Annotated in this window: 52 protein-coding genes, 1 tRNA gene and 2 pseudogenes (1 of these 55 only partly in view); 28 read left to right on the top strand and 27 right to left on the bottom strand. The window is 67.6% G+C overall.

The genetic code is table 11. The features are described 5' to 3' along the window. The 3 genes in view from lpdA to aceE are tightly spaced (at most 27 nt apart) and all read right to left on the bottom strand, a layout consistent with a single transcriptional unit that may run on beyond the window. On the bottom strand, positions 1–1,686 hold the 5' portion of the coding sequence (lpdA, locus tag B1A74_RS06650; protein WP_077244150.1) for a dihydrolipoyl dehydrogenase. It extends 96 nt beyond the left edge of the window; only the first 1,686 of its 1,782 coding nucleotides appear in the window; it begins with the start codon at positions 1,684–1,686; its stop codon lies off the left edge, out of view. A gap of 16 nt (positions 1,687–1,702) precedes the next feature. Next, positions 1,703–3,067, bottom strand: a complete 1,365-nt coding sequence (aceF, locus tag B1A74_RS06645; protein ID WP_077244149.1) for a dihydrolipoyllysine-residue acetyltransferase — start codon at positions 3,065–3,067, stop codon at positions 1,703–1,705. A 27-nt stretch (positions 3,068–3,094) separates the two neighbouring features. Next, complete coding sequence (gene aceE, locus B1A74_RS06640; protein ID WP_077244148.1) at positions 3,095–5,758, bottom strand: pyruvate dehydrogenase (acetyl-transferring), homodimeric type; 2,664 nt, start codon at positions 5,756–5,758, stop codon at positions 3,095–3,097. A 229-nt stretch (positions 5,759–5,987) separates the two neighbouring features. Here aceE and B1A74_RS06635 point away from each other — a divergent pair. After that, positions 5,988–6,613: pseudogene (locus B1A74_RS06635) on the top strand (exonuclease domain-containing protein). Positions 6,614–6,676: 63 nt separating this feature from the next. Here the strand turns inward: B1A74_RS06635 and grxD are convergent. From grxD to B1A74_RS06590, 9 genes are all read right to left on the bottom strand, one after another. Further along, positions 6,677–7,015, bottom strand: a complete 339-nt coding sequence (grxD, locus tag B1A74_RS06630; RefSeq protein ID WP_018935295.1) for a Grx4 family monothiol glutaredoxin — start codon at positions 7,013–7,015, stop codon at positions 6,677–6,679. Between the two features lie 96 nt (positions 7,016–7,111). Beyond that, positions 7,112–8,206 (bottom strand): redox-regulated ATPase YchF, encoded by a 1,095-nt coding sequence (gene ychF, locus B1A74_RS06625; protein ID WP_024328216.1) that lies wholly within the window; start codon positions 8,204–8,206, stop codon positions 7,112–7,114. 43 nt (positions 8,207–8,249) lie between these two features. Next, positions 8,250–8,846 carry an aminoacyl-tRNA hydrolase gene (gene pth, locus B1A74_RS06620; protein ID WP_077244147.1) on the bottom strand — a complete coding sequence of 199 codons (597 nt, stop codon included), beginning with the start codon at positions 8,844–8,846 and terminating at the stop codon, positions 8,250–8,252. 23 nt (positions 8,847–8,869) lie between these two features. After that, the gene (locus tag B1A74_RS06615; protein WP_077244146.1) at positions 8,870–9,568 is read right to left on the bottom strand and encodes a 50S ribosomal protein L25/general stress protein Ctc; all 699 of its coding nucleotides are present in this window, start codon (positions 9,566–9,568) and stop codon (positions 8,870–8,872) included. A gap of 129 nt (positions 9,569–9,697) precedes the next feature. Then, positions 9,698–10,654, bottom strand: a complete 957-nt coding sequence (locus B1A74_RS06610) for a ribose-phosphate diphosphokinase (RefSeq protein ID WP_018947433.1) — start codon at positions 10,652–10,654, stop codon at positions 9,698–9,700. Positions 10,655–10,774: 120 nt separating this feature from the next. Beyond that, positions 10,775–10,849, bottom strand: a tRNA-Gln gene (locus B1A74_RS06605). Beyond that, entirely contained in the window at positions 10,840–11,715 is an 876-nt protein-coding gene (ispE, locus tag B1A74_RS06600; protein WP_077244145.1) for a 4-(cytidine 5'-diphospho)-2-C-methyl-D-erythritol kinase, read from the bottom strand. The genes B1A74_RS06605 and ispE overlap by 10 nt, the downstream gene beginning before the upstream one ends. Further along, positions 11,715–12,338, bottom strand: coding sequence for a lipoprotein insertase outer membrane protein LolB (gene lolB, locus B1A74_RS06595; RefSeq protein WP_208855984.1), 624 nt, complete (start codon positions 12,336–12,338; stop codon positions 11,715–11,717). The genes ispE and lolB overlap by 1 nt, the downstream gene beginning before the upstream one ends. Before the next feature lie 5 nt (positions 12,339–12,343). Beyond that, entirely contained in the window at positions 12,344–14,065 is a 1,722-nt protein-coding gene (locus B1A74_RS06590) for a tetratricopeptide repeat protein (protein WP_077244143.1), read from the bottom strand. Positions 14,066–14,222: 157 nt separating this feature from the next. Between B1A74_RS06590 and hemA the strand changes: the two genes are divergently transcribed. From hemA to prmC, 3 genes are read left to right on the top strand one after another with little or no spacing between them, the layout of a single operon-like run. Continuing rightward, complete coding sequence (hemA, locus tag B1A74_RS06585) at positions 14,223–15,584, top strand: glutamyl-tRNA reductase (protein ID WP_024328222.1); 1,362 nt, start codon at positions 14,223–14,225, stop codon at positions 15,582–15,584. Further along, the gene (gene prfA, locus B1A74_RS06580; RefSeq protein WP_077244142.1) at positions 15,581–16,666 is read left to right on the top strand and encodes a peptide chain release factor 1; all 1,086 of its coding nucleotides are present in this window, start codon (positions 15,581–15,583) and stop codon (positions 16,664–16,666) included. Before hemA ends, prfA begins: the two co-directional genes overlap by 4 nt. Next, a complete protein-coding gene (gene prmC / locus B1A74_RS06575; protein WP_077244141.1) occupies positions 16,666–17,532 on the top strand; it encodes a peptide chain release factor N(5)-glutamine methyltransferase in 867 nt (288 codons plus the stop codon). Before prfA ends, prmC begins: the two co-directional genes overlap by 1 nt. Before the next feature lie 84 nt (positions 17,533–17,616). Here prmC and B1A74_RS06570 read toward each other — a convergent pair whose 3' ends face one another. Continuing rightward, the gene (locus B1A74_RS06570) at positions 17,617–18,066 is read right to left on the bottom strand and encodes a hypothetical protein (protein WP_018947439.1); all 450 of its coding nucleotides are present in this window, start codon (positions 18,064–18,066) and stop codon (positions 17,617–17,619) included. Positions 18,067–18,223: 157 nt separating this feature from the next. Between B1A74_RS06570 and B1A74_RS06565 the strand changes: the two are divergent. Continuing rightward, positions 18,224–18,970: pseudogene (locus B1A74_RS06565) on the top strand (HesA/MoeB/ThiF family protein); the annotation flags it as partial. Between the two features lie 41 nt (positions 18,971–19,011). Here B1A74_RS06565 and hslO read toward each other — a convergent pair. From hslO to gatC, 4 genes are all read right to left on the bottom strand, one after another. Next, positions 19,012–19,938, bottom strand: a complete 927-nt coding sequence (hslO, locus tag B1A74_RS06560; RefSeq protein WP_077244140.1) for an Hsp33 family molecular chaperone HslO — start codon at positions 19,936–19,938, stop codon at positions 19,012–19,014. Next, complete coding sequence (gene gatB, locus B1A74_RS06555; protein WP_077244139.1) at positions 19,935–21,371, bottom strand: Asp-tRNA(Asn)/Glu-tRNA(Gln) amidotransferase subunit GatB; 1,437 nt, start codon at positions 21,369–21,371, stop codon at positions 19,935–19,937. Before gatB ends, hslO begins: the two co-directional genes overlap by 4 nt. An 11-nt stretch (positions 21,372–21,382) precedes the next feature. Continuing rightward, positions 21,383–22,837, bottom strand: a complete 1,455-nt coding sequence (gene gatA / locus B1A74_RS06550; protein ID WP_077244138.1) for an Asp-tRNA(Asn)/Glu-tRNA(Gln) amidotransferase subunit GatA — start codon at positions 22,835–22,837, stop codon at positions 21,383–21,385. 78 nt (positions 22,838–22,915) lie between these two features. Beyond that, positions 22,916–23,203, bottom strand: a complete 288-nt coding sequence (gene gatC / locus B1A74_RS06545) for an Asp-tRNA(Asn)/Glu-tRNA(Gln) amidotransferase subunit GatC (protein ID WP_077244137.1) — start codon at positions 23,201–23,203, stop codon at positions 22,916–22,918. 153 nt (positions 23,204–23,356) lie between these two features. Between gatC and B1A74_RS06540 the strand changes: the two genes are divergently transcribed. The 5 genes from B1A74_RS06540 to rnd all read left to right on the top strand — a co-directional run bounded on the left by B1A74_RS06540 (position 23,357) and on the right by rnd (position 27,378). Further along, complete coding sequence (locus B1A74_RS06540; protein ID WP_018869798.1) at positions 23,357–24,403, top strand: rod shape-determining protein; 1,047 nt, start codon at positions 23,357–23,359, stop codon at positions 24,401–24,403. Between the two features lie 81 nt (positions 24,404–24,484). Beyond that, positions 24,485–25,348: a rod shape-determining protein MreC gene (mreC, locus tag B1A74_RS06535; RefSeq protein WP_256377179.1), complete on the top strand. Its 864-nt coding sequence runs from the start codon at positions 24,485–24,487 to the stop codon at positions 25,346–25,348. After that, on the top strand, positions 25,345–25,836 hold the full coding sequence (mreD, locus tag B1A74_RS06530) for a rod shape-determining protein MreD (protein ID WP_018947445.1): 492 nt from the start codon (positions 25,345–25,347) through the stop codon (positions 25,834–25,836). The genes mreC and mreD overlap by 4 nt, the downstream gene beginning before the upstream one ends. An 83-nt stretch (positions 25,837–25,919) precedes the next feature. Then, positions 25,920–26,225, top strand: coding sequence for a DUF1244 domain-containing protein (locus B1A74_RS06525; RefSeq protein ID WP_018947446.1), 306 nt, complete (start codon positions 25,920–25,922; stop codon positions 26,223–26,225). Then, positions 26,218–27,378, top strand: a complete 1,161-nt coding sequence (gene rnd / locus B1A74_RS06520; protein ID WP_077244135.1) for a ribonuclease D — start codon at positions 26,218–26,220, stop codon at positions 27,376–27,378. Before B1A74_RS06525 ends, rnd begins: the two co-directional genes overlap by 8 nt. Before the next feature lie 67 nt (positions 27,379–27,445). Here rnd and B1A74_RS06515 read toward each other — a convergent pair whose 3' ends face one another. Then, positions 27,446–27,892, bottom strand: coding sequence for a hypothetical protein (locus tag B1A74_RS06515; RefSeq protein WP_018947448.1), 447 nt, complete (start codon positions 27,890–27,892; stop codon positions 27,446–27,448). Positions 27,893–28,035: 143 nt separating this feature from the next. Between B1A74_RS06515 and B1A74_RS06510 the strand changes: the two genes are divergently transcribed. Beyond that, positions 28,036–28,533, top strand: coding sequence for a SprT family zinc-dependent metalloprotease (locus B1A74_RS06510; RefSeq protein ID WP_077244134.1), 498 nt, complete (start codon positions 28,036–28,038; stop codon positions 28,531–28,533). Between the two features lie 104 nt (positions 28,534–28,637). Next, the gene (msbA, locus tag B1A74_RS06505; protein ID WP_077244133.1) at positions 28,638–30,431 is read left to right on the top strand and encodes a lipid A export permease/ATP-binding protein MsbA; all 1,794 of its coding nucleotides are present in this window, start codon (positions 28,638–28,640) and stop codon (positions 30,429–30,431) included. Positions 30,432–30,677: 246 nt separating this feature from the next. Here msbA and B1A74_RS06500 read toward each other — a convergent pair whose 3' ends face one another. From B1A74_RS06500 to B1A74_RS06490, 3 genes are read right to left on the bottom strand one after another with little or no spacing between them, the layout of a single operon-like run. Further along, complete coding sequence (locus tag B1A74_RS06500; protein WP_077244132.1) at positions 30,678–31,958, bottom strand: 3-deoxy-D-manno-octulosonic acid transferase; 1,281 nt, start codon at positions 31,956–31,958, stop codon at positions 30,678–30,680. Next, positions 31,958–32,530 carry a D-glycero-beta-D-manno-heptose 1,7-bisphosphate 7-phosphatase gene (gmhB, locus tag B1A74_RS06495; RefSeq protein ID WP_018947452.1) on the bottom strand — a complete coding sequence of 191 codons (573 nt, stop codon included), beginning with the start codon at positions 32,528–32,530 and terminating at the stop codon, positions 31,958–31,960. Before gmhB ends, B1A74_RS06500 begins: the two co-directional genes overlap by 1 nt. Next, the gene (locus B1A74_RS06490) at positions 32,527–33,102 is read right to left on the bottom strand and encodes an SIS domain-containing protein (RefSeq protein WP_018947453.1); all 576 of its coding nucleotides are present in this window, start codon (positions 33,100–33,102) and stop codon (positions 32,527–32,529) included. Before B1A74_RS06490 ends, gmhB begins: the two co-directional genes overlap by 4 nt. Before the next feature lie 140 nt (positions 33,103–33,242). On the opposite strand from B1A74_RS06490, the gene B1A74_RS06485 reads away from it, so the two are divergent. The 6 genes from B1A74_RS06485 (at position 33,243) to B1A74_RS06460 (ending at position 39,039) form a co-directional block, all read left to right on the top strand. Continuing rightward, a complete protein-coding gene (locus B1A74_RS06485) occupies positions 33,243–34,274 on the top strand; it encodes a lysophospholipid acyltransferase family protein (protein WP_077244131.1) in 1,032 nt (343 codons plus the stop codon). Beyond that, positions 34,264–35,358: a glycosyltransferase family 9 protein gene (locus tag B1A74_RS06480; RefSeq protein WP_077244130.1), complete on the top strand. Its 1,095-nt coding sequence runs from the start codon at positions 34,264–34,266 to the stop codon at positions 35,356–35,358. The genes B1A74_RS06485 and B1A74_RS06480 overlap by 11 nt, the downstream gene beginning before the upstream one ends. Next, positions 35,351–36,496, top strand: coding sequence for a glycosyltransferase (locus tag B1A74_RS06475; RefSeq protein WP_077244129.1), 1,146 nt, complete (start codon positions 35,351–35,353; stop codon positions 36,494–36,496). Before B1A74_RS06480 ends, B1A74_RS06475 begins: the two co-directional genes overlap by 8 nt. A 64-nt stretch (positions 36,497–36,560) precedes the next feature. After that, entirely contained in the window at positions 36,561–37,295 is a 735-nt protein-coding gene (locus B1A74_RS06470) for a sulfotransferase family 2 domain-containing protein (protein ID WP_077244128.1), read from the top strand. Between the two features lie 2 nt (positions 37,296–37,297). Continuing rightward, a complete protein-coding gene (locus B1A74_RS06465) occupies positions 37,298–38,137 on the top strand; it encodes a sulfotransferase domain-containing protein (protein WP_024328242.1) in 840 nt (279 codons plus the stop codon). Beyond that, positions 38,134–39,039, top strand: a complete 906-nt coding sequence (locus tag B1A74_RS06460) for a sulfotransferase family protein (RefSeq protein WP_077244127.1) — start codon at positions 38,134–38,136, stop codon at positions 39,037–39,039. The genes B1A74_RS06465 and B1A74_RS06460 overlap by 4 nt, the downstream gene beginning before the upstream one ends. 17 nt (positions 39,040–39,056) lie before the next feature. Here the strand turns inward: B1A74_RS06460 and B1A74_RS06455 are convergent, their stop codons facing one another. Next, positions 39,057–40,157, bottom strand: coding sequence for a glycosyltransferase (locus B1A74_RS06455; protein ID WP_077244126.1), 1,101 nt, complete (start codon positions 40,155–40,157; stop codon positions 39,057–39,059). Between the two features lie 213 nt (positions 40,158–40,370). Here B1A74_RS06455 and B1A74_RS06450 point away from each other — a divergent pair, with 213 nt between their 5' ends. The 10 genes from B1A74_RS06450 to B1A74_RS06405 all read left to right on the top strand — a co-directional run bounded on the left by B1A74_RS06450 (position 40,371) and on the right by B1A74_RS06405 (position 49,957). Further along, positions 40,371–41,099 carry a sulfotransferase family 2 domain-containing protein gene (locus B1A74_RS06450; RefSeq protein ID WP_077244125.1) on the top strand — a complete coding sequence of 243 codons (729 nt, stop codon included), beginning with the start codon at positions 40,371–40,373 and terminating at the stop codon, positions 41,097–41,099. A 14-nt stretch (positions 41,100–41,113) separates the two neighbouring features. Beyond that, on the top strand, positions 41,114–42,517 hold the full coding sequence (locus B1A74_RS06445; RefSeq protein ID WP_244269184.1) for an O-antigen ligase family protein: 1,404 nt from the start codon (positions 41,114–41,116) through the stop codon (positions 42,515–42,517). A 2-nt stretch (positions 42,518–42,519) separates the two neighbouring features. Further along, the gene (locus B1A74_RS06440; protein WP_077244123.1) at positions 42,520–43,452 is read left to right on the top strand and encodes a glycosyltransferase family A protein; all 933 of its coding nucleotides are present in this window, start codon (positions 42,520–42,522) and stop codon (positions 43,450–43,452) included. Between the two features lie 221 nt (positions 43,453–43,673). Continuing rightward, positions 43,674–44,429, top strand: a complete 756-nt coding sequence (locus tag B1A74_RS14475) for a sulfotransferase family 2 domain-containing protein (RefSeq protein ID WP_244269183.1) — start codon at positions 43,674–43,676, stop codon at positions 44,427–44,429. Then, positions 44,426–45,382 (top strand): sulfotransferase, encoded by a 957-nt coding sequence (locus B1A74_RS14145; RefSeq protein WP_143592236.1) that lies wholly within the window; start codon positions 44,426–44,428, stop codon positions 45,380–45,382. Before B1A74_RS14475 ends, B1A74_RS14145 begins: the two co-directional genes overlap by 4 nt. An 87-nt stretch (positions 45,383–45,469) precedes the next feature. After that, positions 45,470–46,231 (top strand): 3-deoxy-D-manno-octulosonic acid kinase, encoded by a 762-nt coding sequence (locus B1A74_RS06425; protein WP_279625490.1) that lies wholly within the window; start codon positions 45,470–45,472, stop codon positions 46,229–46,231. Continuing rightward, positions 46,228–47,370 (top strand): glycosyltransferase, encoded by a 1,143-nt coding sequence (locus B1A74_RS06420; RefSeq protein WP_077244120.1) that lies wholly within the window; start codon positions 46,228–46,230, stop codon positions 47,368–47,370. Before B1A74_RS06425 ends, B1A74_RS06420 begins: the two co-directional genes overlap by 4 nt. After that, complete coding sequence (locus B1A74_RS06415; protein WP_018947469.1) at positions 47,367–47,969, top strand: hypothetical protein; 603 nt, start codon at positions 47,367–47,369, stop codon at positions 47,967–47,969. Before B1A74_RS06420 ends, B1A74_RS06415 begins: the two co-directional genes overlap by 4 nt. Positions 47,970–48,018: 49 nt before the next feature. After that, on the top strand, positions 48,019–48,699 hold the full coding sequence (locus tag B1A74_RS06410; RefSeq protein ID WP_077244119.1) for a sulfotransferase family 2 domain-containing protein: 681 nt from the start codon (positions 48,019–48,021) through the stop codon (positions 48,697–48,699). Continuing rightward, the gene (locus tag B1A74_RS06405; protein ID WP_077244118.1) at positions 48,674–49,957 is read left to right on the top strand and encodes a hypothetical protein; all 1,284 of its coding nucleotides are present in this window, start codon (positions 48,674–48,676) and stop codon (positions 49,955–49,957) included. Before B1A74_RS06410 ends, B1A74_RS06405 begins: the two co-directional genes overlap by 26 nt. A 21-nt stretch (positions 49,958–49,978) precedes the next feature. On the opposite strand, the gene B1A74_RS06400 is transcribed toward B1A74_RS06405, so the two are convergent. The 5 genes from B1A74_RS06400 to glnE all read right to left on the bottom strand — a co-directional run. Continuing rightward, on the bottom strand, positions 49,979–50,788 hold the full coding sequence (locus tag B1A74_RS06400; protein WP_018947472.1) for a sulfotransferase family protein: 810 nt from the start codon (positions 50,786–50,788) through the stop codon (positions 49,979–49,981). Between the two features lie 25 nt (positions 50,789–50,813). Then, positions 50,814–52,238: a bifunctional D-glycero-beta-D-manno-heptose-7-phosphate kinase/D-glycero-beta-D-manno-heptose 1-phosphate adenylyltransferase HldE gene (gene hldE / locus B1A74_RS06395; protein WP_077244117.1), complete on the bottom strand. Its 1,425-nt coding sequence runs from the start codon at positions 52,236–52,238 to the stop codon at positions 50,814–50,816. 50 nt (positions 52,239–52,288) lie between these two features. After that, positions 52,289–52,516, bottom strand: a complete 228-nt coding sequence (locus tag B1A74_RS06390; protein WP_018947474.1) for a zinc-finger domain-containing protein — start codon at positions 52,514–52,516, stop codon at positions 52,289–52,291. 35 nt (positions 52,517–52,551) lie between these two features. Continuing rightward, the gene (locus B1A74_RS06385) at positions 52,552–53,472 is read right to left on the bottom strand and encodes a branched-chain amino acid transaminase (RefSeq protein WP_018947475.1); all 921 of its coding nucleotides are present in this window, start codon (positions 53,470–53,472) and stop codon (positions 52,552–52,554) included. Positions 53,473–53,507: 35 nt separating this feature from the next. Beyond that, on the bottom strand, positions 53,508–56,328 hold a 2,821-nt coding region (gene glnE / locus B1A74_RS06380), incomplete at its 5' end, for a bifunctional [glutamate--ammonia ligase]-adenylyl-L-tyrosine phosphorylase/[glutamate--ammonia-ligase] adenylyltransferase (protein ID WP_143592235.1).

The following is a 56,328-nucleotide window of genomic DNA, read 5'->3' as shown; positions in this document are numbered from 1 at the left end:
GGTCAGGCCGATGTCCTCCATCTCCGCCCCCATCTCCAGCGCCAGCATCGCCTCGCCGATCAGGTCGCCGGCGGAGGGCCCGACCAGCCCGGCGCCGATCACCCGGCCCTCGGCATCGAAGAGCAGCTTGGTCATGCCGTCCTCGGCGCCCAGCGCGATCGCCCGGCCGGAGGCGGCCCAGGGGAACACGCCCCTGGTGTACTCGATGCCGTCGGCCTTCGCCTGTTCCTCGGTCACGCCCATCCACGCGACCTCCGGGTGGGTATAGGCCACCGACGGGATCGCGCGGGCGTCGAAGTGCACCTTGTGCCCGGCGATCACCTCGGCCGCGACCTTGCCCTCGTGGGTCGCCTTGTGCGCCAGCATCGGCTGGCCGACCACGTCGCCGATGGCGAAGATGTGCCCGACATTGGTGCGCTGCTGGCTGTCGACCTCGATGAAGCCGCGCTCGCTGACCTGAACCCCGGCGGCCTCGGCGTTGATCTTCGCGCCGTTCGGGCTGCGCCCCACGGCGACCAGCACGCGGTCGAAGGTGTCCTCTTCCGGCAGGCCCTTCGCCTCGCCCTCGAAGCGGCAGACGATGCCCTGCTCGGTGGCCTCGGCCCCGGCGACCTTGCTCTTGAGGAAGATGTTCTCGAAGCGCTTCTTCGCGCGCTTCTCGAACGGGCGCACGATGTCCCGGTCCGCCCCCGGCATCAGGGTATCGGACAGCTCCACCACCGTGACCTTCGTGCCCAGCGACTCGTACACGCAGGCCATCTCCAGGCCGATGATGCCGCCGCCGACCACCAGCATGCGCTCGGGGATGTCGGCCAGATCCAGCGCATCGGTGGAGTCCATCACCCGATGGTCGTCCCAGGGGAAGCCGGGCAGTTTCACCGCCTGCGAGCCGACGGAAATGATCGCGTGCTCGAAGCCGATCACCTCGCGGCCATCATCGCCCTCGACGGCGATGCTGTGGGCCCCGGTGAATTCGCCGACGCCCTGCACCACGCGCACCTTGCGCTGCTTGGCCAGCTGCTTCAGGCCTCCGGTCAGCTTCTTGACCGTCTTGTCCTTGTAGCCGCGCAGGCCGTCGAGGTCGATCTCCGGCTCGCCGAACTTGATGCCCAGGGCGGCAAAGCGCTCGGCCTCGTGCAGCACCTCGCCGGCGTGCAGCAGCGCCTTGGACGGGATGCAGCCGACGTTCAGGCAGACCCCGCCGATCTGCGGATAACGCTCGACCATCACCACGTCCAGGCCCAGGTCCGCGGCACGGAAGGCGGCGGTATAGCCGCCGGGGCCGGAGCCCAGCACCAGCACCTGGCACTGGCTGTCGGTGTTCGGGTCGGCCGCGGCCTGCGGCGCCGGGGTGGAGGACGCCCGGGCCGCGCCGGCGGGTTCCGCGGACGCCGCCTCGGTATCCTCCGCCGGGGCGGGCGAAGCCTCGCTGTCCGCGGCCTCCGCACCGGCCTCCAGTTCCAGGATCGGATCCCCCTGAGACACCCGCTGGCCGGTCTTCACGTGCACGGATTTGACCGTACCCGCCTGCGGTGCCGGGACATCGATGGTCGCCTTGTCCGATTCGAGCGTGATCAGCGGGTCTTCCGGGGCGATGGTACTGCCCGGCTGGACCAGGACCTCGATGATCTCGACATCCTTGAAGTCGCCGATGTCGGGGACTTCGACGGTGGTGGTCTGACTCATGACAAAGCTCCGGTGATTACAGCAGCATGCGCCGCATGTCGGACAGCAGCGCGCTCAGCGTGGTGGTGAAGCGGGCGCCCAGGGCCCCGTCGATCACCCGGTGGTCGTAGGACAAGGCCATCGGCAGCACCAGACGCGGCTCGAATTCCTCGCCGTTCCAGACCGGCTGCATCGAGGCCTTCGACACCCCGAGGATGGCGACCTCCGGGGCATTGACGATCGGCGTGAACTGGGTGCCGCCAATGCCGCCGAGGCTGGAGATGGTCAGACAGCCGCCCTGCATGTCGGCAGGCTTGAGTTTCTTCTCGCGCGCCCGCTTCGACAGGTCCATCAGTTCGGAGGCGATGTCCACCAGACTCTTTCGGTCCACGTCACGCACGACCGGAACCACCAGACCATCCGGCGTATCCACGGCCACGCCCAGGTGGTAGTACTGCTTGATCACCAGATTCTCGCCGGTGGCGTCCAGCGAGGCATTGAAACGCGGGTATTCCTTGAGCGCGGAGACCACCGCCTTCATCAGGAACGGCAGGAAGGTGATCTTGACCCCCTGCTTCTCGTATTCGGCCTTCAGCGATTTGCGGAAGTCCTCCAGCTCGGTGATGTCGGCCTCGTCGAACTGCGTCACGTGCGGGACGGTGACCCAGTTGCGATGCAGGTTCTGGCCGGTGAGCCGATTGATCTTCGACAGCGGCCGGGTCTCGATCGGACCGAACTCGGAGAAATCGATCTCCGGCATGGGTTCGACCCCCAGTCCGGAACCGGCGGGCTGGCTGAGCGCGCGCTTGACGAAGGCCTGCACGTCCTCGCGCAGGATGCGCCCCTTGCGACCGCTCCCCTCGACCTTGGACAGGTCGACCCCGAGCTCGCGCGCGAACTTGCGCACCACGGGCGAGGCATGGGCGCGACGGAACGCGGACTCGTTCTCGATATGGGCGGTGGGCGATGGCCGCGGGCCGCCCTGGCCGCCCCGCCCGCCGGTACCACCCGAGTCGCCGGCCGATGCCCTGGCCGGCGCGGACCCGGTATCCGGCGCGCTGGCCGAGGCCGCGGGTGCCGTTTCTTCGCCTCCGGCGGAGGCGGCCGGGTCGGCGGCGGCCTCCGCCGGAGCTTCCCCGGCACCACTGGCGGCAGCCTCGTCCGCGGGTGCCAGTTCGAGGATCGCATCCCCCTGCGAGACGCGGTCCCCGGCCTTGACCTTCATGCCCTGCACGGTACCGCCCTGCGGTGCCGGGATCTCGATGGAGGCCTTGTCCGACTCCAGGGTGATCAGCGGGTCCTCGGGCGCCACGGTGTCACCCGGCTTGACCAGTACCTCGATGATCTCGACGTCCTTGAAGTCACCGATGTCGGGGACTTCAACCGTAATCGTGTCGCTCATGTCTGCTCCTGCCTCGGGACGCCGGCCTCAGGCCTGCAGGGGATTGGGACGATCGGTGTCGATCTCGTATTTGTCGATCGCCTCGCGGACGGTCTTCGCCTCGACGGTCCCGGCATCGGCCAGGGCCTTCAGTGCGGTCACCGCGATATGGTAGCGGTCGACTTCGAAGTGGCGCCGCAGCGCGGAGCGCAGGTCCGAACGGCCGAAACCGTCGGTGCCCAGCACGCGATAGTCGGCGGGCACATAGGCGCGGATCTGATCGGCGAAGTTCGACACGTAGTCGGTGGCCGCGACCACCGGCGCCTCGGAACCGCCCAGGCACTGTTCGACCCAGCTACGGCGCGGCTTCGCGTCCGGATGCAGCCGGGCATGGCGCTCGCAGTCGCGACCGTCACGCGCCAGCTCGGTGAAACTGGTCGCGCTCCAGACCTCGGCCGACACGCCGAAGTCCTGCTCCAGCAGCGCGGCCGCCTCGATCGCCTCGCGCAGGATGGTGCCGGACCCCATAAGGCGGACCTTCTTTTTCTTGCGCCCGCCGGTCTGGAAACGATACAGGCCGCGGCGGATGCCCTCTTCGGCGCCCTCCGGCATCGCCGGCTGATGGTAGTTCTCGTTCATCGCGGTGATGTAGTAGAAGACGCTCTCCTGCTCGCGGAACATGCGCCGCATGCCGTCCTGCACGATCACCGCCAGCTCGTAGGCGAACGTCGGGTCGTAGGCGATGCAGTTGGGCACATTGGCCGCCATCATGTGGCTATGGCCGTCGTTGTGCTGCAGCCCTTCGCCGGCCAGGGTGGTGCGGCCGGCGGTTCCGCCGATCAGGAAACCGCGCGCCCGCTGGTCGCCGGCGGCCCAGATCAGATCGCCGATGCGCTGGAACCCGAACATCGAATAGAAGATGTAGAACGGGATGGTTGCGACGCCGTGGGTGGAGTAGGACGTCGCGGCGGCGATCCAGGAGGAGATCGAGCCGGCCTCGTTGATCCCTTCCTCCAGGATCTGGCCGCCCTTGTCCTCCTTGTAATACATCACCTGGTCCTTGTCCTGCGGCTCATAGAGCTGGCCGACCGAGGAATAGATGCCCAGCTGGCGGAACAGGCCTTCCATGCCGAAGGTACGCGCCTCGTCCGGGACGATCGGGACCACGTGCCGGCCGATCTTCTTGTCGCGCGCGAGGATCTGCAGCATGCGCACGAAGGCCATGGTGGTGGACATCTCGCGGTCGCCGGAGTCCTCCAGCAGCCCGGAAAAGGCGTCCAGTCCGGGGACCTCCAGCGGCGTGGTCATGTGCCGCCGCTGCGGCAAGTAACCGCCGAGCGCCTTGCGCCGCTCGTGCATGTACTGCATCTCGTCGGAGTCGGGATCCGGCTTGAGATACTCGGCCCGTTCCACCTGCTCGTCGGACAGCGGGATGTTGAAGCGGTCACGGAAGTGCTTCATGTCCTCCGTGTCCATCTTCTTCTGGCTGTGGGTGCGGTTCTGGGCCTCGCCCGCCGAACCCATGCCGTAGCCCTTGACGGTGTGCGCCAGGATTACGGTGGGCTGGCCGGTGTGCTCCATGGCCTCCTTGTAGGCGGCGTAGACCTTGACCGGGTCATGCCCGCCGCGATTCAGGCGCCAGATCTCCTCGTCGGACATGTTGGCGACCATCGCCTTGAGCTCCGGATACTTGCCGAAGAAGTGCTCGCGCACGTAGGCCCCGTCGTTGGCCTTGTAGTTCTGGTAGTCGCCGTCGACCGCCTCCATCATGCGCTTCTGCAGCAGGCCGTCGGTGTCCTTGGCCAGCAGCGGCTCCCAGTAGCGCCCCCACAGGACCTTGATGACGTTCCAGCCGGCGCCACGGAAGATCGCCTCCAGCTCCTGCACGATCTTGCCGTTGCCGCGCACCGGCCCGTCGAGGCGCTGCAGGTTGCAGTTCACCACCCAGGTCAGGTTGTCCAGCTTCTCGCGCGAGGCCAGGGTGATCGCCCCCATGGTCTCGGGCTCGTCCACCTCGCCGTCGCCAACGAAACTCCAGACATGGCGGTTCTCCGTCTGCGCCAGCCCGCGATCCTGCAGGTAACGCATGAACCGTGCCTGGTAGATGCTCATGATCGGGCCCAGCCCCATGGACACCGTCGGGAACTGCCAGAAGTCCGGCATCAGCCAGGGGTGCGGGTAGGAGGACAGCCCCTTGCCGTCCACCTCGCGGCGGAAATGATCCAGCTGCTCCTCGGTCAGGCGCCCTTCGAGGAAGGCACGGGCGTAGATCCCCGGCGAGGAATGCCCCTGAGCGAACACCAGATCACCGCCGTGCTCGTGCGACGGGGCGCGCCAGAAATGGTTGAAGCCGACGTCGTAGAGCGTGGCCCCGGAGGCGAAGGACGCGATGTGTCCACCCAGTTCCGGCGACACCCGGTTAGCCTTGACCACCATCGCCATCGCGTTCCAGCGGATGTAAGAGCGGATGCGGTGCTCCAGCGCGCCATCACCGGGGTACACCGGCTCGAGATGCGGCGGGATGGTGTTCACGTACGCGGTATTGGCCGAATACGGAAGATAGGCACCGCTGCGCCGGGCCTTGTCCACCAGGGCCTCCAGCAGGGCGTGCGCCCGTTCGGGCCCGTCGGCCTCCATCACGGAGGCAAGGGCGTCGATCCACTCCTGGGTTTCCTGCGGATCGATGTCGTTCGGGATGGCGTTCAGGTCCATGCGTCTACCCCTGAAAACGGGTTGGGAAACGGTTCGCGGGCGCGGGGCCGTACCACCGGGCGCGGGACGGTTCTGCTACCATGCCGCGGTCCGGGCGGACAGAAAGGCGCAAGTATCCCGACTGTGTTGCCAACAGGTCAAGCGAAAGCGTTCTATGGCGCCGATCTCCCGCAAAACGGGAGGGATACGCAAAGATCTTCCCGGAATCGATTCGAACCAAGGTAACCGCATGGCCGCACCCGCCCAGCTCGATCCGTCGCACCGCCCCATGGCTCATCGCTTCCGCGGCTTCCTGCCCGTAGTGGTCGATGTGGAAACCGGGGGTTTCGACTGCGAACGCCACGCCCTGCTGCAGGTGGCCGCAGTCTTCCTGCGCCGCAACGAGCAGGATCGCCTGGAGCGCGCCCACACCGTGAGCCTCCACGTACGGCCGTTCGATGGGTCCGAGATGGACCCGAAATCCCTGGAGGTCAACGGGATCGACCCCTACCATCCGCTGCGCGCGGCGTGGCCGGAGGATCAGGCGATGGGCCGGCTGTTCAGCGAAGTGCGTCGCGAGGTCAAGCTGAATTTGTGCAAACGCGCGATCCTGGTGGGACACAACGCCCATTTCGACCTCGGGTTCGTGCACAAGGCGGCGGACCGCTGCGGGATCAAGCGCAACCCCTTCCACCCGTTCAGCAGCCTGGACACCGTTTCGCTGGCTGCACTGGCATACGGCCAGACCGTACTCGCGCGCGCGGCGCGCGCCGCCGGGCTGGAGTGGGACAACGATTCCGCGCACAGCGCGGCCTTCGACGCCGNNAGGCCGCGCTGCAGCTGCCTGACCCGGAAGAACTCCCGCCGGGTAGCTGACCACAAAAAAGGCCCGCCACCGCGATCGCGATGACGGGCCGGGCACGCCGCGGGCCGGTCGCTTCAGCCGGCGTTGCGCTGGGCGTGCTTGTCGTGGGCCTCGTCGACCATCTTCTTCAGCTCGCCGCTTTCGAACATCTCCAGGGTGATGTCGCAGCCGCCGATGAGCTCGCCGTCGATATAGACCTGCGGAAAGGTCGGCCAGTCGGCGAAGCGCGGCAGGTTCTGCATGACCTCCTGATCGGCGATAACGTTCACGTAGCCGAACTCGCGCTCGCAGCGCTTCAGCGCCTCCACCGCGCGGCTCGAAAAGCCGCACATCGGGAACTGCGGGCTCCCCTTCATGAAGATCACGACCGGGTTCTCTTCCACCTGCTGGCGGATACGGTCCATTACATCCATTGCTGTACTCCTGATACGGGCCTGATGGTTGATTGCGATAAGGAAACGTGCCGGGCGCAGGGGTGCCGCCCCCGCGACAAAGTCCGAGTATTATACTCAGACATTGAAGCGAAAATGTACAACGTCCCCTTCGCGCATGACGTATTCCTTGCCTTCGAGCCGCCACTTGCCGACATCCTTCGCCCCCTGCTCACCGCCGTGCTCCACGTAGTCGTTGTAGGCGACCACCTCGGCGCGGATGAAACCCTTCTCGAAATCGGTATGGATCACGCCCGCCGCCTGTGGCGCGGTGGAGCCCCGGCGCACGGTCCAGGCCCGCACCTCCTTCTCGCCGGCGGTGAAGAAGGTCTGCAGATCCAGTAGCTCATAGGCGGTGCGGATCACGCGGTCCAGACCGGGTTCCTCGAGGCCCAGATCGGCGAGGAATTCGGCGCGCTCGCCGGGCTCGAGCACGGCGATCTCGGCCTCGATGGCCGCGCACACGCTGACCACCTGAGCCCCCTCCTCGGCGGCCTTCGCGCGCACGGCGCGCACCTGTTCGTTATCCTCGGTGAGACCCGCCTCGTTGACGTTGGCGATGTACATCAGCGGCTTGATGGTCAGCAGGTGGAGATCGCGCAGCAGCTCGAGCTCTTCCGCCTCCAGATCCTGGGCACGCACCGGGATGCCCTCACCCAGGCCCTCGGCCACCTTCTCGGCGGCCCGGAGCCGGGCGATGGCCTCCTTGTCCTGGGACTTGGCGGCACGCGTCAGACGGGTCAGCGCCTTGTTGACCGTCTCCAGGTCCGCCAGCATCAGCTCGGTACTGATGGTCTCGATGTCGGCCAGCGGGTCCACCCGGCCGGCTACATGGACGATGTCATCGTCCTCGAAACAGCGAACCACCTGGGCGATGGCGTCGGTCTCGCGGATATGCGCCAGGAACTGGTTGCCCAGCCCCTCGCCCTGGGCCGCCCCGGACACCAGCCCGGCGATGTCGACGAACTCCACCGTGGTCGGCAGCACCCGCTCCGGCGATACCAGCTCCGCCAGCTTTGCCAGCCGCGGGTCCGGCACCTCCACCACCCCGACGTTGGGATCGATGGTGCAGAACGGGTAGTTCTCCGCGGCGATCTCCGCGCGCGTGAGGGCGTTGAACAGAGTCGATTTGCCGACGTTCGGCAGGCCGACGATGCCGCATTTCAGGCTCATGGGGTTTCCTCGGATGTAACTTCGGTGCGGGCTCGGTGCGGACTCAGCCGGAACCGCGACCGTGCAGACGGCGCACGGCCTCGTCCCAGCGCCCGGCCAGCAGGGCCGGGATCTCGCGCGTCGCGTCGTCCAGTGCCTCGCCGATCGCCCGCGCCGCATCACGATCGGGACGATCCAGCACGAACGGGACCACCTGGTCGCGTTCGCCGGGATGACCGATACCGACGCGCAGACGGCAGTAGGCGGGACCGCCCAGGTGCCGGTGCAGGTCGCGCAGACCGTTATGCCCGCCATGCCCGCCGCCATGCTTCAGGCGGACCACCCCGGGCTCGAGATCCAGTTCGTCGTGGACGACCAGGATCTCCTCCGGAGCGATGCGATAGAAATCGGCGCATTTGCGCACCGGCAGGCCGCTCTTGTTCATGAAGGACATCGGCTTGAGGAGCCAGGCATCACCTTCGGGGAGGGTCAGCCGGGCCGCCTCGCCATCGAAGCGGTTCTCCGGGCGAAAGCGGACGCCGTGATCACGGGCCAGGGCATCCACAAACCAGAAGCCCGCGTTATGCCGGGTTTCGGCGTAACGCGGGCCCGGGTTGCCCAGCCCGACCACCAGGCGAATCGGCGCAGGTCGGCTGGTCATGCGGGAGGTCGTGACCGCGGCGTTCAGCCGTTGTCTTCCTCGCCGCCGGCTTCCTCGCCCGCGGCCTCGTCACCACCTTCCTCGCCTTCGGCGCCCTCGGCGGCGGCCGCACCACCACCGCCGCCACCCTTGGCGGAACGCGGCAGCTGCACGGTCACGACCGCGTAGTCGTATTCGTCGCCCTGCATCAGCGCGACCATCTCGACACCCTTGGGCAGATTACCCTTCAGGTCGGACAGGTGCAGGGTCTCGCCCACGTCGACGCCGGTCATGTCGACGTCGATCGATTCCGGCAGGTCGTCCGGCAGGCACTCGACCTCGATCTCGTTGACCTGACGGTTGATCATGCCACCGCCGGGCTTCACGCCCTTGCAGGTCTCCTCGTTGAGGAAGTGGATGGGCACGTTCACGCGGATCGGCTGGTTGGCGCTCACGCGCAGCAGGTCCACGTGGTAGATGGTGGGCTTGAACGGATGGCGCTGCACGTCACGCAGGATCGCCTTCTGCGACTGGCCGTCCAGCTTGACCGTCAGGATGTGCGAATAAAACGCGTCTTCCTTCAGGTTGTGCACCATCGCGTTGTGATCCAGCGTGATCGGCACCGCGGGATCGTCGCCGCCATACAGGATGGCGGGCAGCTTGCCGGCGCGACGCAGGCGGCGGCTCGCACTCGAACCCTGTTCGTCACGCTTCTCGGCTTCAAGGGTAAAGCTCATGCTCATGATGACGTTCTCCAGAATGAACGCGCCCCACCCGCGACCAGGTGAGGCGTAAAGCGGGAGGCCCTTCCTCCCGGATTCGGGGCAGCCGGCGATCGCCGGCGACGCAGACCGGGTTCCGCCGGCCCGGGCTCAGTCCACGAACAGCGAGCTCACGGACTCCTCGCGATTGATGCGGCGGATGGTCTCCGCGAGCATCTCTGCGACCGAGAGCTGCCGGATTTTCGGACAGGCCTGCGCGTTGGGCTGGAGGGCCAGGGTGTCGGTCACCACCAGCTCGTCCAGCGCCGAACCGTTTATGTTATCAATCGCCGCGCCGGAAAGCACGGGGTGGGTGGCATAGGCGCTGACCGAGGAGGCGCCATGCTCCTTCAGCGCCTTCGCTGCCTGACACAGGGTACCGGCCGTATCCACCAGGTCGTCGATGATGATGCAGGACTTGCCGCGCACGTCCCCGATGATGTGCATCACTTCGGATTCGTTGGCGCGCGGGCGGCGCTTGTCGATGATCGCCAGGTCGGCGTCATCCATCCGTTTGGCGATCGCTCGGGCGCGCACGACGCCGCCGACGTCGGGCGACACGACCGTCAGATCACCGGAGACGTGACGCCAGACATCGCCCAGCAGCACCGGCGAGGCATAGATGTTGTCCACCGGAACGTTGAAAAATCCCTGAACCTGATCGGCATGGACGTCGATGGTCAGCACGCGATCGGCGCCCACCGCCTCGATCATGTTGGCCACGACCTTGGCCGAGATCGGCACGCGCGCCGAGCGCACACGGCGATCCTGACGGGCATAACCGAAATACGGGATCACCGTGGTAATGCGGCCGGCCGAAGCGCGGCGCAGGGCATCCACCATGATCACGAGCTCCATGAGGTTCTCGTTGGTGGGCTGCCCGGTGGGCTGGATCAGGAAGACGTCGCGTCCGCGCACGTTTTCCAGGATCTCGACCTGGACCTCGCCGTCACTGAACCGGCCGACGGTCACCTTCCCCATCGGCAGGCCGAGGTGCTCGGCAACGCCCTGTGCCAGTCGCGGGTTGGCGTTCCCCGCGAAGATCATCATGCGACTCTTGTCGACCACGACTTGTCCCGGTCTGGGTGGTGCGGAACCGCGCCCGGATGGCGCGGTCTCCAGTAAGGAACCCCGGCCGGGGCCGAGGTTCGGGAACATGCCCCTCGCCTTCGGCGCGGGGCGATTGTATGGCTGGGCCGGCAGGATTCGAACCTGCGCATGACGGGATCAAAACCCGTTGCCTTACCGCTTGGCTACGGCCCAGTAGAATGGCCGCCCGACTCGGGCAACCACGCCCGCAGGGGCGACTCGTTGCGCAGCCGGGTGACCCGGCTGCTCCAGGGCAGCGGCTGTTCCTCGCGTGCCCTCTCGGCTTCGGCGCGGTCGCGAAACAGCCCGAACACGCAACCGCCGGTTCCGCTCAGGCGGGCCCGGTCGGTCTGCGAGCCCAGCCAGTCCAGCGCCCGGGCGATGTCCGGATGGCGCGTCCGGACCACCGGTTCGAAGACGTTCCCAAATGGCGCGCCGTCGACCGCGTGCGAGATTCTCTCGGTGGGACAGTCGCGTGTCAATTCTCCTGACCCGAACATGGTTCCGGTGGCGACCGGGACACCGGGGTCGATCAGCAGCGCCCAGGGGCAGTCGGGCCGCACCGGGACCAGGGTTTCGCCCACGCCTTCGGCCCATGCGGCGCGGCCGCGCACGAAGACCGGCACGTCCGCGCCGAGACGCAGGCCGAGGTCGGCCAGCGTCGATTCGTCCAGCCCAAGCTCGAACAGATGATTCAGCGCAACCAGGGTGGTGGCAGCGTCGGAACTGCCTCCGCCCACACCGCCACCGACCGGGAGGCGCTTGTCGAGGTGGATCGTCACCCCTTCGTGTCGCCCGGCGGCCGCAAAGACCATGCGGGCGGCGCGCACGCACAGGTTTTCGGCCCCGTCCACGGCATCCGCGGAGGCCATCGCCACCTCCCCGCCGGGGCGCGGCTCGAAGCGCAGCCGGTCCTCCAGATCGAGGAACTGGAACACGGTCTGCAGCTCGTGGTAGCCGTCCGCGCGCCGACCGGTGATGTGCAGGAAGCGGTTGATCTTCGCGGGCGCGGGGAAGATCTGCGCAAAGGGCTTGTCCATCAGGCGGATCCGTCTCCCATCTGCCACTGGCGGATCACGGCGCGCAGCGTGAGCTCATCGCGCTGCAGCTCCATGCGCACCGGCATGGACTCGCCGTCGAATTCCTCGTACTCGCCGTATTCGATCTCCCAGCCGGCCTGACGGATGCGGATCGGACGCCCTTCGGCGTCCACCTCGTGCTCGAACGGACGGGCGGGATCCGGCAGGCCACGTACCCAGTAGACCATCCCCGACACCGGAATCGCATCGCCGGTGAGACGCTGCGCGAGGGCGTCCGGATCGCGTGCGCTGTGATGTTCGCCATCACGGGTCACCAGCCGCGCCGGCTGTCCCTCGGCGAGGGTCAATCGGCCGCCACCCCGCCCCATCGGACCGGACAGATCGAGGATATGCGTACCCTCCTGCACCCGCCAGTTGAGCTGTGCGGACCAGTATTCACGCTCGGTATCCAGCCCCAGGCGGGCCACCAGGCGCCAGGTTTCGATGGCGGCGAGCCGCTCGCTGCGCTCCTCGAAGGCCCTTTGCGCGGCGTCGCCCCGGTCCACCTCCGGCAGGGCCGCACACCCGGCGAGCAGCATCACGGTCATCAGCGCGAGTGCCGCGCGCACACCTGGCCCCCTCATTCGGGTCATTCGAGCAGCTCGCGCCGGACCCGCTGCAGCCGCTCGTGCCCGGGTTCGCGCTCCAGCGCCTTATCGAGCAGCTCGCGCGCCTCGTCGCGTTCGCCCTGCTCCCACAACACGACGGCCAGATTACTGGCGATCTCGCCGTCCTCCATCATGCTCCAGGCCCGCCGCAACTGCTCTTCGGCCTCGTCCAGCCGCCCGAGCTTGTAGAGCACCCAGCCGTAGCTGTCGACCACGGCTGCGTCATCGGGACGCTGCTCGAGGGCCTGCGTGATCAGCTCGTAGGCCTCCTCGTAGCGGTCGGTCCGGTCGGCCAGGGTGTACCCCAGCGCGTTCATCGCCGTGGCACTGTCCGGGTCGTTGTCAAGGATTGTGCGAAAGTCCTGCAGCGCCGCGTCCACCCGGTCCAGGCGCTCGTGGATCAGCCCGCGCAGATACAGCAGGTCGCTCTCCTCGGGGAAGGCATCCAGTGCCGCATCGGCGCGTTCCAGCGCACGTTCGTAGGCCTCTTCCTCGCGCAGGGTGTTGACCTCCACGACCCAGGCCTCGCGTGCCACATCGGCGTCGTCGTGCGTCTGCAGTTCGTCGAACGCAGCGCGCGCCGCCCCGGCACCGTTTTCGCGCAGGGTCAGGGCCGCGAGGCGCAGCCGCGCATCCGCGCGAAACTCGCCCTCGCCAACCCGCTCGAAGAACGTCCGGGCCCGGTCCGCATCCCCTTCCAGCTCGTGCAGACGACCCAGATAATAGGCCACCTCGTTCTCGCGCACGCCGCGGGCCTCCAGGGCCTCCAGCTGCTCGCGCGCGGCCTCGTGCCAGCCGCTCTCGAGGCTCAGCAGGGCCAGCGTCAGGCGGGCCTCGTGGTCGTCGGGGGCCAGCTCTGCCAGCCGCGCGATCTCCTCCGGGCCCCGGTCGTCGTCGGCATGGTCGGTCAGTGCATGGGCATAGCCGATGCGGGCGTCGCGACTGTCCGGGTGGGCGGCGACGGCCTCGCGCATCAGGGCCAGGGCCTCGTCCCCGCGTTCGTCTCGCTCCAGGGCCTGCGCCCGCAACAGGTACAGGCTGATGGCGTCGGGATGCTGCTCGAGACCCCGCTCGGTGGCCTGCAGGGCCGCCCCGGTCGCGTCGAACCGCAGCGCAAGTTCGGCATACACTCGCCAGGTGTCGCGATCCCCGGCCCGCCGCGTGGCGAGGTGGTCCAGGGTCTCCAGCGCGTGGTCCCGGTTGTCGGCCTGCACCATCAGCGAGGCCAGCGATGAATAGGGACTGGCACCTTCCCGCGCGCGCCGCTGCATCAGTTCATCCAGCTGCTGCGCGGCGGCCTCGACCTGCCCGGCGTCGATGCGCAGCAGCGCAACGATCTGCACCGCCTCCATGTGTTCGGGCGACAGGGCCAGCCAGCGCTCCCCGGAACGCAGGGCCTGCTCACGATCCCGCGCGAACAGGGCAATGCGGGTGGCCCGCTCGGCGATCTCCGGGTCGTGGCTCAGCGCCGCCGCCGCACCGTAGAAGGCCGCCGCATCGGCGGTCTGCCCGGAACGCACGGCGATCTCGCCGGCAAGCACGCTGAACATCAGCGCCGCCTCCGGATCCTCCTGCAATCCGCTCTCGGGCAGGGTCACGATCTCCGGGGCGTCGGTTTCCAGCGGCTCGCCGGCACCGAGCGAATGGTGCGCACAGCCGCTGACAAGGAGGGCAACGGCCGCGGCCAGCAGGGTTCGGGTCATAGAGGCATTCCATGCATGTCAGCTTTCAGTGAGACGGCACCGGGCCGCGCCAGGTTCCTTCGGGCCCGGCATCCGGATTCCTGCGCACTGTACCGAACCCTTTCACCGCGTACACTACTGACCCGCAGGGGACGTTTTGCGGCACAATACGCAGGTTATGCTCTTCGCACTCGGAATCAATCACAAGACGGCACCGGTCGAGATCCGCGAACGGCTGTCGGTCAGCCAGCACGAACTGGACGATGCGCTGCATTCGCTGCGCTCCGGCGTGCGGCTGCCGGAGAGTGCGATCCTCTCCACCTGCAACCGCACCGAGGTCTATTTCCGCGAGAGCGGGGAGGACAGCGAACATCGCGTGGTGGACTGGCTGGGTGGCTACCACGGCATCGACCGCTCCGAACTGAGGCCCTATCTCTACCTGCACCACGACGGCTCGGCCGTGCGCCACACCCTGCGGGTCGCCAGCGGTCTGGATTCGATGGTGCTGGGCGAACCGCAGATCCTGGGGCAGATGAAGACCGCCTACCAGTACGCCCACGACGCCGGCACCCTCGGGCTGTCGCTGGAGCGGCTGTTCCAGCACGCCTTCGCCACCGCCAAGGACGTACGCACCGAGACCGCGATCGGCCAGAGCGCGGTCTCGGTGGCCTTCGCCGCGGTATCGCTGGGCCGGCAGATTTTCGGCGACCTCAAGCCGCTGACCGCCATGGTAGTGGGCGCGGGCGAGACCATCGAACTGGCCCTGCAGCACCTGCGGGGCCTCGGCATCGGCCGGGTGATCGTGGCCAACCGGACCGAGGAACGCGCGCGCAGCGTGGCCGAACGCTTCGACGGCGAGCCCATCGGCCTGGACCATCTGGGCGAACGCCTGCCGGAGGCCGACATCGTGATCTCCTCCACCGCCGCGCCGGTACCCATCCTCGGCAAGGGGGCGGTGGAACGCGCGCTGCGCAAGCGCCGCCGCAAGCCGATGTTCATGGTCGACATCGCGGTCCCGCGCGACATCGAACCCGAGGTCGGGCAACTTGAGGACATCTATTTATACACGGTCGACGACCTCCAGGAGGTGATCGACGACAACATGGCCTCGCGTCAGGCCGCCGCGGAACAGGCCGAGGAGATCATCAACCAGCGCGCCGGGGAGTTCATGCGCTGGCTGCGGGCGCGCGACTCCATCGACAGCATCCGCCAGCTGCGCGAGCGCGCGGAGACGGTCAAGGACGAGACCGTGGAGCGTGCCCTGGCAATGATCCGCGCCGGTCGGTCGCCCGACGAGGTCCTGCCCTGGCTGGCCCACACCCTGACCAACAAGCTGATGCACCACCCCTGCAAGAGCCTCAACACCGCAGCCCACGAGGGCGACGCCCGCCTGCTGGAAGCCGCGCATCAGCTGTTTCAGCTGCCCGAACGCGAGGACGACCCCGGACATGATCGCGGGCGTGATCACGGGCCTGAGCACGGTCATGCCCCGGGGCATGGCCACGGCGCGGAACCCGACGACACCAGGGACGACGCGTGAAGGATTCCTTTCGCGCCAAACTGGAGGGCCTGGCCGAACGCCACGCCGAGATCGCCGGCCTGCTCGCCACGCCCGATGCCGCCGAGGACCCCGAGCAGCTGCGCCGGCTGTCGCAGGAATACAGCCAGCTGGAACCGGTGGCCGAGGCGTGGAAGGCATGGAACGAAAACCGCGCCGCGCTGGACGAGGCGCGCGCGATGCTCGAGGACGACGACCCCGAACTGCGCGCGATGGCCGAGGGCGAGATCGAGACCCTCAATGCGCGTAACGAGGAACTGGAGGCCGAACTCTACCGCCACCTGATCCCGAAGGATCCGCACGATGACGCCAACGTGTTCCTCGAGATCCGCGCCGGCACCGGCGGGGACGAAGCCGCACTGTTCGCCGGCGACCTCCTGCGCATGTACAGCCGCTACGCGGAACAGCGCCACTGGCAGCTGGAGATCCTGTCGGCCAGCGAGGGCGAACACGGCGGCTACCGCGAGGTGATCGCCCGACTCGCCGGCCAGGGGGCCTATTCGCGGCTCAAATTCGAATCCGGCGCACACCGCGTGCAGCGCGTACCCGAGACCGAGTCCCAGGGCCGCATCCACACCTCGGCGGCCACGGTCGCGATCCTCCCGGAACTGGAGGAGGTCGAGATGCCGGAGATCAACCCGGCCGACCTGCGCGTGGACACCTTCCGCTCCTCCGGTGCCGGCGGCCAGCACGTGAACAAGACCGATTCCGCCGTGCGCCTGACCCACCTGCCCACCGGCATCGTGGTCGAATGCCAGGAAGAGCGCTCCCAGCACAAGAACCGCGCCCGCGCGATGAACTTCCTCGCCGCGCGGCTGTACGAGGACGAACGCGCCGCGCAGGCCGAGGCCCAGAGCGCCGAGCGCAAGGGTCTGGTGGGCAGCGGCGACCGCTCGGAACGGATCCGCACCTACAACTTCCCCCAGGGGCGGGTCACCGACCACCGCATTAATCTGACGCTGTACAAGCTGGAGCAGGTGATGGCCGGCGACCTCGACCCGGTGATCGACCCGCTGATCCACGAGCACCAGGCGGAACAGCTCGCCTCCCTCGCCGACGCCTGATGGACCACCCGGTCACGCTGGACGCCCTGCTGGCCAGCCTGCGCAACCGGCTGCAGGAGGCCGGCGTGGAGGCCGCCGGCCTGGAGGCACGCCTGCTGCTCGGCATGGCCACCGGCCTGAGCACCGCGCAACTCATCGCGCGCGGCGGCGATGCCCCCGGCCCCACGCAGGCAGCCGCGGCCGAGGCGTTGTGCCGGCGCCGCCTGCAGGGCGAACCGATCGCCCACATCCTCGGCCGGCGCGGCTTCTGGACCCTGGATCTGGGGGTCTCCCCGGCCTGCCTGATCCCGCGCCCCGAGACCGAGGTGCTGGTCGAGGCCGCGCTGGGGGTCATCGACGCGGCGCCGGAAGAACACCCCCGGGTGCTGGACGCGGGCACCGGCTCCGGGGCCATCATCCTTGCGCTCAAGGCCGAACGGCCGGCGATCGACGGCTTCGCCAGCGACACCAGCCTCGACGCCCTGACCCGCGCCCGCGCCAACGCCCGCGAACTGGATCTGGACGTCCGCTTCTTCGCCGGGGCCTGGCTGCAACCGCTGGCGCCCGCGGCACGCTTCGACCTGATCGTCTCCAATCCGCCGTACATCGCCGCGGACGACCCGCATCTGCAACGCGGCGACCTGCGCTTCGAGCCACGGGATGCGCTGGTCGCGGCGCAAACGGGACTGGCGGACCTGCATGAACTGATCGCCACCGCACCCGATCACCTGACGGACGACGGCTGGCTGCTGCTGGAACACGGATTCGACCAGGACGCGGCGGTACGGGCACGACTGGAGACCGGGCCGTGGACGGACATCACGACCTGGCCGGACACCGCCGGTCATCCCCGCGTGACCGGGGCGCGCCTGCGGGCCCGGCGCTGACTGACAGACATGCCGAAGCCCCCGGCGCATGCACCGGGGGCCCTGCGTGCCATGCTCCGGACCGGCGAGCGGCCCGGCTGCACATCACAGACGCGGCAGCGGCAGTGGCAGCTTGAGGTGGATGCTGCCGGAGGAACGCCGGTCACGACGATCCCGCGACCCGGAACGCTTTGAACGACCATAGTAGTGGTGATGGTGTTCAGCCCCCCGCGAGGAGCGGTGGCCCGGCCCACGCCCGCGCGAATGGCCGCGGCGTGACTGCTTGTGCCCGCGCGCGCCCGGATGCCCGCGCTTGTACTTGTGGCCACGACTCCCGGGATGCCCGCGCTTGTGCTTGTAACCGCGTTTGCCCGAGCGCCGATCATGGCGGACCTCCTGCAGGCCCTCGACCGAGAACTGCAGCGTGGCCCCGCCGGCTGCCCCCTTGACCGGCGTCGCGGCCTGGGCCGGTGCCGCGACCACAAAGGCGAGCAGTGCGGCGGGGACGACCACGGCGGTCAGACGCTGCAGGATGGATTTCTGTTCGGGGTTCATGGGACGCCTCCTTCCCTTTCTCTTCTGGCCGAATTGCCGGGAACCAGACTAGCCCTTCCGACTGAACGCCCCTTGAACCGCCTGGCGCATTGCGTGAAGCCCGCCGCAGTTCCGGCACGCTGCCCGCGCGGCCATGTGACGGAGTTACAATCCACCCATGAATGACGACGAGCTCCTGCGCTACGCACGCCAGATCATGCTGCCCGGCATCGGGGTCGAGGGCCAGGAAAGCCTGCGCCGGGCGCATGCGGTGGTGATGGGCGTGGGCGGGCTGGGTTCACCGGTGGCGGCCTACCTGGCGGCGGCCGGGGTCGGCCGGCTGACCCTGGTGGACCCGGATCACGTCGAGGCGAGCAACCTGCAGCGCCAGATCCTGCACGGCGAGGCCGACCTGGGCGCGGACAAGGTCGCCTCCGGTGCGCGGCGCATCGCGGCGCTGAACAGCGCCTGCCGGGTGGAGACCCGCGCCGAACGGCTGGACGCCGACGCGATGCGCGCGCTCTTCGCCGGGGCCGACGTGGTGCTGGACGGCACCGACCATTTCGCCGCGCGTGGCGCGATCAACCGCGCGGCGGTCGCCACCGGCACGCCGCTGGTCTCCGGCGCGGTGATCCGCTTCGAGGGCCAGCTCACCACCTTCGATTTCCGCGACCCGCAGGCGGCCTGCTACCACTGTCTGTACGGCGACGAAGGCGCGGACGAGGACACCTGCGCGACCAGCGGGGTGCTGGCGAGCCTGCCGGGGGTGGTCGGGAGCCTGCAGGCGACCGAGGCCCTCAAGCTGCTGGCCGGCCTGCCGACCCTGGCGGGGCGCCTGCTGCTGATCGACGGCCTGCACATGCAGTTCCGCGAGATCGGCCTGCAGCGCGACCCGGCCTGCCCGGTCTGCGGGGCACGGGGCGCCCCCCTGTTCGCAGGGGGTCGACCGACCGGCCGATCCGCCCCCTATTGCGAGGTATCGGGCCCCGGCGGCTGCGCGTTGCCCGGACGGCACAGAGCCTCGGCATCCACCGCATCGAACACGTACTGCGCGTTGCAGAACTCGCAGGTGACCTCGATGCGGCCCTGCTCGGCCAGGATCGAGCGGATCTCGTCCACCCCGAGGCTCTGCAGGGTGGTGGCCACGCGCTCGCGCGAGCAGTGGCAGTGGAATTCCACCGTGGAGCCGTCGAACAGGCGCACGCGCTCCTCGGCGAACAGCCGGCCCAGCAGCGACCCTGCGTCCAGCTGCAGCAATTCGGCCGCCGTGGTGGTCGCGGCCAGGGTGGTCGCGCGGTTCCAGTCCTCGCTGTCGCGCGACAGCGGCTGCCCGCTGTCATCCGGCAGCCCCTGCAGCAGCATGCCCGCGGCGCGCTGGCCATCGGCGGCCAGCCAGACCCGCGTGGGGAGCTGCTCGGACTGCTCGAAATACCCGTCCAGGGCCGCGGCCAGGGTCTGCCCGCGCAGCTCCACAACACCCTGATAGCGCTCGCCGCCGTCCCCGGGATCCAGGGTCATCATCACCCGCGCGTCCTCGCCCAGGATCGCCTCCAGTGTGCCGTCTTCCGGCGGGGTCTCGTGATAACGGGCCACCCCGCGCAGATGCCCCTGCCCGTCCGCCTGCGCCACCAGCATGTGCAGCGGACCGGAACCCGTGACCTGGAGGATCAGGGAGCCCTTGAACTTGAGCGTGGCGGCGACCAGGGTGACCGCGGCGCAGGCCTGCCCCAGCAGGTCGCGCACCACCGGCGGGTAGGGGTGGCGCTCCAGCACCGCCTGCCATGCCTGGTCGAGGTGCACCCATTCGCCGCGCACCCCGGTGTTTTCCAGCATGAAGCGGTGCAGGGTATCGGCTTCGCGCGCGGATGCCGCGCCCATGCCCGCATCACTCATGCCTGATCCAGGCGTTCCTTCAGCCGCTCGTTGACCTGGGCGGGGTTGGCCTTGCCCTGGGTGGCCTTCATCACCTGGCCGACGAAGAAACCGAACAGCTTGTCCTTGCCGCCCTTGTACTGCTCGAGCTGCTTGGGATTGTTCGCGATCACCTCGTCGATGATGGCGTCGATCGCGCCGGTGTCGGTGATCTGCTTGAGCCCTTTGGCCTCGATCACGCTGTCGGCATCGCCCTCGCCGTTCCACATCGCCTCGAACACCTCCTTGGCGATCTTGCCGGAGATGGTCTCATCCTGGATGCGCGCCAGCAGCCCGGCCAGCGCCCCGGCATCCACCGGGGCCTCGGCGAGCTCGACTTCGGAGCGGTTGAGCGCCGCGGAGAACTCGCCCATCACCCAGTTGGCGGCCAGCTTGGGCGCATTGCAGCCCCGCACCACCGCCTCGTAGAAGTCCCCCATCTCGCGGGTCGCGGTGAGCACGCCGGCATCGTATTCCGGCAGTTCGTACTCGCGCACGAAACGCTCGCGCTTGGCGTCGGGCAGCTCCGGCAGGCGGCCGCGGATCTCCTCGATGAAGTCCTGATCGACCTCCACCGGCAGCAGGTCCGGATCGGGGAAATAGCGGTAGTCGTTGGCCTCTTCCTTGGTCCGCATCGAACGCGTCTCGTCGCGGTCCGGATCGTACAGGCGGGTCTCCTGCACCACGCGGCCGCCACCCTCGATCACGTCGATCTGGCGTTCGATCTCGAAGTTGATCGCACGCTCGACGAAGCGGAAGGAGTTGAGGTTCTTCAGCTCCGCACGGGTACCGAATTCCGCCTGGCCCTTCGGACGGATGGACACGTTGGCGTCGCAGCGGAAACTGCCCTCCTGCATGTTGCCGTCACAGATGTCGAGGTAGCGCACCAGCGAGTGCAGCTTCTTCATGTAGGCGACCGCCTCCTTCGCCGAACGCAGGTCCGGCTCGGAGACGATCTCCACCAGCGGGGTGCCGGCGCGGTTGAGGTCGATGCCGGTCATCGCCTCGAAGCCTTCGTGCAGACTCTTGCCGGCGTCTTCCTCGAGGTGCGCACGGGTCACGCCGATGCGCTTGGTCGAGCCGTCCTCCAGCTCGATATCCAGATGCCCGCTGGCAACGATCGGCAGCTCGAACTGCGAGATCTGGTAGCCCTTGGGGAGGTCCGGATAGAAATAGTTCTTGCGCGCGAACACCGAGCGGCCGGCCACCTCGGCGTCCAGCGCCAGCCCCAGCATCACCGCGCGCTCGACCACCCCGCGGTTGAGCACCGGCAGCACGCCGGGCATGCCCAGGTCCACCGGACAGGCCTGACGGTTGGGCTCGGCGCCGTAGGCGGTGGGCGCCCCGGAAAAGATCTTGGAGACGGTATTGAGCTGGGCGTGGATCTCCAGCCCGATGACGGTTTCCCATTCCATGCTGCGACCCCTCAGGCAAAGGCCGACGGCACGCGGGCGTGCCAGTCGGTCTCCTGCTGAAACTGGTGTGCGACGCCGATCATGCGCGCCTCGTCGAAATAGTTGCCGATCAGCTGCAGCCCGACCGGCAGCCCCTGCACCTCGCCCGCCGGCAGCGACATCGCCGGCAGCCCCGCCAGATTGGCGGCGATGGTGTAGATATCCGAGAGGTACATCTTGACCGGGTCGGCGCTCTTGGCCCCCAGCTCGAACGGCAGTTCCGGCGTGGTCGGGCCCAGCAGCAGATCGACGTCGGCGAACACTCGGCGGAAGTCGTCGGCGATCACCCGGCGGACCTTCTGCGCCTTGAGATAGTAGGCGTCGTAGTAACCGGCGGACAGCACGTGGGTGCCCACCATGATGCGCCGCTTGACCTCGGCGCCGAAGCCCTCGCCGCGCGAACGGGTGTACAGGTCCAGCAGGTCCTGCGGATCCTCGCAGCGATAGCCGTAGCGCACGCCATCGAAGCGCGACAGGTTGGACGAGGCCTCGGCCGGGGCCACCACGTAGTAGGCCGGCACCGACAGGTGGCTGTTGGGCAGGCTGACCTCGCGGATCTCGGCGCCGCGTTCGCGCAGCACCCGGATCGCCTCGTCCAGCGCGGCGCGGATGCCGTCATCCAGGCCTTCGCCGAAGAACTCCTGCGGCAGGCCGATGCGCAGCCCGGTGAGGTCGGCGTCCAGCGCCGCGGTGAAATCCTCGGCGGGGCGTTCGAGGCTGGTCGAGTCGCGCTCGTCGAAACCGGCCATGGCATTGAGCATGTGCCCGCAGTCCTCGGCCGAGGCCGCCATCGGCCCGCCCTGGTCCAGGCTGGAGGCGAAGGCGATCATGCCGTAGCGCGAGACCCGGCCGTAGGTCGGCTTGAGGCCGGTGATCCCACAGAACGCGGCCGGCTGGCGGATGGAGCCACCGGTGTCGGTGCCGGTGGCGCCGGGCGCCAGACGTGCGCCCACCGCGGCCGCGGAACCGCCCGAGGAGCCGCCCGGAACCCGCGCGGTATCCCAGGGGTTGCGCACCGGGCCGTAGAAGCTGGTCTCGTTGGACGAGCCCATCGCGAACTCGTCCATGTTGGTCTTGCCCAGCATCACCGCGCCGGCGGCGTGCATGCGCTCGACCACCGTGGCGTCGTAGGGCGAGACGAACGGGTCCAGCATGCGCGAGCCACAGGCGGTGCGCACGCCGCGGGTGCAGAAGATGTCCTTCTGCGCCACCGGCACGCCCAGCAGCGGGGCCTCTTCGCCCTTCGCCAGACGCGCATCGGCGGCGTCCGCCTGCTCCAGCGCGGACTCGGCGGTTACGGTGACGAAGCTGTTGAGATCCGCATCCAGACGCTCGATGCGGTCCAGGTACAGGCGGGTGAGCTCGCGCGAGCTGATCTCTCGGGCGCGCAGCTTGCGTACCCAGTCGGAGAGGGTTTCCTGGGTCATGGACTCGGGACTCTTTCCTTCAAGCGTGGCTGAAAGCGGCGCACAGGGCGCGCCGCAGGCGATTCGGCGGATGGCGCGTCATTCAATGACGCGCGGCACCAGGTAGAGCCCCCCTTCCACCGCCGGGGCAATGGCCTGGTAGTCGTCGCGCCGGTCGGGCTCGGTGACCGCGTCCGGGCGCAGGCGCTGAGCCGCGTCCATCGGATGGGCCATCGGCTCCACCCCCTCGATGTCGGCGCCGTCGAGCTGCTCGACGAAGTCGAAGATGTCACTCAGCCCGCCGGCAAACTCGCGGGCCTGGTCGTCATCCATCGCCAGACGCGAAAGCTCGGCGATGCGCTGGACGTGTTCGGTGTCTACGGACATGGCTTGCGGACCCTCGCTGCGGGCGATAACGAAACACTCAGGGATACGCTGAGACGGAGCGCAAACTTACCACAACCCCGACCTTGCCCAAACCCGGGGCGGTTGCTAGAGTCCGTGGCTTTCCCGCCGACCATGCAAGCAGGTTCGTACCCCATGCTCAAACGCCTCCTGGGGCTGTTCTCCAACGACATCTCCATCGACCTCGGCACGGCCAACACGCTGATCTACATGCGCGGCCAGGGCATCGTGCTCAACGAGCCCTCGGTTGTCGCGATCCGACAGGACCGGGGCCCCGGGGGGCCGCGTTCGATCGAGGCCGTCGGCATCGAGGCCAAGAAGATGCTCGGGCGCACACCGGAGCACGTCGTGACCATCCGGCCGATGAAGGACGGCGTGATCGCCGACTTCACCACCACCGAGAAGATGCTGCAGTACTTCATCAAGAAGGTGCACGAGCGGCGGATCTTCCGGCCCAGCCCGCGGGTGCTGGTCTGCGTGCCCTGCGGCGCGACCCAGGTGGAACGCCGGGCGATCCGCGAATCCGCCTTCGGCGCCGGGGCGCGCAAGGTCTACCTGCTGCAGGAACCGGTGGCCGCGGCGATCGGTGCCGGCATCCCGCTGGACGAGGCGGTCGGCTCCATGGTGCTGGACATCGGCGGCGGCACCTCCGAGGTCGCCGTACTGTCGATGAACGGGATCGTCTACTCCGAGTCCGTGCGCATCGGCGGCGACACCTTCGACGAGGCCATCATGGCCTACGTGCGCCGCAACTACGGCGTACTGATCGGCGAGGCCACCGCGGAGCGCATCAAGCATGCGGTCGGCTCGGCCTATCCGGGCAAGGAGCTGCTGGAGATCGAGGTCAAGGGGCGCAACCTGTCCGAGGGCGTGCCGCGCTCGTTCACCCTGAACTCCAACGAGATCCTCGAGGCCCTGCAGGATCCGCTGTACGGGATCGTGTCGGCGGTGCGCACGGCACTGGAACAGACCCCGCCGGAGCTGGGTTCCGATGTCGCCGAACGCGGCATCGTGCTGACCGGCGGCGGGGCGATGCTGCAGCAGATCGACCGTCTCCTGATGGAGGAAACCGGCATCCCGGTGGTCGTGGCCGATGATCCCCTCACCTGCGTTGCCCGCGGAGGCGGCCGGGTTCTGGAAATGCTCGACGAGAAACGGGTCGACTTCCTTTCCATGGAGTAAACTCCGGGCCCGGGCGCGCCCCCGGGAGTCGCCCCGCGTTCCGGAGGTTCGGTTATAAGCAAGCCCCTGTTCAGACTGGGCATCTCGCCCACGCTTCGCCTGCTCTTCGTGGTCCTGGTGGGGGTCGCGCTGATGGTGCTCGACCACCGCCTGAACGAACTGCAGACGGTGCGCAGCGTACTCGCCACCGTGGCCTACCCGATCCAGGTCGCGGTGGATGCGCCCATCCGCGCGGGCTCGCGGGTCCTGGAATCGTTCTCCAGCCGCGAGGACCTGGTGGTGGAGAACCGCATCCTGCGGCGCGAAAACAGCGAGTTGCGCGCCCGCCAGCTCCGCTTCGAGGCATTGCAGGCGGAGAACGACCGCCTGCGCGCCCTGCTCAACACCGCCCGTCAGGCCGACGAGGAAGTCCAGGTCGCGCAGATCCTTGCGGTGGACCTGGATCCCTTCCGCCAGCAGATCGTGCTCGACAAGGGACAGCGCGATGCGGTGTATGCCGGCCAGCCGGTGATCGACGCCGACGGCGTGGTCGGGCAGATCCTCTCCGCACAACGCTCCAGCGCCACGGCGCTGCTGATCTCCGACCCCGGACATGCACTGCCGGTAGTCAGCGCCCGCACCGGCCTGCGCGGCATCGTGGTCGGCACCGGCAACCCTCAGCGCCTGCACATGCGCCACGTCCCGCCGCAGGAGGACATCGTCGAGGGCGACCTGCTGCTGACCTCGGGGCTGGGCGGGCGCTTCCCCGCAGACTACCCGGTCGCGCGGGTCACCTCGGTGGAACGCCCGCCGGGCGAGCCGTTCCTGGCCATCGAGGCGGAACCCCTGGCCGCGCTGGACCGCTCGCGCGAAGTCCTGCTGCTGTGGATGGAGGACCATGAACGCGACGCGATCCCGACTCCGCTGCCCACCGAAGACGAAACCGAAACCGGCCCGGCATCATGAGCGGCGGCGCGGGCATCCCCTGGCCGGTGCCGCTGAGCCTGCTGGCGGCGCTGGCGCTGGCCATCGTGCCGATGCCCGAGGGCCTCGCGCTGCTGCGTCCGGAATGGGTGGCACTGGTCCTGATCTACTGGGCCATGGCCTTTCCCCAGCGCATCGGGGTGTTCACCGCGTTCGTGTCCGGACTGCTGCTGGATGTCCTGCTGGGACAACTGCTCGGCCAGAACGCCGTGGCCATGGCGCTGGTGGCCTATCTGACCATCCAGCTGCATTCACGCCTGCGGGTTTATCCTGTATGGCAGCAGATGATCGTGGTGATCGGCCTGATCGCCCTGTACAAACTGGTGGCGCTGTGGCCGCAGGGCCTGACCGGCCTGCCGCCGGGCACCCCGTGGTACTGGGCCCCCGTGCTCAGCAGCGCGCTGGTGTGGCCCCTGATCTTCGTGCTGCTGCGCGACGTGCGCAAACGCTGGCTGCTGCATCTCACCTGAACCGGCACGCGGGCCGTCGCACTCGGCCGCCGGCCTGCGGCATACTCCTCGAGCCATACAATCCCCATTCGACCGGAGGCCCCATGGACCCGAACAAGCAGACCGAGATCGAGGCCGCGGTTTTCCGCCGCCTGCTTCAGCATCTGGACGAGCGCAAGGACGTGCAGAACATCGATCTGATGAACCTCGCCGGTTTCTGCCGCAACTGCCTGTCCAAATGGTATGTCGCGGCCGCCGAGGAACGCGGCGAGTCCGTCGACTACGAGGCCGCCCGCGAGATCGTCTACGGCATGCCCTACGCCGAGTGGAAGGAGCGGTATCAGAAACCGGCCAGCACCGAGCAGCTGGAGGCATTCGAAAAGAACCGTCCCGACGAAGACCATGCATGATCACGGCCTGATCGACACCCCGGAGGCACTGCAGGCATTCCTGCAGGCCGTTCGGGGTGCCCCGTGGATCGCCCTGGACACCGAGTTCCTGCGCGAGAAGACCTACTACCCGAAGCTCTGCCTGATCCAGGCGGCCACCCCGGAGCACATCGGCAGCATCGACCCGCTGGTGCTGGACGTAAAACGGCTGGCCCCGCTGCTGCACGATCGCTCCGTGACCAAGGTCTTTCATTCCGCCTGGCAGGACATGGAGATCCTGCTGCGCGAGACCGGCGACGTGCCCGCGCCTGCGTTCGACACCCAGATCGCCGCCGCGATGCTGGGACACGGCGATCAGGTGGGCTATGCCAACCTGGTCCGCGCGGTGCTCGACCACGAACTGGACAAGAGCCAGACCCGCACCGACTGGTCGCGCCGTCCGCTGGATTCGGAGCAGCTGGCATATGCCGCCGACGATGTGCGCTATCTCGCGGCCCTGTACCAGCAGATGCACGCGGAACTGGAGAGCAGCGGGCGCCTGGAATGGCTGCAGCCGGAGATGGACGCCCTCGCCGACCCCGAGGCCTACCGCGCGGATCCCGAGGCGGCCTGGCGCCGGGTCTCCGGACACAAGCGCCTGAAACCGCGCGAACTCTCCGTGCTGCAGGCCGTGGCCGCATGGCGCGAACGCACGGCGCAGAGCAGCGACCGGCCGCGCAAGTGGGTCCTGAGCGATGACCTGCTGCTGGAGATCGCCCGCCGGGCACCCGCAGGGAGCTCGCAACTGCGCGGACTGCGCGGTTTCCCCTCGGGCATGAACGACGACCGGGTACAGGGCCTGCTGGAGGCGATTCGGGCAGGACGCGAGCGTCCGCAGTCGGAATGGCCGGCATTGCCGAAACAGAAGCCGCTGTCCGAGGCTGACGAGGTGCTCGCCGACATGGCCATGGCCCTGCTGCGCGAACTCGCACGCAGGCAGGAGATCACGCCCGCGGCCATCGCCCAGCGCAAGGATGTCGTGGAACTGGTGCGCGGACGCGCGCAGGACAGCCGCCTCGGCAGCGGCTGGCGCCATCACGTGGCGGGCGCCGAGATTCAGCGCTGGCTGAACGGCGAAACCGCGTTGTCACGCGCTCCCGCAAACGGACTCGAGCTGAAATCCACGGCCGGATGAGGCCGCCAGCCTTCCCCGGCGGGAGAGGAAGAGGGGGGCGAGCCGCCCGCTCCCGGGCGCCCCTTTCTCAGGCGGCCTTGTAAACGCCGCGACGCGGCGACGTCAGACGCCCCTGACGCTTGAGATAGGCCAGCGTCTGACTGATGTTACGGGTATCAAGCCCGGCCTTCTCGGCCTCGGCCTTGATGTCCTTCACACTCATCTCCGACTGCGAGGCCACGATGTCGCACAGTTTCTGGCTGATGGAACCACCGCCGCCGCGGCGCCCGCCGCGTGCGGACGAGGCCTTCCGCCGGCCCCCGACGCGCCCGCCCAGTTCCTCGATCTGGCGGTCGAGTTCGCGCAGTTCGGCCTTGTGCCGGGCGACCATTTCGCGGCGCTTTTCCTTCAGCGCCTCGCGTTTTTCCTTGCGCTCGGCTTCCTTGCGTTCCTCTTCTTCGCGCTCGCGCTCCCGTGCCAGGGCATAAAGTTCCTCGGCCGACAGTTCGGAAGCCTTCTTGTCATCCACAGCCATTACTCACTCCAATATTCGTTTCGATGTCTGCAGAATCCGCCTCAATGCGAATTCCGGAAGATAACGACAACGCATAAAATATTGCGGTCGCGCCATCTTTTTACAAATATGCCACGAATCCCCGAAAGAAACCAAAATTCTGCATGAATCTCGACACCGAATCGCGGGATCGCATCCGTCGGCGTACGCGTTCCTTTTACATCGAGGCCACCGGTCAGCCCGCGACCGCCACCCCGGAGATACGCTTTGATCTGCGCGGCCGCGCCGCAGGGCAATTCCGAGTGCACCGGGGTCAGGAGACCATCCGTTTCAACCCCGAGGCCTTTGTTCACGACTGGGATGCGCATTTCCCGGAAACCATTGCACACGAAGTGGCCCATGCCGCGGTTTACGCCCTTTATCGCGGACGCCGGGTACGCCCCCACGGCGCGGAATGGCAGGCCATCATGCACCACCTCGGCGCCACGCCCCGGGTGCGTCATGCCACACCGCTCACACCCGCACGCCGCCAGCGCACCTATGCTTATGTCTGCGACTGCAGGCACCATGCGCTGAGCCCGCAGCGCCACGCCCTGATTCGCAACAAGGGTTACCGCTACCAGTGCCGGCAATGCGGGGGCTGGCTGCGCCCGAACGAATGACGCACCGCCGCGCCCCGGAGGCGCCCGGGGAGGTCTGTTATCATGCCTGCCCGGCTTCGCAGCCAATCCCGCAGCCGGCGTTCCGACCAGGACCCCGCAATCGCATGAAGAGAAAAGCACTCGACGCCACCCACCCCAGCGCCGGCGAATCCTGGAATCTGTTCCGCCGGATCTTCCAGTTCATCAAGCCGTACTGGCGCATGGGCATCGTGGCGATCATCTCAATGATCCTGGCCGCCGCTGGCCAGGCCGCCTTCGCCTGGATCATCCAGCCGCTGGTGGATGGCACGTTCATCCAGCAGGATCCGGATGCCCGCATCTGGGTGCCGCTGGGTCTGGTGGGCATCTTTTTCTTCTATGCATTCACCACCTTCGCCGCACAATACACGGTGGCCTGGGTCGGCCGTAAAGTGGTCAAGGACATCCGCCAGGCCGTATTCGATCAGTACCTGCGGCTGCCGGCAGGGTTCTTTGACCGGCATTCCTCCGGCACCCTGCTGGCCAAGCTTACCTATAACGTCAATCAGATCAGTGCGGCCGCTTCCAAGGCCATCCTGATCCTGGTCAAGGACAGCTTCACCATCCTTTTCCTGTTGATGTACATGACCTGGCTCAGCGGCTGGCTGATGCTGATCGTGTTCGGACTGGCACCCGCGGTAGCCCTGGTCATTACCGCAGCCAACAAGCGTTTTCGCAAGTTCAGCCGGCGTATGCAGCGCTCGGTGGGGGATTATGCCCAGGTCGCGGAAGACAGCATTCGCGGGCATTCGGAGGTCAAGATCTTCGGCGCCGAAGACTATGAATCCAGCCGCTTCCGCAAGATCAACGAGCGCCACCACCGACAGTTCATGCGCTACAAGACGGTGGAGGCCGCCAGTCAGCCCCTGTCACAGTTCGGTGCGGTCATCGCGCTGGCCATCATCGTTTATCTGGCCACCATGGACATGGTGATGGAGACGATCACCCCCGGCGGCATGATTTCCTTCATTGCGGCCATGCTTCTGCTGCTGCCCCCGCTCAAACGGGTGGTCAAGGTCAACTCGGAGATCCAGAAGGCGCTGGCCGCGGGCGAGAGCGTGTTCGAGGTGCTGGACACCTCCCCGGAACCGGACCACGGTGAACGCCGCCTGGAACGGGCCGAGGGACATCTCGAGGTCGACCATGTCTGGTTCCGCTATCCGCAGACCGAGGACTGGGTGCTGCGCGACATCTCGCTGGAGATCCGGCCGGGGCAGACCGTGGCCCTGGTCGGACGGTCCGGCAGCGGCAAGAGCACCCTGGCCAGTCTGATTCCACGCTTCTACGAACCCGAACACGGGGAAGTGCGCCTGGACGGCCATCCGGTGCGGGAATATCCACTGCGCGACCTGCGCGGGCAGATGGCGCTGGTCAGCCAGCAGGTGGTGCTGTTCAACGACACCGTGGCCAACAACATCGGCTACGGCCTGGCGCGCGAACCATCCGCCGAAGAGCTGCACGAGGCTGCGCGCGCGGCCAACGCCCTGGAGTTCATCGACGACCTGCCCGACGGCTTCGACACCGTGGTGGGCGAGAACGGCGTGATGCTCTCCGGCGGGCAGCGGCAACGGCTGGCAATCGCCCGCGCCCTGCTCAAGGACGCACCCATCCTGATCCTCGACGAGGCCACCTCGGCACTCGACTCGGAGTCCGAGCAGAAGATCCAGGACGCCCTGGAACAGCTGATGCGCGGACGCACCACGCTGGTGATCGCGCATCGCCTGTCCACGGTGGAGGACGCCGACCGCATCCTGGTGCTGGACGACGGCCAGGTGGTGGAATCCGGTACGCACAACGAGCTGATGGAGGCCGGCGGACATTACGCCGGGCTGCAGAAGGGTCAGTTCGGCGAGGAAGAACAGGCCGGCCCCGAAGAGTGATCCTCCGGCGCTGACCGGGCTGGCTGCGATTCAAACGGATGCAGTCGGAGAGCAAGTCATGCGGCGATTCCGGGGAGTCACCCGGACCCTGCCGATTCGCGTGCGAGCACGCTCCCACAGGCGGGGTGATGCGAACAGAAAGGTGGGAGCGTGCTCGCACGCGAACATGGCCGGTGGACGCCCTCGATCCGGCCATAACCGATCGGCAGGTTCTGTGCCAGGAAGCCAGGCGGCGCCGGCACGGAATCAGCCTGCCGCCACCGTCTCCTCCAGCACACCCAGGACCCGCGCCACGGCACCGCGCCCGGAGGCCACCACATCCTGGCCGGCTACGGCCATGCGCCGCCCTCGTTCCGGGTCGCCGAACAGTCCGACCAGAGCCGCGCCCAGCGCGTCGCCATCGGCGACTTCGATGCGGGCATCCACGGCATCCAGGGCGCGGGCGACAGCGGCGAAATTCGACACGTCCGGGCCGGTGAGCACCGGTCGCCCCAGGGCCGCCGGCTCCAGCAGGTTCTGTCCGCCCAGCGGCACCAGACTGCCACCGACGAAGGCCACGTCGGCCGCCGCGAGATAGAGCCCCATCTCGCCGAGAGTATCCCCCAGCAGTACGTCGGCCTCGCGGTCCGCGCGCCCGGGGGCGTCCGCCTGCAGCGAGCGTCGCGCCACCGACAGGCCCGCGTCCGCGGCCGCCCGCGCCACGGTATCGAAACGCTGCGGGTGGCGCGGTACCCAGATCAGCCGTGCGTCCGGATGGTGCCTGCGCAAGGCGGCATGAGCCGCCAGCACGGCCTCGTCCTCGCCCTCGCGGGTACTGACCGCCGCCCACACCGGCACCTCCGCGGAACACAGGGCGGCACGCAGTGCCGCGCCCCCCTCGGCGCCCGCAGGCGGATCGCGATCGAACTTCAGGTTGCCGCCGATCTCCACCCGCCCGGGCGGCGCGCCCAGTGCCCGGAACCGCCCGGCGGCCGTGGAATCCTGCGCAAGGATTCGCATGGGCACGCCCAGTACCTCGCCGATCAGCGGCTGCTGGCGCTGATAGCGCCGGAACGCACGATCCGAGAGCCGGCCGCTGGCCAGCACCAGGGGCACCCCGGCGCGCTCGCAGGCCGCGAACAGATGCGGCCACAGCTCGGTCTCCACGATCACCCCGGCACGCGGTCGGGCCGCGACCACGAAGCGCCGCACGGCGCCGGGGAGATCCAGCGGCAGAAAACGATGGTGGACGTCGTCGATGCCCGCCGCCGTGATCCGCGCCGCGCCCTCGGGCGTGGTGGTGGTCACCAGCACGGACACCCGGGGGAATCGCTCGCGCAGGCCCCGTATCAGCGGCAGGGCGGCCTCCACCTCGCCCACCGAGGCGGCATGCACCCACCATGCCCCCGACGGCGGCGCGGCACCCCGGCCCAACCATTCCAGGCGGCGCGCCGCCGGGACGTGGTTGCGCGCGGCACGCCGCCACAGGACCGCGCCCATGACCGGCGCCAGCAGGCGTGACAGGACCGCGTAACCGGCGCGCCGCATCAGGAGCGTTCCGTCTCCAGAAGCGCCGCCGCCTCCTGCAGGGAACGGATCCGCCGTGCCTGCGGATCCGCCTGCAGCGCAGCCGCCTGTTCCGCATCCGGGGTCTCCGGAGCGAACAGCAGCCGCGTGCCCACCCCGGCACGGCGCGCGGCCTCCAGGTCGGAGGGGCGGTCCCCTACCAGTACCGAATGCGCCAGATCCACGTCCAGCGCGTCCCGCGCCCGCAACAGCATGCCCGGGGCGGGTTTGCGGTCCGGACAGTCGCGCCGCCAGGGCTCCAGCGCATCGCGCGGATGGTGCGGGCAGTGATAGACCGCATCCAGACGTCCGCCGCGTTCGGCAAAACGGGCCCGCATCCACTGCGTCAGCCGCTCGAAGTCGTCCTCGCCGTAGTACCCGCGACCGATGCCGGACTGGTTGGTGACCACCACAACGGGGTAGCCGGCGGCACCGGCCCGGGCCACCAGCTCGAAGATCCCGGGCATGAAATCGAAGTCCTCGGGGCGGTACACATAGGCGTGATCCACGTTGATCACGCCGTCACGGTCGAGGAACAGCGCCGGCCGGCTCACGGCGCCGCATCGCCCTGCGCGCGGGCGACCAGGGCATCTTCCACCACGGCGCACAACAGATGCCCGATGAGCCCGTGCACCTCCTGCACCCGCGCGGTCGCGGGGTCCGGCACCGCCAGCAGGTGGTCCACCGCGGGGCCGGCGGGCAGCCCCCGCGCGCCGGTCAGCGCGACCGTGGTCAGGCCCCGGCGCCCGGCGGTTTCCAGCGCGCGCAGCACATTGGGGGACTCGCCCGAGGTGGTGAAGCCGACCAGTACATCGCCGGGACGCCCCAGCGCCTCGACCTGCCGCGCGAACACATGCTCGTAACCGAAGTCGTTGGCGATGGCCGTCAGCACCGAGGTGTCGGTGGTCAGCGCAACCGCCGCCGCGCCCGGCCGCACCACGCGGTAACGGCACACGATCTCGGCCGCGATGTGCTGGGCATCCGCCGCACTGCCGCCGTTACCCGCGAGCAGGATCTGGCCGCCGGCATCCAGGCTGGCCAGCCAGCGCCGCGCGACGGCCTCCACCTCCCCGAGGAATTCCGCATCCTCGGCCAGTTGTCCGAACAGCCGGCTGGCGGCCTGCAACTCTGCTGCGATCCCTTCCTGCACGCGTTCCTCACTTTCGGGGGGCGACCCCGGAGACGGCCACCGGCGACGCCCCGTCCCGGCGGTCCCGAATGTACAATGCGCAACATTATCTACCCGACACCCGACTTCGACCAACGATGACATCGCAACGCCGCGAACAAGCCTGGCATCCGGCCAACTGGGGACAGGCCCTGGCCACCGCCCTGCTGTGGCTGCTCGCCCGCCTGCCCTGGCGCTGGGCGATCCGCCTGGGCACCGGGCTGGGCCACCTGCTCTACTACCTGGCGCGGGACCGGCGCTACGTGGTGCGCCGCAACCTCGAGCTGTGTTTCCCGGACCTCGACCCGGATGAACGCGAACGCTGGGTGCGCGCGAACTTCGGCTACACCGGTCGCGGGGTGGCCGAGGTGGCCCTGGGCTGGTTCGGCGGGCCGGCAGTGGATCGCGTGCCGTGTCGCTTCCACGGGATGGAGCACCTGGAGGCAGCGCACGAGGCCGGTGACCCGGTGATCCTGCTGTCCGGGCATTTCTCCTGCATCGAGATGGCCGGTCGGCTGTTCGGCGCACAGGTACCGATGGCCGCGATCTACAAGCCCATGGACAAGAAACCGGTGCTGGAACGTGCCCTGCGTTACGGCCGCGAACGCAAGCTGGAGCGCGTGATCTCCAAGGACGACATCCGCGGGATCCTGCGCAAGCTGAAAAAGGGCGGGACCATCTGGTACGCCGGCGACCAGAACATGCGGCGCACCGAGCAGGTGTTCGCGCCGTTTTTCGGCATGCAGGCCTCCACGACCACCGGCCTGTCGCGACTGGCACACATGGGCCGGGCGCGGGTGCTGCCGATGTTCTATTACGTGAACGACGCCGGCGACGGCTACGAGTTCGTGGTGGGGCCGCCGCTGGAGGACTACCCGGGCGAGGATCGCGCCCGCGACGCCGCCCGCATGAACGCGGTGCTGGAAGACGCGGTCCGGCACGCGCCGCAGCAGTATTTCTGGGCCCATCGGCGGTTCAAGACCCAGCCCGAGGACGCACCCGACCCGTATCCCGGCCTGCGCACCAAGCATATCGGGCGCATGCCCTGGCAGAATAACAAGAAAAAGAAGGCCCTGAAGAAAAAGCGCAAGAAGGCCGCCCGCGAACAGGGCCCGGACGATGCCTCCTGAGTATTCGGCCGACCGCCCGCTGATCAATGCCCCGCCGGACGAGCTGTGCCTGCTACGGCTGTCGGCCCTGGGTGACTGCACCCACGTCGTCCCGGTGGTGCGCAGCCTGCAGGCCGCCTGGCCGCAGACCCGCATCACCTGGATCATCGGGCGGCTGGAACACCGGCTGCTGGAAGGACTGCCCGGGGTCGAATTCGTGGTCGTGGACAAGAACCGCGGCCGCCGCGCCTACGGCGACCTGCGCCGCGCCCTGCGCGGACGCCGCTTTGACGTCCTGCTGCAGATGCAGGTCTCGCTGCGCGCCAGCCTGCTGGGCCTGCAGGTCCCCGCGCGCCAGCGCCTGGGCTTCGACCGCCAGCGCGCGCGCGACTTCCAGTGGCTGTTCACCCGCCACCGCATCGCCCATCGCCCGCGCGAACACGTACTCGACGGCTTCTTCGGCTTCGCCGAGGCGCTCGGGGTGCGCGAACGCCTTCTGCGCTGGGACATTCCGGTGCCGGATGCAGCCCGGACCTGGGCCGCCGGCTACCTGCCCGCGGACCGACCCTGGCTCGCCATCAACCCGTGCTCCAGCGCGCGCTTTCGCAACTTCCGCAACTGGGCCCCGGAACGCTACGCGGCGGTCGCCGACCACGCCGCCGAGCGCCATGGCATGGACATCGTGCTGACCGGCGGCCCCACCGACCTGGAACGCGAATACGGCGAGGCCATCGCCGCGCAATGCCGGCACCCCGTCACCAACCTGGTCGGCCGGACCGACCTCAAGCAGCTGCTGGCCGTGCTCGAATGCGCTCAGGTGCTGGTCTCGCCCGACTCCGGCCCCGCCCACATGGCCAACGCCACCGGCACCCCGGTGATCGGCCTGTACGCCGGCTCGAACCCCGACCGCACCGGCCCCTATTGCAGCCGGCAATGGGTGGTCAACCAGTACCCCGAGGCCTGCCGGGCCGCGTTCGGCAAGCCGCCCGAAGACCTGCGCTGGGGCCGGCGCGTGCGCGAACCGAACGTGATGGAGCGCATCACGGTGGCCGAGGTCACCGAGCGCCTGGATGCACTGAGGCAGGCGACATCTTCCGATGCGTAATCGCGCCAAACACCCCGTCGCCCTGTTCTTCGCGACCTCCGGACACAGCGGGGTGGATCGCGTGGTGGCCAACCTGGTCCAGGAATTCGCAGACGTAGACCAGCCATTCGACCTGGTGACGATCTGCGGGCACGGACCGTATATCGACGAGCTGCCGGACAACGTCCGCCATGTCCCGCTGCGGGCCGCCCACCGCAACACCGTCCTGCCCGCGCTGATCGCTTATCTCCTGCGCCACCGCCCCCGCGCCCTGTACACCGCCAGCCACCGCCTCAATCGCGCGGCGCTGCTCGCGCGCGCACTGGCCCGACCGCGCATGCCGGTCGCGATCCGCATGGGCATGTCGGTCGCCGCCACGCTGGAGGCCCTGCCCCGACGCCGGGCCCGGCGCCTGCGGCGCTCCATGCAACGCTGGTATCCGCGCGCGGATGCCGTGATCGCTCCGTCGGCCGGTGTCGGCGAGGACCTGCGGCGACTCGCCGGCGTGGCTCAACCGCATCTGCACGTCATCCCCAACCCGATCGTGACCCCGGCCCTGCTGCAGCAGGCCACCGAGGATCCCCATCACCCGTGGCTGGCGGACCACCGCGACCCGGCCGCCCCCGTCATTCTGGGCACTGGCTCCCTGGAGCCGCGCAAGGATTTCGCCACCCTTCTGCGCGCCTTCGCGCGCCTCCGCCAACAACGCCCGGCCCGTCTGATCATCCTCGGCGAAGGCCGCGAACGCCCGGCCCTCGAGGGGCTGGCAACCGAACTCAACATCATGGATGACCTGTGCCTGCCCGGCTTTCAGGGCAACCCCTACGCCTGGATGGCCCGCGCCGATGCCTTCGCCCTGACCTCGCGACGCGAGGGCTCCGGCGCGGTACTGGTGGAGGCCCTCGCCTGCGGCACCCCGGCCGTTACCACCGACTGCCCCACCGGCCCCGCCGACATCCTCGGCCACGGCCAACAGGGCCCGGTCGTGCCCATGGGCGACGACGCGGCCCTCGCCGAAGCACTGCAGCAGGTACTGGACAGCCCCCCCTCGGCGGACACCCTGCGCCAGGCCACCACCCCGTTCGATGCGGCGCGCTCCGCCCGCGCCTACCTGGCCGCGCTCGGCCTCGCTCACCCGCCGGCATCCTCCGACCACTGATTGGTCGCGTTCCCGCGCCTGTGATCTAATCCACCCAGCCAGTCGCCCGACAAGGCCCTTCATCGTGATCATCTCGCACCGCAATCGCTTCATCTTCATCAAGACACGCAAGACCGCCGGCTCCAGCCTGGAAGTCGGGCTTTCGCGCGCCTGCGGGCCCGAGGACATCATCACCCCTTTGAGCGCCAATCGCGGCGAGGAAGAGCTGCGCCGGGCCGAAGGCGGTCAGGGCCCCACTAATTGCCACAAGCGCCCCCTCGAACACCGAGGATGGAAGGAATGGCGACGGCTGCTCTTCCGGGGACGGCGCACCGAGTACCCACAACATGCTCGCGCGCCACAGATCCGTTCCTTTATCGGACCCGGAATCTGGCACTCCTATTTCCGCTTCACCATCGAGCGCAACCCCTGGGACCGGGCCCTGTCGCGCTACTGGTGGCAGAAACACCGCTGGGAAGAGAAGGGGCGCGATAACTTCCCGAGCCTGAGCGAATACCTCGCCTGGCTGGAGGAACACAAGCCGCACTGGCTCAGCAACTGGGATCACTACACCATCGATGACGAGATCGCCGTGGACCGGGTTCTGCGCTACGAAAAACTGAATGACGAACTTACGGAACTGCAGCAGGAACTGGGCCTCGGCACCGACATCCGGCTGCCCGAGCAGCGGGCCAAGAGCGGCTTTCGCCAGGGGCGGCAAGACTACCGCGAGATCCTGACCGATAACGACCGGGCGATCATCGACCGCGTCTGCCGGCGCGAGATCGACGCCTTCGGCTACCGTTTCGAGGACGGCTGAACATGGCGGCCATTTCCCGCAATCGCGGCCCGCTGCGCCGCGGCATCCAGCATATCCGGCGTCGCTGGCGGCGCCGGCGTGCGGACGTCCACCTGATCTCCTACCCCAAATGCGGGAGGACCTGGCTGGTCGTGCTCCTCAGCAAGTCCCTCGAGTTGCATTACGGCATCCGTCTGCGCAAGCCGCTGCGCCTGCGGGGCTATGCCCGCCCCTGGCGCGACATCCCCTACATCCTGCAGCACCACGACGGCGGTCCGGAGTTTCTGCTCCCGGAGGAGCTGGAGCAGGACAAGAGTGACTATGCGGGGCGCAAGGTCGTCTTTATGGTCCGCGACCCCCGGGATGTCCTTGTTTCGTCCTATTTCCAGAAGACCCGCCGCAACGCGAACTACCAGGGCCGAATGGAAGACTATGTCAGGGAGCGGCGCGGCGGGATCGAGACATTGGTCGATTTCTACAACATCTGGGCGCGCAACCGTGACGTGCCGGGCGATTTCCTGCTGCTGCGCTATGAAGACCTGCACGCCGACACCGCTGGCCAGCTCCGGCGGGTGCTCGAATTCATCGGCATGCAGGACGTATCCACGGAAACACTCCGGGCCGCGGTAGACTTCGGCCGCTTCGACAACATGCGCCAGCTGGAATCCCGCAACGCGATGGGGAGCAGTTCGCTGGCCGCCCGCGACGCCGACGACACCGAAAGCTACAAGACCCGCAAGGGCGAAGTCGGCGGCTACCGCGAATACCTCGACGGCGAGAGCCTCGAATACGTCGAGGCCATCATCAACGAGCGCCTGGACCCCTGGTACGCGGGCTACCGCTATTACAGCGCTGCATCATGACCACCCGTGCGACCCCCCCCGTCATCATCATCGGCATGCACCGCTCGGGCACCAGCCTGCTGACCCGGGTGCTGCAACAAGCCGGATTCTTCATGGGGGTCGGTGCCAGCCGCAACGAAGAGGCGGCCTTCACCAACGCGATCAACGCCTGGCTCTTCCGCGAGGCCTCCGCGACCTGGGACCGCCCGGAGTCGTTCGACTGGCTACTGGAGGACGAAACACTCAGGCCGTGGCTGCTGGACTACATGGAAGGGGTCGTGCGCGGGCCCGCCAGTCTGCGCTTCCTCGGGTTCCGCCGCGGTCTGCGCGGCGGCGGCATGCCCGGACAGAACCGGCCCTGGGGCTGGAAGGACCCGCGCAACACCTACACCCTGCCGCTGTGGCTGGAGCTCTTTCCGCAGGCCCGCGTGCTGCACATCACGCGGCACGGCGTGGATGTGGCGGCAAGCCTGCGCGCCCGCCGCCGCGGGGTGTTCGACCGGCGCGTGCGCCGCTATCGATCCCTGCGGGGCTGGTATCGCAACCACCCCGGCGCCCCGGCGCGGCGCGGCTTCGCTCCACAGGTACGGTGCCGCACGCTGGAAGGCGGCTTCTCCCTGTGGGAAAGCTACCTGCAGCGGGCCCGGGAGCATGTCCGGGCCCTGGGCCCCAATGCGATGGAGATCGCCTACGAGGACCTGCTGAGAGATCCGGCGCGACTGCTGCCGCAGGCCCTGGAGTTCTGCGGCTGCCCCCCCGATGCCGAACGGGTGGCCGCAGCGGCCGCGGCTTTTCGTCCCGACCGGGCCCACGCCTGGCAGCAGGATGAAGAGCTGCGCGCCTTTGCCACCAACGTATCCGACCGGCTCGCCCGGCTCGGTTATGTCCCGCCTGCCGAGTATGTCTCCGACAGAACCGGATAACGGCAGCCGGCCGCGCCTCACGAACGGGCCGCAGTCGACTCTGCCTTCACCAGCCCCATGACCTGCGCATACCGAAGGGCGACACGGTCGCTGCGGAAGCGATCCAGGCCTTCGCGGATCCGCTCCTCCCCGGGCGGGTTTTCCAGCGTCGCCTCCAGGGCCCCGGCCAGGGCATTCGCGTCCCCCACCGGCACGAGCGGACCGATCCGACCGTGCTGAAGGATCTCGGCCGGGCCGGAAGGACAGTCGGTGGCCACCGCCGGCGCTCCGGCCGCCAGCGCCTCGATCAGGACGTTACCCAGCCCTTCATAACGCGAAGAAAGGCAGAAGACCCCGGCCCGGGCGAAATAGGGCAACGGGTCCGGGACATAGCCGGGAAGGTCAACGGCCTCCGCCACCCCCAGCCGCCGTGCCTGCTCCAGCAGGGCTTCACGCAGGGGGCCCTCGCCCAGGATCACCAGCCGCACCGCACGCCGTTCGTGCACCCGGGCGAAGGCCTCCAGCAGCGTGGCAAAGTCCTTCTGCGGTGTCAGACGACCGGCCCCGACAATGACCGGCGGTCCGTCACCGGCGAACCAGGGATGATCCACCGGCGCCTTCACGCGCTCGGGGATGTCCGGGGTTACGGTCGGGTTGTAGATCACCTCGATCCGTTCGGGATCCACGTCAAAATGCTCGACCAGGTCATCCCGGACGCCTTCGGAGATCGCGATGACCCGGTCGGCATGCCGGTACAGCCAGCGCGCCGAACGGCGCTTAAATGGGCGGCGCAACGTCTGGCTCGGAGTATTGGTCACCTTCACGAACACCGGCGACGGCACCCACCCCAGCATGCGCCCCAGCACCGCCACCTTGGCCGAATGGTCCTTGGCGGTCAGCACGGCCCCGGGCGGATCCTGCCGCAGCAGACGCCGCAGCTTGAACAGGCTGTCGAATTTACCCCTGCTCTGAAGATCCACTACCTCCACGGCCGCCGGGAGTTCCTCCGGGTAGGGCACCTGTCCGCCGCGGGTCAGCACAAGCCGGGGCCGGATGTCCAGTTGCAGGAACTCCCGACTCAGGATCAGCATCTTGCGCTCGATCCCGCCCCAGGCCTTGAAGGGTGCAAAAATCACCAATTGCGAGTTCAATGCTGTCGCCCCCGTTAACCGGCCGGAATGAAGGCGCGCACGCACCATACTCGATCTCGTGTACACATATGATACATCCTGCGAAATTCCACACCCGGCTTAACCGTGTCAGGCTCAAGTGAGCCGCTCACCTGGTCGGCCCTGCTCGGTTTGTGGTGTAATAAGACCGATATTCTCGCCAAACACCGGGGGCCCCGCCGGATGATCGTTTGCCACCGGCACCGCTTCATCTTCATCAAGACCCGCAAAACCGCCGGCAGCAGCATCGAGATCGCGCTCTCCCGCCTGTGCGGCCCCGGAGACATCGTCACGCGCCTGAGCTCGGAGCGGGGCGAAGAAAGACTCCGACAGGAAGAGGGCGGCTATGGCCCCACCGGTGACCGGAAGCCCGTTCGTGCACACCGCGGGTTCCGGGAGTGGCGCCGGCTGCTGACGCAGGGACAACGCGCACGCTGGAGGCAGCACACTACTGCACGAACTCTTCGCGCGCTGCTTCCTCGCCATGTATGGGACAGCTATCTCAAGGTCACGGTCGAGCGTAACCCATGGGACCGTGCCCTGTCGCGGTACTGGTGGATGAAGGGCCGACGCGAAGAACAGGGGCAGACGGATTTCCCCAGCGTGTCCGAGTACCTGGTCTGGATGGAGAAAAACAAGCCTCAGTGGATCTCCAACTGGGCACACTACGCCATCGACGATGACCTCCTCGTCGACCGGGTTCTTCTTTACGAACGGCTCGAGTCGGATCTGGCGGAACTCGCGCAAACGCTCCGGGTCGACGCGACGCAATTACAACTACCTGAACAAAAAGCCAAAGGCGGATTCCGGAAGGACACGCGCTCATACCGGGATGTACTCGGCCAATCAGACAGGACCCTGATCGAACGGGTCTGCGAACCCGAGATCCGAGCCTTCGGATATCAATTTTAAGCGCCGCGATGATCATGATGGAATCAACCGCTGAGCCCGGCACCGAGGGCAAACAAGGCCTCGGGCCACTCAGGCACTGGGCCATTGGCTCGGCATACGGCTTCGCCTTCTTCGGGTCCATCAGCATATCGCTGGGCCAGCTGTTCCAGGCAATCATGCTGGTGCTGGCCATCATTATCGTCATCCAGCACTGGGCGGCTCTGCGCAGTTCCCCGATGCTTTGGGTAACGGTGGGGTTCATCCTCTACGTCATAGGGCGGGGGGCAGCAGCGGCGCTTTTAGAACGCCCCGACATGGCTGCCGAACAATGGGAGGGAACCGGTGACTGGGTCCGAACCGGGCCACTCCCCATCCTGCTGGTGGGCCTGATGCTGGCAGCGAGCGGCAACTGGATCCGTCATTCGCTCGGGGTCGTGGTCACCTGGGCGCTGGGCTTCCTGCTGATGCTGGCCAGCGGCTTTTCCTTATCGGAGCTGCATGCCGCCATTTTCGAAGGACATCGCTACATGGAGGGTGTCAACCCCTGGATCGATGGCCTCAAACTCGCGACCCTGGTTCTAGCGGCTCTCGCCCTGGCACCCGCCCTGCTGGGGCAGACACGGGGGTGGGGACTGGTATGGCGCATCACCCTCTGGGTCTGCGCAACGACCGTGGCGTTGGTCGGCATCGTCGTATTTCAGGCCCGAACCATCTGGCTTGCGACTCTGATCGGTCTCGTATTCCTGGTGCCGGCCATGCTCTGGTTCGGCCGCCGGGAACTCTCGGCGAAACATTCTCGCACGGTCGGCGTCACCATTCTGCTCGGCCTAATGACGGCGGCAGGGGTACTCGCCGCATCATGGGACAATATTCAGGACCGGTGGGCCGCGGGCGACCAGGGTGAATTTCTCCGGGCTATGATCACCACGCCACCGAGCAACTGGATCGAAGAGCTGCCCTCGGACGGGCAGGCCATCCGGGCCGCTTATCTAGTGACAGGGTTCGGATATCTCATGGAACGCCCGATGATGGGATACGGGCCAGCTGATCCGCGATATCTCCGATTCGAGGACCCTGATCTTCCCGAGGTCCTTGAAGGCCGACAGGGGCATTTCCATAACGGCCACCTTGAGATAATGCTCCGGTTTGGAAGCATCGGATACGCATTCATCATCATGACAATCCTGCTCTCCATGAATGAAATACGGATTCAGCTGAGACGAAACAATGCAGCGCGCTTCCTCGCACTTGCGGCAGCTGCGTTCCTGATAACGTTCCTGGTCGCATCACTGGCCAGTGCAAATCTCAATCGTTTCCGGGTTGAACACCTGTATGGGATAATGTTCGGGGTAATGTGGGCCGCCGCATTCGCCCGAAAACTCGGATGGGACCCCATCCGCCCAGCTACCCGCCCCACTCAATCCAACGAACCGAGCTAACCGTGCGGATTGTCGTCTTTTCCTACAACCGGGGCCGTTACCTGCACAATTGCCTCGACTCGCTGTTTCGGCATGCACCCCAGTATCCCGTTACGGTGATGGATGACGGCAGCACCGACCCCGCAGTGGACACCGCGCTGGAAGCGTTCGGCGAGAGGATCCGTGTCATACGCAACGATCGCGCAAGCACCGCATATCTGGGCGGTCTCTACGCCAACATGCAGCAGGCCCTGGATGATCGCGACGGTGACGACCTGGCCCTGTTCATCCAGGACGACCAGCAGATCGTGCGGGATCTGGACGAACGGGACGAGCAACACTGGAAGCGCTTTTTCGCAGTCCATCCGGAAGCCGTGGAACTTGCCACCACATTCCTCAAGGCCAACCGGCGCCCCGGTTCGCTCAACTTCCACATCGACCCGGAAGTGCCAGTTTATTTCCGCGATGACTCAGTCAGCCGCCGCGCCCATTTTGCTGCCACCGGGCTGTTTCACACGGCTCGCCTGCGTGAAGCCGACTGGGGCTTCATGCCCACCGAAGGCGAAAACAACCAGCAGGCTCGCGAACTCGGCGTCAGAATGGGGTTTACACCGTATCCATTCATGATGTGGCTCCCCAATGCCGAGAGTTCAAAATTCCGGCGCAAGAGCCTCCTTCACCGCTTCGCCGAATGGTATCGGGAAGTCGGATTCTATCCGTACGAACCCATGACCCCGTCCGAAGTGAAGTGGCTTTACGAACGCGACCTGAGCAGATTGCCGCTTGCCCAGGAGGTGCTCCGGCCGACCGGCATGAAGGAAGACCAACAATGGCTCTTCGAAGATGCGACGAAATCCATTCGCTTCATTCATCGACGTCTGAAACACAAGAAAAAGAAGGAGGCCGCTCGCGCAAGGAACAAGGGCCGCAGCCATGAAGAGCGCTCCGGTGAATGAGCTCCTCATCCACGTCGGGATACCAGGGACTGAATCACATCCAACTGCGGACAAAACGCATGGACTGCCGATGGAGCTGCATAGGAAACAGAAATACCGGGAGCGGCTAACCGAATTCCCGATTCTGGATTTGTGGGCACGAGCAAACGAAACGGTTCATGGCGGCAATACAAAGTTGCCCCAATCGCTTGAGACCGATCTTTCCGAGACGGGCTATTGACATGCTGATCTCTCATGAATACAAGTTTATCTTCATCAAGACCGGAAAGGTCGGCGGGACATCGGTGGAAATGGCCCTTTCAAGGTTCATGGGCCCCGAAGACATCATCACTCCACTTACCTGGGGTGATGAGAAGGAACGCTACCAACGCGGCTATCCTACAGCACAGAACTTCGAACAGGCATTGCGCACCCTGACGCCCCGACAATGGCCACGCTGGCTTCGTTCATCTGTCGGCACTCGATCAGGCAACCCGGAAAAGGCCCTGCGAGCGACAACCCGCGCCCCCAAGCGCTACTGGGATCACATGCCCGCCAGGGCGATACGTGAGCGCGTGGGCGAAGAAATCTGGAACTCGTACTACAAATTTTCCATTGAAAGAAACCCTTGGGATAAAATGGTGTCTCGGTACTTCTGGGATCCCAAGAAGCGGAAGACGGGGCTTTCATTCCGGGACTTCATTCTGTCCGGGAACGGACTGAAGAGCAATTTCGACTGCTACACCGTCAACGGCATCCTTGGCGTAGATCGATTGATCCGCTATGACCGGCTGAACGAAGAGCTGGGCGACGTGTCCCGTGAGCTTGGACTACCGGAGGATGTAGGTGAAACTCTGCGGGGCCTTTCTGCCAAGGGGGGGTATCGCAAAGCCCGGGATGTGGTAAGCCTTTATGATGACGAGACGCGAAGGATTGTCGAGGTCTTCTTCGCAAGGGAGATCCAGTTGCTGGGTTTCGAGTTCGAGGAGTGCCCGTGACGAAAAGCAAGATTTTTGTGATCTCCCTGCACCGCACGATGACTCGCAGCACGGACATCCTTCTGTCCAGCCTGGGGTACACCACACTCCATTTCCCCAAATTCTTCAATGGCGAGAATCTGATGGAGGCAGTACGTGGGCTGGAGGATAACCCTGAACGGGTACTACAACGGCTGACCCCACTCATTGAGTCGCGTGACGCCTTCAGCGACGTCCCGTTTCCGGGCCTTTACCCGCAGCTCGCCGAGCGCTGGCCAGATAGTCGCTTCATACTTGTCCATCGCGACCCTGACCACTGGGAACGTAGCGCCCGCGGACATATGAAGGACCGGAAACTGTCACCCTACAACCGGATTCAGTACCGTCTCTACGTGGATGCAAACATCCAGCGATTGCCTGAGATTCCGAAGGGAAGGCTTGCAGAAATCCACGAACAACACACGCATCAGGTACGGGAGTATTTTGAGAAACATCTGGGCGAGGCAGATCGGCTCTGTACTGTGGACATCGCAGACGGCAACGCCGGGGAACAAATCTGCGCATTTCTGGGACACGATCCGATACCCCTCCCCCGGCTTTCGGGACGCCCGTCCCCCGAGGATATGAAGACAAGCCGCGAGTGGGTGGAGGCTTGCCCATACAAATCTGATGCCCGGTATTTCCTGGCTACCAACCTCCTGAATGTCGGAAGGGTTAGGGAAGCCCGGGAGCATCTGCGCTGCGCGATCCAGCACGAGCCGGACCAGCCGAAACCCTATGCCATGTTGTCCGAGATTCTTGAACGGGATAACGACCGCGAAGCCGAGGTGATGGCTCATCACGCTGTCCGGTGCGGGCTGATACGCCCGAGGCTCTGCTCCCGCGCAGCCCGTGGGCGAGCGCGAGCGGGCCACTGGAAAGAGGCTTTTTCGCTCTGGATGACCGGTCTCACCCATCGCGTGCGACGCCACTGAAACGTCGTGTGTCTCTCAAGAGAGCCTCGGTGACGAGTGCCAGCGGAACATGGACCCTCATCCTGCCATTCCCCGGCTGGAATACCAGTGATCCTCATGGACAATCCACGACAGGTCGACGAGCCCGCACTTGAACACTGGCGCTCCCATCCGCGGAGGCGACAGTGCCGTATCCTGTCCGACCCCGGAATGCTCCGGGAGTGCAATAACGACCTGTTCGACCCCGAGTCATTGCGGGCACGAGGTCAGTGGACCGGCAGCAGCAGCGGTCGGCGTGCGACCCACTTCCTGCGTCACGAGGGGCGCGACTGGGTCCTGCGCCATTACTGGCGGGGCGGACTGATGGCCCGGGTTGCCACGGATACCTACCTGTGGACCGGGCTGGAACGCAGCCGTCCTGTGCGCGAGTGGCGCCTGATGGCGCGACTGCACGAACTGGGGCTGCCGGTCCCGCGTCCGGGGGCCGCACGGGTCTGCCGCCACGGGCCGGTGTATCGTGGCGATCTGCTGAGCGAACGCATCCCGGACAGCCACCCGCTGGACGAATGGATCGGGGACGGAAAGGACACGCCCGAACTGTGGGATGCGGTCGGGCGCGTGATCGCCCGGTTCCACGCCCATGGCGCCTGGCATGCGGATCTCAACGCCCGCAACATCCTGATCCAGGGCAACGGGCAGGTCTGGCTGATCGACTGGGACCGGGGCCGGATCGGCTACTATCGGGGGCTTCAGGACAACCTGTCGCGTCTGCGGCGTTCGCTGGACAAATGGCCGGCGACCCGCGAACGCGGCGCCCTCGGATGGCCGCACCTGCTTCAGGCCTACAACGAGGAACGGAAACCGGCATGACAACCCCGCGGCTGGCCGTACTCGTTTCCTACACCGGGGATGGCGGCGTCGAAAAGATGATGAACCATCTGCTGCGCGGGTTCGTGGATGCCGGCGTGCAGGTGGATCTGCTACTGCTGAAGGCCCGTGGCGGCCATGTCGAAGATATCCCGGCAGAGGTCAATGTGATCCGGCTGGATGCGCGCACCTCCCTGCTGGCGCTGCCCGCGGTCACCCGCTACCTGCGTCGCCAGAGTCCCGACGCCTTGCTGGCGGCCAAGGATCGCGCCGGCCGCGTGGCCCTGCGAGCGCGCCGGCTGGCACGGGTCCCGACGCGGATCGTTCTGCGGATGGGGATGCACCTCAGCGGCTCGCTGGCCGACAAGACCGCCCTGCAGCGATGGCTGCGTTACCGCCCCGTCCGGCGACTGTACCCGCTGGCGGATGCCATCGTTGCCGTGGCGCAGCCGGTAGCCGACGACCTCGCCCGCATCGGGGGCATCCCGTCGAAACGTTTCCGCGTCATCGCCAACCCGGTGATCTCGCCATCCCTGATTGCCAGGGCTGAAGAAGCCGCGGAGCATCCATGGCTGGAAGCGGGCACACGGAGCGAAACACCGGTGATCCTGGCGGTGGGCCGACTGCGGCCGCAAAAGGATTTCGCTACCCTCCTGCGGGCCTTCGCGCTGCTGCATGCCCGGCGACCCTGCCGGCTCATCATCCTGGGGGAAGGACCGGAGCGGGACCGCCTGCAGGGCCTGACGCGCGAACTGGGCATCGCCGACCATGTGGATCTGGCGGGCTTCCGCTCCAATCCGTATCCGCTGATGCGCGCTGCCAGCCTGTTCGTGCTGTCATCCCGCTTCGAGGGATCGCCCAATGTCCTGGTCGAAGCCATGGCGCTCGGGACACCGGTGGTGGCCACCGACTGCCCGAGCGGTCCGCGCGACATCCTCGCCGGGGGCCGCCTCGGCCCGCTCGTCCCGATGGGCGATACCTCCGCGCTGGCCGAAGGGATGGCCCGCGGGCTGGAGGCACCCATCGAACCGGGGCTGCTGCAACAGGCCGTCGCCAACTACACCGTCGAAACGAGCGCCCGCGCCTATCTGGAGGCGCTGGGCATCGCGCCAACGACCAATCCGGAAACACACACCCCATGAAACCGCCCGTCCTCGTCGACCTGCCCACCCGGGAACTCCGGCGCTACCTCGCCAAGCGCGATCCGGCATCCAAGGCCCGGTTTTTCCTGGACGGGCTGTTCCTGCCCCGCCGCGTGCGTCGCGGGCAGTGGCACCGGCGGACCGAACCCTTCGACCTGCACCCGATCTACGCCCTGCTGGAACATCTACTGGACGAAGAACGCAGCCGCTCCGAACACATCGAGGCGCTGCATCGCTACTATCGGGCCCGTGGAAAAACCGAGGACCAGGCCGAAGAGAAGATCGCGCGCTCACTGGACAAGTACCTCGAGCGGTACCGTGGCCTCGCCCGCAACATGGCGGAGAACGGATACGTCGCCGGTCTGGGCAAGGACGAGATCGGCGTGGCCATCGGCCCGGAGGGCGAATTCATCAAGGTGGCGAACGGCAACCATCGGCTGGCGGTGGCCCGTCTGGCCGGGGTATCGCAGGTCGTCGGAGAGATCCAGTTCGTGCACCGCGACTGGCTGCGCCGCCAGTCCTCGCGGCGGGACGCCGACGAGGCCGTACTCCATGCCCTGCGCTCACTGAACGCGCGGCGCAACCCCGCGGACTCCTGAAGCGCCCGCGGTTACAATGCCGCGACCGTTCGCAGCCGAACCCCGATTTATGCTGATTTCCTATCGCAAGAATTTCCTGTTCGTGCACATCGCCAAGACGGGCGGGACCAGCATCCGGGCGGCGCTGCGGCCGTATCGCTGGGGCGGCTGGTACAGCATTCCGCTGTGGGCGGCCAGCCAGGTCAGTCAGCTGACCCGGCCGCGGCACAAGCTGGGGCTGAAGTTTCCGCGGCACGCGAAGGCGATCGCGGCGAAGGAGATGCTGCCGGAGCCGGTCTACCGCGAGCTGTTCAAGTGCGCGATCGTGCGCAATCCCTGGGATCTGCAGGTGAGCTCCTGGCACCACATCCAGCGGGAGAAGCCCCAAGTACTGGAGGGCACAAGCACCTTCGGCGATTTCCTGCGGCTGAAATTCGACCCCGAACGGCCGTACGACTACATGCTGGACACCTCGGCGGAGCTGCAGCACGAATACATCGTGGATCTGCAGGGGCGGGTGATCGTGGATTTCATCGGCCGCTACGAGAACCTGCACGAGGATTTCGCCACGATCTGTCAGCGCATCGGGATCCCGACGCCCGAGCTTCCGCATCTGCGCCGCGCCAGCGAACGCGACGACTACCGCAGCTACTACGACGACACCCTGGCGGAGATGGTGGCGCAGCATTACCGCCGCGACCTGGACCTGCTGGGCTACGAATTCGATGGCCCCAACGCCGCAAACGGGTGACCGCCCGGAAGTCGCCGGGCTCGGCCCCCTCGCGCTGGAGGACTGCCTCCACGAGTACCCGGGCAAGCGGCGGATCTTTCGCGCCCGGCTGGCGGACGGCCGTGTGGTGGTCGCCAAGTTCTATCTCGGGCGCATCGCGCAGTGGGCCGAATGGCGCCGTGGCGCCCGCGGGGCACGCCGACTGGAGGCGGCCGGCGTGCCGGCGCCGGCGCTGCACCACGCCGGCTACTGCCCGCAATACCGCGCGTGGCTGCTGGTGCTGGACCTGGTCGAGGCGGATACCCCCTGGCCACCGCCCGGCGGCGATCCCGGGCACGAGGCCCATGCCCGGCTGCTGACCACCCTGGCCGAACACCACCGCGCCGGCGTCGTGCAGAACGATCTCAACTGGCTGAACTTCATCCCCCGCGACGGAAAGCTGTACGCGATCGACGGGGACCGGGTACGCCAGCGTGGAGCCGCCCTCGGACGGCGAGCCGCCCTGCGCCACCTGCAGCGGCTGTACGCGTCCAAGACCCGCGTGCCCGAGGCGCGCATCCGCGAGGGCTTCCGGCGCTACCACGAGCTGCGCGGCTGGGACGCGAGCGAGGCCGAGCTGGAGCGTTTCCTGCGGGCACTGCGCCACGCCCGCGTCCGCCACGCCCGCCGGGTTGCGCACCGCGCGGCACGGGGCTGGAAACACTATCCGCGCTTTCGCAGCGACGACCTCGGGATCATCCACGACCGGCGCAGCATCACCCGTGAGCAGGCCGGCGAGATCGCCCGCCAGCTGTACGCGGCCGGCGAGCTACCCGAGACCCCGGCGAACAACGAGCTGCGGGCCCGACGCATCGACGCCCCCTGGCAGACCCTGCCTGCCCTGCTGCGCCCGGCCCTCACCCGCCGGGTCGCGCGTCGGGTCTGGAGCCATGCGCTCACCCTCCGGCGGCTGGGGTTGGCGGTGCCGCGGCCGGTGGCGGTGGTCGCTGCGGATTGCGGCATGATCTGGCTGGTCCAGGAGGCGATCCCGGACATGCACCCGCTGACGGACGGCGGCCCTCCGCCCGGTCCGGAAGCGGCCGAGACGCTGTGGGCGGGTCTGCGGGACTACGGGATCCGGTTCCGCGGGCGGGATCCGCGCATGCTGGGCAGCGACGGCCGGAACCTGTGGATCCTCGATCCGCTGCCGCTGGCCTTTGCCCGGCCGAGGGCGCGCGGCTTTCTGCGTGCCGCGCAGCACGACCGGGAGTGGCTGCTGCGGGTCGGCGAGGCGCGCTGACCGGCTGCGGACGCGGGTGCGTCAGTCCAGACCCCAGCGACGCTCCTTGGCGTCGTTGGCGACCCGTCCGGGCCAGGCGATCACGTTCTGGATGCGCTGCATGTACGGCGGGATCACCTGCTTCCAGGCATCGTCCGGCCAGATCACGCTCCCCTCGGTCTTGCGGAAGACATCCGCCGAGCCGATGTTGTGATGCGCCATCTCCGCCCAGGAGTCGAGCTGCGGGCGCTCGAACTCCAGCCCCAGACGCTCCATCAGCTTCGGCAGCTGGTCCTCGGGGTCGTAGGCCAGCTTCTCGTAGTTCACCACGATGTGCGGCTCGTTGCGCAGCAGGTGGTACAGCCGCAGCGAGCGATGGGAATAGGAGAAGGTGGGGAGGTAGTTCTGCTGCTTGCGCTTGCGCAGCGACTGCGCCCGCCCGCGCGGGTCGCGCAGCACGTGGATGGGCACCACTTCGATGTCCGGGGCGGCCATCAGCCGGCGCAGGCGCTGCACCGACTTGGAATTGTCGGTCACGAACGGGACCCCGCTGACCTCGGAGACCACCTCGAACAACGTGCGGTTGTGCTCGTTGAAACGGGCCGGGTCGCGCGCATGCACGTCCAGGGTCTCCAGGTTGCAGCCCAGGCGCTCCTCCAGCCGGGCGTTGACCGCCGACCAGAAGTCGCAGGCCCAGAAGCTGGGCGCGCCGCAGGGGCAGGGATGCTTGCGCGCGTAATGCGCCAGGCGCCGGACCCCGCCCAGCGCGCGCACCTGGCTGTGCGCGTCCAGCAGGATGTCCAGCAGGGTCGAACCGCTGCGGCCCATGCCCACGAGATAGAGTACTTTCATGTGTGGTTTTGCCCCGGAATTCGTCTCAGTAATGGCCCTGTCGGATACGCTCCATCACCGCGCTGGTCGAACAGCCGTCGACGAAATCCAGCACCTCGACCCGGCCGCCGGCCGCAGTGACGGCATCATAACCCGCGATGTCTTCCGGCCTGTAGTCGCCGCCCTTGACCAGCACGTCGGGCAGGATCTCGCCGATCAACTCCGCCGGGGTGTCCTCGGCGAACGGCACTACCCAGTCGACCGCGGCCAGCCCGGCGAGCACGGCCATGCGGCCCTCCAGCGGGGTTACCGGTCGTCCGGCGCCCTTCAGGCGCTGCACCGAGGCGTCATCGTTGACCGCCACCACCAACCGGTCGCCGCGAGCCCGGGCCTGCTCCAGATAGGCCACGTGCCCGGCATGCAGCAGGTCGAAGCAGCCGTTGGTCATCACGATGCGCTCGCCGGCGGCCCGCGCGCGCTCCAGCGCGGCCATCAGCCCGGCGCGGGACAGCACGCCGCGATCGGCGCCCCCCGGCTCGTGCCGCGCCGCGCGCAGTTCGTCCGGGGATACCGTCGCGGTGCCCAGCTTGCCGACCACGATCCCGGCGGCGAGGTTGGCCAGATGCATCGCATCCTCCAGCGTCTCGCCGGCCGCCACCGCGGCCGCGAGGGTCGCGATCACCGTGTCGCCGGCACCGGTCACGTCGAACACCTCGCGTGCCCTGGCCGGCTGATGCACCGGCGGCCGGTCGGGACGGAACAGGGTCATGCCCTCCGCCCCGCGCGTGACCAGCAACGCCTCGATACCATGCTCGCGGAGCAGACCGGTGGCCGCGCGCTCCAGCGCCGCCGTGTCCGGACAGGGACCGGCCACGGCCTCCAGTTCCGCGAGATTGGGCGTGACCAGACTGGCGCCGCGGTAGGCGGAGAAATCGGTGCCCTTGGGGTCCACCAGCACCGGGCGGCCGGCGGCCCGCGCCGCGCGGATCAGCGGCTGCGGGTCGCGCAGCGCCCCCTTGGCGTAGTCGGACAGCACCACCACCTGGCAGTCGCTCAGCAACGGTTCGAAATCCGCCAGCAGGTCACCGGCCGTGGCGCCGGGGAAACCGTCCTCGAAATCCAGCCGGATCAGCTGCTGATGACGACTGATGACCCGCAGCTTGGTGATGGTCGCGGCCCCCGACCGGCGCCGGAAGTGGCAGCGAACACCCGCCTCCTCCAGCAATGCGGACAGATCGGACGCGGCCGTGTCGTCCCCGGTCACCCCCACCAGGTCGGGACGACCGCCCAGCGCGGCCAGGTTCAGGGCGACGTTACCGGCCCCGCCCGGACGCTGCTCGATGTCGCGCACGTGCACCACGGGCACCGGCGCCTCCGGCGAGATGCGGTCGGTCGCGCCGTGCCAGTAGCGATCCAGCATCAGATCGCCGGCGACCAGCACGCGGGCCTGATCCAGGGGGGGCAGGGTCATGGTCGTACCTGCGCCCGGGTCCGGGATCGTGCCGGGCCCGGGCGGGGGGATCAGTCGGCGGCGTCTTCGAGGATGTAGATCGTGCCGCAATAGGGACACTGGTAGCGCCCGTCCTCGGTCTCGTCGATCGGGATGAACACCCGCGGATGGGAAGCCCACAGGGCCGTGCCGGGCGTCGGGCAGTGCAGCGGGAGATCCCGCTGGGTCACGCGTACCGTCGTCTCGGCATTGGCGGTCGTGTACTGGTCCTGATGGCTGGCGGTATCGGGATTCACCATGGTTCGGGTCTCGCTCCGGGTCGGGGTCGCGCCGTTCAGACGTAGGTCAGCCAGTCCTGATGCCGCGAGTCACGGCCGTGGACCACGTCGAAATAGCGCGACTGCAGCAGTTCGGTGATGGGGCCGCGGCTGCCGGTACCGATCGGCCGGTCGTCCACCTCGCGGATCGGGGTGACCTCGGCGGCGGTCCCGGTGAAGAAGGCCTCGTCGGCGATGTAAACCTCGTCGCGGGTGATGCGTTTCTCCACCACGCGGAAGCCCTCCTCGGCCGCCAGTTCGATCACGGTGCGGCGGGTAATGCCGTCCAGCGCCGAAGTCAGGTCCGGCGTGTAGATCACGCCGCCGCTGATGATGAAGATGTTCTCGCCGCTGCCCTCGGCCACGTAGCCCTCGGTGTCCAGCAGCATGGCCTCGTCATATCCGCACCGGGTGGCCTCCTGCAGGGCCATCATCGAGTTCATGTAATTGCCGTTGGCCTTGGCCTTGCACATGGTCACGTTCACGTGGTGCCGACTGAACGACGAGGTACGGATGCGGATGCCGTTCTCGATGCCGTCGTCGCCGAGGTAGCTGCCCCAGCTCCAGGCCGCCACCATCACGTGCACCTCGAGATTGTCGGCGCGCAGGCCCATGCCTTCGGAACCGAAGAAGGCCATCGGCCGAAGATAGGCGCTCTCGAGATTGTTCTCGGTGATCGCCGCCTGTTGTGCACGGTTCAGACGCTCGGCGGTGAACGGCAGGGTCATGCCGAGGATCTTGGCGGAGTTGAACAGGCGCCGCGTGTGATCCTCGAGACGAAAGATGGCCGGCCCGTGATCGGTGGGATAGGCCCGGACACCCTCGAACACCCCCATCCCGTAGTGCAGGGTGTGGGTCAGAACATGGGTCTTCGCATCCCGCCAGGGCACCATCTCGCCATCCAGCCAGATCACCCCGTCCCGGTCGGCCATCGACATCGCTTGCGTCCTCGGTTTCGTGTTGTTCCGTCGGGTCAGCCGCGGGAAGCAGCATCAACATCGGCATCGCCGAATACGCTCTCCCAGGCACGCGTCACCCGCGCGCGCACCGCCTCCAGCTCCGCATCCGGCTGTTCCACGCGGGCGTCGCGCCCGGCAAGGGTCAAACGGTGGATGCGGTTGCGCAGATCGCGGTAGGCATCGGCCAGTTCGCTGCTGAACCCGGCGTCGATCACGCCACTGGCGCCCAGGGCCTCCAGGGTGCGGATCTTGTCCGGGTATTCGCACACTGCCGGATACTCGTGCGCGGCAACCAGAACCCAGTATTGAACCATGAATTCGATATCGGTGATACCGCCACGGTCGCGCTTGAGGTGGAAGCCATCGCCCGGTTTCGACGCGTGCTCGGTCAACATGCGCTGGCGCATCTCCACCACCTCGCGGCGCAGGGCATCGGCATCGCGCGGACGGGTCAGAACCTCCCGGCGCAGGGCGGCGAAGTCCTCGCCGAGCAACCGATCTCCGGCCACGAAGCGCGCCCGCACCAGTGCCTGGTGTTCCCAGGTCCAGGCCGACTCGTCCTGGTAGCGACGGAACGCCTCCAGCCCGGAAACCAGCAAACCGGCCGTACCCGAGGGGCGCAGCCGCGTGTCTACTTCGTACAGCCGCCCGGAGGCGGTGAACGCCCCCAGCAGATGCACCACCCGCTGGGCGACCCGGGCAAAGAACTCGCTGTTGTCGATCACCTTCGGCCCGGCGGTGCGCGCACTGGCGCTGTCATCGCTGTCGTGCAGGAACACCACATCGAGATCCGAACCGTAGCCCAGCTCGAAGCCACCCAGCTTGCCGTAGCCGATGACCGCGAAACGCGCCGGACGGCAGGCGCTGGCATCCTCGCCGCACTGCGGCGCGCCGAAACGCTGCACCATGTGCTCCCAGGCCAGGTGCAGCACCTGTTCCAGCAGCACCTCCGCCAGCCAGGTCAGATGATCCGAGACCTTCATCAGCGGCAGGAACCCGGTAATGTCGGCCGCCGCCACGCGCAGGGTCTGCACCTGCTTGAACTGCCGCAGGCGGTCCAGCATCTGCTCGTGGTCCTGCCCCGGGAAGCGTGCCAGCTCGTCCTCCAGTTCCGCCTGCAGGCCCTCGCGGTCCGGCGGAGCGTACAGCGCGCGCGGATCCAGCAGTTCGTCCAGCAGCAGGGGATGATGGGTCAGCTGGTCGCTGATCCACGGACTCGCGCCCACCAGGCGCACCAGCTGGGACAGCGCCAGCGGGTTTTCCACCAACAGCGACAGATACACCGAGCGCCGCGCGATGGTGCGAATCAGCTGCAGCGCCCGCGGCAGGACATCGTCGGGCGCGTCCTGCTCGGCGATGGCCCCCAGCAGCAACGGCATCAGCCGGTCGAGACGCTGACGCCCGGTGGTGCTCATCGCCCGCACCCCGGGGCTTTCGCGCAGATCATTGATGCCGGCGAAGGCCGACCCGGGATCGTTGAAGCCGAGTCCGGCCAGCGCCTCACGGGCCTCGTCCTCGTTCAGCGTGCCCATCCACAGCCGCTGGATCTGCTGTTCGCGATCGGCCTCCGGCGAGTCCTCCATGCTTTCTTCGCCGGCCCGCTGCGGGGCAACGAAGACCTGATCGAAATGGGCATGGACCCGGTGCTGTTCGCGTACCAGCGCGGCCTCGAAACTGCCCTCGTCCTCGAACCCCATGGCCAGCGCCAGGCGCGCGCGGTCATCGCCCTCGCGCGGCAGACGGTGGGTCTGCTGGTCGTTGAGCATCTGCAGGCGGTTCTCCACCCGCCGCAGGAAACGATAACCGCGCTCCAGCTGTTCCACCACGTAATCGGGCAGCAGCTCGCGCTCCCCGAGCACCGCCAGCACGCCCAGCAGGTCGCGCCGCTGCAGGGCCTGATCGCGTCCCCCGCGGATCAACTGGAAGGCCTGGCCGATGAACTCGATCTCGCGGATCCCGCCCTCGCCGTGCTTGACGTCCTCGAACCGCCCCTTGCGCGCGGACTCGTCGTTGATCATCTGCTTGAGCTGGCGCAGGTTGGCCAGCGAGCCGTAATCCAGGTAACGGCGATAGATGAACGGGCGCAGCCGGCGCATCAGGCGCCCGCCGGCCTCGACGTCCCCGGCGATCACCCGCGCCTTGATCAGCGCGTAGCGTTCCCACTCCCGACCATGGGCCTGGTAGTAATCCTCCATCGCGTCGAAGTGCATCGCCAGGGGGCCGGTATCCCCGAACGGCCGCAGGCGCATGTCGACCCGGTAGCAGAAGCCGTCCGCGGTCACCTCGGACAGCACCGCGATCAGCGCCCGGCCGAGGCGCTGGAAATAGGTCGGGTTGTCCAGCGGCTTCGCGCCGTCGGTCTCACCGTTCTCCTCGAAGGCAAAGATCAGATCGATGTCCGAGGAGAAATTCAGCTCGCCGCCACCCAGCTTGCCCAGCCCCAGCACCACCAGCGACTGCGGCGATCCGTCCTCGGCGCTGCGCGGCTGGCCGTGGCGCTCGCGGTAACGCGTATCCAGCCACCCCAGCGCCGCACCGATCAGGCCATCCGCCAGGCGGCTGAGATCGTGCATGACTTCTTCCAGGTCCGCCGCGCCGGCCAGGTCGCGCCAGCCAATCCGCAGCAGCTCGCGATGGCGCGTCTCGCGCAGCGCCCGACGCAGGCCGTCCTCGTCCTCCGCCGCGTCCACCCGGGCCTGCAGGACTGCATGAAAGTCCGCGTCGTTACAGGCGGGCATGTGCCCCCCGTCGTCCAGCGCCTCGAGCAGATACGCGGGATGGCGCCGGACCGTCTGCGCCAGGTAATGGCTGAAGGCCGGCGCCATCCCGCGTATC

This window comes from Thioalkalivibrio halophilus (assembly GCF_001995255.1).
GTDB classification, from domain to species: domain Bacteria; phylum Pseudomonadota; class Gammaproteobacteria; order Ectothiorhodospirales; family Ectothiorhodospiraceae; genus Thioalkalivibrio; species Thioalkalivibrio halophilus.
The sequence above is the reverse complement of the archived record's forward strand: the minus strand, read 5'-3'. Positions and strand labels throughout refer to the sequence as shown.

What these genes read in the sequence shown, in the direction of transcription:
- aceF (WP_077244149.1), bottom strand. Translation starts at nt 3,067, where the DNA reads ATGAGCGACACGATTACGGTTGAAGTCCCCGACATCGGTGACTTCAAG.
- aceE (WP_077244148.1), bottom strand. Translation starts at nt 5,758, where the DNA reads ATGGACCTGAACGCCATCCCGAACGACATCGATCCGCAGGAAACCCAG.
- grxD (WP_018935295.1), bottom strand. Translation starts at nt 7,015, where the DNA reads ATGGATGTAATGGACCGTATCCGCCAGCAGGTGGAAGAGAACCCGGTC.
- ychF (WP_024328216.1), bottom strand. Translation starts at nt 8,206, where the DNA reads ATGAGCCTGAAATGCGGCATCGTCGGCCTGCCGAACGTCGGCAAATCG.
- pth (WP_077244147.1), bottom strand. Translation starts at nt 8,846, where the DNA reads ATGACCAGCCGACCTGCGCCGATTCGCCTGGTGGTCGGGCTGGGCAAC.
- B1A74_RS06615 (WP_077244146.1), bottom strand. Translation starts at nt 9,568, where the DNA reads ATGAGCATGAGCTTTACCCTTGAAGCCGAGAAGCGTGACGAACAGGGT.
- ispE (WP_077244145.1), bottom strand. Translation starts at nt 11,715, where the DNA reads ATGGACAAGCCCTTTGCGCAGATCTTCCCCGCGCCCGCGAAGATCAAC.
- lolB (WP_208855984.1), bottom strand. Translation starts at nt 12,338, where the DNA reads ATGAGGGGGCCAGGTGTGCGCGCGGCACTCGCGCTGATGACCGTGATG.
- B1A74_RS06590 (WP_077244143.1), bottom strand. Translation starts at nt 14,065, where the DNA reads ATGACCCGAACCCTGCTGGCCGCGGCCGTTGCCCTCCTTGTCAGCGGC.
- hemA (WP_024328222.1), top strand. Translation starts at nt 14,223, where the DNA reads ATGCTCTTCGCACTCGGAATCAATCACAAGACGGCACCGGTCGAGATC.
- prmC (WP_077244141.1), top strand. Translation starts at nt 16,666, where the DNA reads ATGGACCACCCGGTCACGCTGGACGCCCTGCTGGCCAGCCTGCGCAAC.
- B1A74_RS06570 (WP_018947439.1), bottom strand. Translation starts at nt 18,066, where the DNA reads ATGAACCCCGAACAGAAATCCATCCTGCAGCGTCTGACCGCCGTGGTC.
- hslO (WP_077244140.1), bottom strand. Translation starts at nt 19,938, where the DNA reads ATGAGTGATGCGGGCATGGGCGCGGCATCCGCGCGCGAAGCCGATACC.
- gatB (WP_077244139.1), bottom strand. Translation starts at nt 21,371, where the DNA reads ATGGAATGGGAAACCGTCATCGGGCTGGAGATCCACGCCCAGCTCAAT.
- gatA (WP_077244138.1), bottom strand. Translation starts at nt 22,837, where the DNA reads ATGACCCAGGAAACCCTCTCCGACTGGGTACGCAAGCTGCGCGCCCGA.
- gatC (WP_077244137.1), bottom strand. Translation starts at nt 23,203, where the DNA reads ATGTCCGTAGACACCGAACACGTCCAGCGCATCGCCGAGCTTTCGCGT.
- B1A74_RS06540 (WP_018869798.1), top strand. Translation starts at nt 23,357, where the DNA reads ATGCTCAAACGCCTCCTGGGGCTGTTCTCCAACGACATCTCCATCGAC.
- mreD (WP_018947445.1), top strand. Translation starts at nt 25,345, where the DNA reads ATGAGCGGCGGCGCGGGCATCCCCTGGCCGGTGCCGCTGAGCCTGCTG.
- B1A74_RS06525 (WP_018947446.1), top strand. Translation starts at nt 25,920, where the DNA reads ATGGACCCGAACAAGCAGACCGAGATCGAGGCCGCGGTTTTCCGCCGC.
- rnd (WP_077244135.1), top strand. Translation starts at nt 26,218, where the DNA reads ATGCATGATCACGGCCTGATCGACACCCCGGAGGCACTGCAGGCATTC.
- B1A74_RS06515 (WP_018947448.1), bottom strand. Translation starts at nt 27,892, where the DNA reads ATGGCTGTGGATGACAAGAAGGCTTCCGAACTGTCGGCCGAGGAACTT.
- B1A74_RS06510 (WP_077244134.1), top strand. Translation starts at nt 28,036, where the DNA reads ATGAATCTCGACACCGAATCGCGGGATCGCATCCGTCGGCGTACGCGT.
- msbA (WP_077244133.1), top strand. Translation starts at nt 28,638, where the DNA reads ATGAAGAGAAAAGCACTCGACGCCACCCACCCCAGCGCCGGCGAATCC.
- B1A74_RS06500 (WP_077244132.1), bottom strand. Translation starts at nt 31,958, where the DNA reads ATGCGGCGCGCCGGTTACGCGGTCCTGTCACGCCTGCTGGCGCCGGTC.
- B1A74_RS06485 (WP_077244131.1), top strand. Translation starts at nt 33,243, where the DNA reads ATGACATCGCAACGCCGCGAACAAGCCTGGCATCCGGCCAACTGGGGA.
- B1A74_RS06480 (WP_077244130.1), top strand. Translation starts at nt 34,264, where the DNA reads ATGCCTCCTGAGTATTCGGCCGACCGCCCGCTGATCAATGCCCCGCCG.
- B1A74_RS06475 (WP_077244129.1), top strand. Translation starts at nt 35,351, where the DNA reads ATGCGTAATCGCGCCAAACACCCCGTCGCCCTGTTCTTCGCGACCTCC.
- B1A74_RS06465 (WP_024328242.1), top strand. Translation starts at nt 37,298, where the DNA reads ATGGCGGCCATTTCCCGCAATCGCGGCCCGCTGCGCCGCGGCATCCAG.
- B1A74_RS06460 (WP_077244127.1), top strand. Translation starts at nt 38,134, where the DNA reads ATGACCACCCGTGCGACCCCCCCCGTCATCATCATCGGCATGCACCGC.
- B1A74_RS06450 (WP_077244125.1), top strand. Translation starts at nt 40,371, where the DNA reads ATGATCGTTTGCCACCGGCACCGCTTCATCTTCATCAAGACCCGCAAA.
- B1A74_RS06445 (WP_244269184.1), top strand. Translation starts at nt 41,114, where the DNA reads ATGATGGAATCAACCGCTGAGCCCGGCACCGAGGGCAAACAAGGCCTC.
- B1A74_RS14475 (WP_244269183.1), top strand. Translation starts at nt 43,674, where the DNA reads ATGCTGATCTCTCATGAATACAAGTTTATCTTCATCAAGACCGGAAAG.
- B1A74_RS06420 (WP_077244120.1), top strand. Translation starts at nt 46,228, where the DNA reads ATGACAACCCCGCGGCTGGCCGTACTCGTTTCCTACACCGGGGATGGC.
- B1A74_RS06415 (WP_018947469.1), top strand. Translation starts at nt 47,367, where the DNA reads ATGAAACCGCCCGTCCTCGTCGACCTGCCCACCCGGGAACTCCGGCGC.
- B1A74_RS06410 (WP_077244119.1), top strand. Translation starts at nt 48,019, where the DNA reads ATGCTGATTTCCTATCGCAAGAATTTCCTGTTCGTGCACATCGCCAAG.
- B1A74_RS06405 (WP_077244118.1), top strand. Translation starts at nt 48,674, where the DNA reads ATGGCCCCAACGCCGCAAACGGGTGACCGCCCGGAAGTCGCCGGGCTC.
- B1A74_RS06400 (WP_018947472.1), bottom strand. Translation starts at nt 50,788, where the DNA reads ATGAAAGTACTCTATCTCGTGGGCATGGGCCGCAGCGGTTCGACCCTG.
- hldE (WP_077244117.1), bottom strand. Translation starts at nt 52,238, where the DNA reads ATGACCCTGCCCCCCCTGGATCAGGCCCGCGTGCTGGTCGCCGGCGAT.
- B1A74_RS06390 (WP_018947474.1), bottom strand. Translation starts at nt 52,516, where the DNA reads ATGGTGAATCCCGATACCGCCAGCCATCAGGACCAGTACACGACCGCC.
- B1A74_RS06385 (WP_018947475.1), bottom strand. Translation starts at nt 53,472, where the DNA reads ATGTCGATGGCCGACCGGGACGGGGTGATCTGGCTGGATGGCGAGATG.